The 54869-nt window shown below is 70.5% G+C and carries 59 protein-coding genes (1 of these 59 running past the window's edge); 18 read left to right on the top strand and 41 right to left on the bottom strand.

The window, feature by feature from the left end; genetic code table 11:
* The 6 genes from KZ829_RS40040 to KZ829_RS40015 form a co-directional block, all read right to left on the bottom strand.
* On the bottom strand, positions 1-2238 hold the 5' portion of the coding sequence (locus KZ829_RS40040; protein ID WP_220149069.1) for a UvrD-helicase domain-containing protein. 885 nt of this gene lie to the left of the window's left edge; only the first 2238 of its 3123 coding nucleotides appear in the window; the start codon lies at positions 2236-2238; its stop codon lies beyond the left edge, outside the window.
* Between the two features lie 65 nt (positions 2239-2303).
* The gene (locus tag KZ829_RS43680; protein WP_443611892.1) at positions 2304-3623 is read right to left on the bottom strand and encodes a metallophosphoesterase; all 1320 of its coding nucleotides are present in this window, start codon (positions 3621-3623) and stop codon (positions 2304-2306) included.
* A 358-nt stretch (positions 3624-3981) separates the two neighbouring features.
* Positions 3982-4542, bottom strand: coding sequence for a DUF6939 family protein (locus tag KZ829_RS40030; RefSeq protein ID WP_220149059.1), 561 nt, complete (start codon positions 4540-4542; stop codon positions 3982-3984).
* Positions 4543-4996: 454 nt separating this feature from the next.
* The gene (locus tag KZ829_RS40025) at positions 4997-5239 is read right to left on the bottom strand and encodes a MoaD/ThiS family protein (protein ID WP_220149058.1); all 243 of its coding nucleotides are present in this window, start codon (positions 5237-5239) and stop codon (positions 4997-4999) included.
* Positions 5240-5243: 4 nt separating this feature from the next.
* Positions 5244-6278 carry a GTP 3',8-cyclase MoaA gene (gene moaA, locus KZ829_RS40020; protein ID WP_308285862.1) on the bottom strand — a complete coding sequence of 345 codons (1035 nt, stop codon included), beginning with the start codon at positions 6276-6278 and terminating at the stop codon, positions 5244-5246.
* A 118-nt stretch (positions 6279-6396) separates the two neighbouring features.
* Entirely contained in the window at positions 6397-7266 is an 870-nt protein-coding gene (locus KZ829_RS40015; RefSeq protein WP_220149056.1) for a fructosamine kinase family protein, read from the bottom strand.
* Between the two features lie 56 nt (positions 7267-7322).
* On the opposite strand from KZ829_RS40015, the gene KZ829_RS40010 reads away from it, so the two are divergent.
* Both KZ829_RS40010 and KZ829_RS40005 read left to right on the top strand, forming a co-directional pair.
* The gene (locus KZ829_RS40010) at positions 7323-7826 is read left to right on the top strand and encodes a GNAT family N-acetyltransferase (protein ID WP_220149055.1); all 504 of its coding nucleotides are present in this window, start codon (positions 7323-7325) and stop codon (positions 7824-7826) included.
* Positions 7827-7916: 90 nt separating this feature from the next.
* Positions 7917-8870, top strand: a complete 954-nt coding sequence (locus KZ829_RS40005) for a DUF4192 domain-containing protein (protein WP_220149054.1) — start codon at positions 7917-7919, stop codon at positions 8868-8870.
* On the opposite strand, the gene fdhD is transcribed toward KZ829_RS40005, so the two are convergent.
* Positions 8871-9698: a formate dehydrogenase accessory sulfurtransferase FdhD gene (fdhD, locus tag KZ829_RS40000; RefSeq protein ID WP_220149053.1), complete on the bottom strand. Its 828-nt coding sequence runs from the start codon at positions 9696-9698 to the stop codon at positions 8871-8873.
* Between the two features lie 82 nt (positions 9699-9780).
* Between fdhD and mobA the strand changes: the two genes are divergently transcribed.
* From mobA to KZ829_RS39985, 3 genes are read left to right on the top strand one after another with little or no spacing between them, the layout of a single operon-like run.
* Positions 9781-10380, top strand: coding sequence for a molybdenum cofactor guanylyltransferase (mobA, locus tag KZ829_RS39995; protein ID WP_308285859.1), 600 nt, complete (start codon positions 9781-9783; stop codon positions 10378-10380).
* Positions 10377-10616, top strand: a complete 240-nt coding sequence (locus KZ829_RS39990; protein ID WP_220149051.1) for a DUF6457 domain-containing protein — start codon at positions 10377-10379, stop codon at positions 10614-10616. The genes mobA and KZ829_RS39990 overlap by 4 nt, the downstream gene beginning before the upstream one ends.
* A gap of 58 nt (positions 10617-10674) precedes the next feature.
* A complete protein-coding gene (locus KZ829_RS39985; RefSeq protein WP_220149050.1) occupies positions 10675-11751 on the top strand; it encodes a T3SS (YopN, CesT) and YbjN peptide-binding chaperone 1 in 1077 nt (358 codons plus the stop codon).
* On the opposite strand, the gene KZ829_RS39980 is transcribed toward KZ829_RS39985, so the two are convergent.
* Complete coding sequence (locus KZ829_RS39980) at positions 11746-12198, bottom strand: Lrp/AsnC family transcriptional regulator (RefSeq protein ID WP_183226550.1); 453 nt, start codon at positions 12196-12198, stop codon at positions 11746-11748. The genes KZ829_RS39985 and KZ829_RS39980 overlap by 6 nt on opposite strands.
* 68 nt (positions 12199-12266) lie before the next feature.
* Between KZ829_RS39980 and ddaH the strand changes: the two genes are divergently transcribed.
* On the top strand, positions 12267-13097 hold the full coding sequence (gene ddaH / locus KZ829_RS39975) for a dimethylargininase (protein WP_220149049.1): 831 nt from the start codon (positions 12267-12269) through the stop codon (positions 13095-13097).
* Between the two features lie 31 nt (positions 13098-13128).
* Positions 13129-13698: a bacterial proteasome activator family protein gene (locus tag KZ829_RS39970; protein WP_220149048.1), complete on the top strand. Its 570-nt coding sequence runs from the start codon at positions 13129-13131 to the stop codon at positions 13696-13698.
* Positions 13699-13941: 243 nt separating this feature from the next.
* Here the strand turns inward: KZ829_RS39970 and KZ829_RS39965 are convergent, their stop codons facing one another.
* From KZ829_RS39965 to KZ829_RS39950, 4 genes are all read right to left on the bottom strand, one after another.
* Positions 13942-14739, bottom strand: coding sequence for an HAD family hydrolase (locus KZ829_RS39965; RefSeq protein WP_220149047.1), 798 nt, complete (start codon positions 14737-14739; stop codon positions 13942-13944).
* A complete protein-coding gene (locus KZ829_RS39960) occupies positions 14739-15548 on the bottom strand; it encodes an HAD family hydrolase (RefSeq protein ID WP_183226493.1) in 810 nt (269 codons plus the stop codon). The genes KZ829_RS39965 and KZ829_RS39960 overlap by 1 nt, the downstream gene beginning before the upstream one ends.
* Before the next feature lie 108 nt (positions 15549-15656).
* Positions 15657-16913, bottom strand: coding sequence for a serine--tRNA ligase (gene serS, locus KZ829_RS39955; RefSeq protein WP_220149046.1), 1257 nt, complete (start codon positions 16911-16913; stop codon positions 15657-15659).
* Between the two features lie 55 nt (positions 16914-16968).
* Complete coding sequence (locus tag KZ829_RS39950; protein ID WP_220149045.1) at positions 16969-17637, bottom strand: hypothetical protein; 669 nt, start codon at positions 17635-17637, stop codon at positions 16969-16971.
* Positions 17638-17703: 66 nt separating this feature from the next.
* Between KZ829_RS39950 and KZ829_RS39945 the strand changes: the two genes are divergently transcribed.
* Positions 17704-18132: an OsmC family protein gene (locus tag KZ829_RS39945; protein ID WP_183226490.1), complete on the top strand. Its 429-nt coding sequence runs from the start codon at positions 17704-17706 to the stop codon at positions 18130-18132.
* Between the two features lie 76 nt (positions 18133-18208).
* Entirely contained in the window at positions 18209-18550 is a 342-nt protein-coding gene (locus KZ829_RS39940; RefSeq protein ID WP_220149068.1) for a metallopeptidase family protein, read from the top strand.
* Positions 18551-18559: 9 nt separating this feature from the next.
* Here KZ829_RS39940 and pheA read toward each other — a convergent pair whose 3' ends face one another.
* The 5 genes from pheA to KZ829_RS39915 all read right to left on the bottom strand — a co-directional run bounded on the left by pheA (position 18560) and on the right by KZ829_RS39915 (position 21823).
* Positions 18560-19489 carry a prephenate dehydratase gene (gene pheA, locus KZ829_RS39935; protein WP_220149044.1) on the bottom strand — a complete coding sequence of 310 codons (930 nt, stop codon included), beginning with the start codon at positions 19487-19489 and terminating at the stop codon, positions 18560-18562.
* Between the two features lie 14 nt (positions 19490-19503).
* Entirely contained in the window at positions 19504-20058 is a 555-nt protein-coding gene (locus tag KZ829_RS39930; protein ID WP_220149043.1) for a hypothetical protein, read from the bottom strand.
* Between the two features lie 24 nt (positions 20059-20082).
* Positions 20083-20469, bottom strand: a complete 387-nt coding sequence (locus KZ829_RS39925) for an ACT domain-containing protein (RefSeq protein WP_183226487.1) — start codon at positions 20467-20469, stop codon at positions 20083-20085.
* An 83-nt stretch (positions 20470-20552) separates the two neighbouring features.
* Positions 20553-21014: a PAS domain-containing protein gene (locus tag KZ829_RS39920; protein WP_183226486.1), complete on the bottom strand. Its 462-nt coding sequence runs from the start codon at positions 21012-21014 to the stop codon at positions 20553-20555.
* Between the two features lie 74 nt (positions 21015-21088).
* Positions 21089-21823, bottom strand: coding sequence for a hypothetical protein (locus KZ829_RS39915; RefSeq protein WP_220149042.1), 735 nt, complete (start codon positions 21821-21823; stop codon positions 21089-21091).
* Positions 21824-22086: 263 nt separating this feature from the next.
* On the opposite strand from KZ829_RS39915, the gene KZ829_RS39910 reads away from it, so the two are divergent.
* On the top strand, positions 22087-23259 hold the full coding sequence (locus KZ829_RS39910) for an arginine deiminase (RefSeq protein ID WP_372454018.1): 1173 nt from the start codon (positions 22087-22089) through the stop codon (positions 23257-23259).
* 193 nt (positions 23260-23452) lie between these two features.
* Here the strand turns inward: KZ829_RS39910 and KZ829_RS39905 are convergent, their stop codons facing one another.
* The 9 genes from KZ829_RS39905 to KZ829_RS39865 all read right to left on the bottom strand — a co-directional run bounded on the left by KZ829_RS39905 (position 23453) and on the right by KZ829_RS39865 (position 32006).
* Entirely contained in the window at positions 23453-24328 is an 876-nt protein-coding gene (locus KZ829_RS39905) for a DUF5926 family protein (protein ID WP_220149040.1), read from the bottom strand.
* 70 nt (positions 24329-24398) lie between these two features.
* Positions 24399-25553 (bottom strand): sensor histidine kinase, encoded by a 1155-nt coding sequence (locus KZ829_RS39900; protein ID WP_220149039.1) that lies wholly within the window; start codon positions 25551-25553, stop codon positions 24399-24401.
* Between the two features lie 84 nt (positions 25554-25637).
* Positions 25638-26426 (bottom strand): glycerophosphodiester phosphodiesterase, encoded by a 789-nt coding sequence (locus tag KZ829_RS39895; RefSeq protein WP_220149038.1) that lies wholly within the window; start codon positions 26424-26426, stop codon positions 25638-25640.
* Positions 26423-26758, bottom strand: coding sequence for a rhodanese-like domain-containing protein (locus KZ829_RS39890; protein WP_220149037.1), 336 nt, complete (start codon positions 26756-26758; stop codon positions 26423-26425). Before KZ829_RS39890 ends, KZ829_RS39895 begins: the two co-directional genes overlap by 4 nt.
* A 22-nt stretch (positions 26759-26780) precedes the next feature.
* On the bottom strand, positions 26781-27929 hold the full coding sequence (locus tag KZ829_RS39885; protein ID WP_220149036.1) for an LCP family protein: 1149 nt from the start codon (positions 27927-27929) through the stop codon (positions 26781-26783).
* A 111-nt stretch (positions 27930-28040) separates the two neighbouring features.
* Positions 28041-29201, bottom strand: a complete 1161-nt coding sequence (locus KZ829_RS39880; protein ID WP_220149035.1) for an LCP family protein — start codon at positions 29199-29201, stop codon at positions 28041-28043.
* 132 nt (positions 29202-29333) lie between these two features.
* Positions 29334-31010: a monocarboxylic acid transporter gene (locus tag KZ829_RS39875; RefSeq protein ID WP_220149034.1), complete on the bottom strand. Its 1677-nt coding sequence runs from the start codon at positions 31008-31010 to the stop codon at positions 29334-29336.
* 5 nt (positions 31011-31015) lie between these two features.
* The gene (locus KZ829_RS39870) at positions 31016-31363 is read right to left on the bottom strand and encodes a DUF485 domain-containing protein (RefSeq protein ID WP_220149033.1); all 348 of its coding nucleotides are present in this window, start codon (positions 31361-31363) and stop codon (positions 31016-31018) included.
* Between the two features lie 118 nt (positions 31364-31481).
* Positions 31482-32006, bottom strand: a complete 525-nt coding sequence (locus KZ829_RS39865; RefSeq protein ID WP_220149032.1) for a flavin reductase family protein — start codon at positions 32004-32006, stop codon at positions 31482-31484.
* A gap of 72 nt (positions 32007-32078) precedes the next feature.
* Here KZ829_RS39865 and KZ829_RS39860 point away from each other — a divergent pair, with 72 nt between their 5' ends.
* On the top strand, positions 32079-32309 hold the full coding sequence (locus KZ829_RS39860) for a hypothetical protein (RefSeq protein WP_220149031.1): 231 nt from the start codon (positions 32079-32081) through the stop codon (positions 32307-32309).
* A 36-nt stretch (positions 32310-32345) separates the two neighbouring features.
* Here the strand turns inward: KZ829_RS39860 and KZ829_RS39855 are convergent, their stop codons facing one another.
* The 10 genes from KZ829_RS39855 to KZ829_RS39810 all read right to left on the bottom strand — a co-directional run bounded on the left by KZ829_RS39855 (position 32346) and on the right by KZ829_RS39810 (position 43499).
* Entirely contained in the window at positions 32346-33011 is a 666-nt protein-coding gene (locus KZ829_RS39855) for an SCO2207 family protein (protein ID WP_220149030.1), read from the bottom strand.
* A gap of 61 nt (positions 33012-33072) precedes the next feature.
* Positions 33073-34695: a sodium/solute symporter gene (locus KZ829_RS39850; protein ID WP_220149029.1), complete on the bottom strand. Its 1623-nt coding sequence runs from the start codon at positions 34693-34695 to the stop codon at positions 33073-33075.
* Entirely contained in the window at positions 34692-35078 is a 387-nt protein-coding gene (locus KZ829_RS39845; RefSeq protein ID WP_220149028.1) for a DUF485 domain-containing protein, read from the bottom strand. Before KZ829_RS39845 ends, KZ829_RS39850 begins: the two co-directional genes overlap by 4 nt.
* A 31-nt stretch (positions 35079-35109) precedes the next feature.
* A complete protein-coding gene (locus KZ829_RS39840; protein ID WP_220149027.1) occupies positions 35110-36681 on the bottom strand; it encodes a DUF4153 domain-containing protein in 1572 nt (523 codons plus the stop codon).
* 10 nt (positions 36682-36691) lie between these two features.
* Positions 36692-37738, bottom strand: coding sequence for a HAMP domain-containing sensor histidine kinase (locus KZ829_RS39835; protein ID WP_220149067.1), 1047 nt, complete (start codon positions 37736-37738; stop codon positions 36692-36694).
* Between the two features lie 11 nt (positions 37739-37749).
* On the bottom strand, positions 37750-38442 hold the full coding sequence (locus KZ829_RS39830; RefSeq protein WP_183226469.1) for a response regulator transcription factor: 693 nt from the start codon (positions 38440-38442) through the stop codon (positions 37750-37752).
* A 257-nt stretch (positions 38443-38699) separates the two neighbouring features.
* Entirely contained in the window at positions 38700-39431 is a 732-nt protein-coding gene (locus tag KZ829_RS39825; protein ID WP_183226468.1) for a LytR/AlgR family response regulator transcription factor, read from the bottom strand.
* Positions 39428-40627, bottom strand: coding sequence for a sensor histidine kinase (locus tag KZ829_RS39820; protein ID WP_220149026.1), 1200 nt, complete (start codon positions 40625-40627; stop codon positions 39428-39430). Before KZ829_RS39820 ends, KZ829_RS39825 begins: the two co-directional genes overlap by 4 nt.
* A 271-nt stretch (positions 40628-40898) precedes the next feature.
* On the bottom strand, positions 40899-42461 hold the full coding sequence (locus KZ829_RS39815; RefSeq protein WP_220149025.1) for a sugar transferase: 1563 nt from the start codon (positions 42459-42461) through the stop codon (positions 40899-40901).
* Positions 42462-42638: 177 nt separating this feature from the next.
* Entirely contained in the window at positions 42639-43499 is an 861-nt protein-coding gene (locus KZ829_RS39810; RefSeq protein ID WP_220149024.1) for an Fpg/Nei family DNA glycosylase, read from the bottom strand.
* Between the two features lie 24 nt (positions 43500-43523).
* On the opposite strand from KZ829_RS39810, the gene KZ829_RS39805 reads away from it, so the two are divergent.
* Positions 43524-44699: a glycosyltransferase family 4 protein gene (locus tag KZ829_RS39805; RefSeq protein ID WP_220149023.1), complete on the top strand. Its 1176-nt coding sequence runs from the start codon at positions 43524-43526 to the stop codon at positions 44697-44699.
* Positions 44700-45248: 549 nt separating this feature from the next.
* On the opposite strand, the gene KZ829_RS39800 is transcribed toward KZ829_RS39805, so the two are convergent.
* Genes KZ829_RS39800 through KZ829_RS39790 form a run of 3 tightly spaced genes read right to left on the bottom strand, consistent with a single transcriptional unit; the run spans position 45249 to position 47873 of the window.
* Complete coding sequence (locus KZ829_RS39800) at positions 45249-46112, bottom strand: CDP-alcohol phosphatidyltransferase family protein (RefSeq protein ID WP_220149022.1); 864 nt, start codon at positions 46110-46112, stop codon at positions 45249-45251.
* Positions 46093-47154, bottom strand: coding sequence for an iron-containing alcohol dehydrogenase family protein (locus tag KZ829_RS39795; protein WP_220149021.1), 1062 nt, complete (start codon positions 47152-47154; stop codon positions 46093-46095). Before KZ829_RS39795 ends, KZ829_RS39800 begins: the two co-directional genes overlap by 20 nt.
* Positions 47142-47873 carry a phosphocholine cytidylyltransferase family protein gene (locus KZ829_RS39790; RefSeq protein WP_183226462.1) on the bottom strand — a complete coding sequence of 244 codons (732 nt, stop codon included), beginning with the start codon at positions 47871-47873 and terminating at the stop codon, positions 47142-47144. The genes KZ829_RS39795 and KZ829_RS39790 overlap by 13 nt, the downstream gene beginning before the upstream one ends.
* Before the next feature lie 121 nt (positions 47874-47994).
* On the opposite strand from KZ829_RS39790, the gene KZ829_RS39785 reads away from it, so the two are divergent.
* From KZ829_RS39785 to eccB, 3 genes are all read left to right on the top strand, one after another.
* Positions 47995-49089 (top strand): aminotransferase-like domain-containing protein, encoded by a 1095-nt coding sequence (locus KZ829_RS39785; protein WP_220149020.1) that lies wholly within the window; start codon positions 47995-47997, stop codon positions 49087-49089.
* 79 nt (positions 49090-49168) lie between these two features.
* Entirely contained in the window at positions 49169-50284 is a 1116-nt protein-coding gene (locus KZ829_RS39780; RefSeq protein ID WP_220149019.1) for a magnesium and cobalt transport protein CorA, read from the top strand.
* A 48-nt stretch (positions 50285-50332) separates the two neighbouring features.
* Entirely contained in the window at positions 50333-51664 is a 1332-nt protein-coding gene (eccB, locus tag KZ829_RS39775) for a type VII secretion protein EccB (protein WP_220149018.1), read from the top strand.
* Positions 51665-51666: 2 nt separating this feature from the next.
* On the opposite strand, the gene KZ829_RS39770 is transcribed toward eccB, so the two are convergent.
* Positions 51667-52188, bottom strand: coding sequence for a hypothetical protein (locus tag KZ829_RS39770; RefSeq protein WP_220149017.1), 522 nt, complete (start codon positions 52186-52188; stop codon positions 51667-51669).
* A 167-nt stretch (positions 52189-52355) separates the two neighbouring features.
* On the opposite strand from KZ829_RS39770, the gene KZ829_RS39765 reads away from it, so the two are divergent.
* Both KZ829_RS39765 and KZ829_RS39760 read left to right on the top strand, forming a co-directional pair.
* Positions 52356-52880 (top strand): peptidylprolyl isomerase, encoded by a 525-nt coding sequence (locus tag KZ829_RS39765; RefSeq protein ID WP_188120390.1) that lies wholly within the window; start codon positions 52356-52358, stop codon positions 52878-52880.
* A 22-nt stretch (positions 52881-52902) separates the two neighbouring features.
* Positions 52903-53814, top strand: a complete 912-nt coding sequence (locus KZ829_RS39760) for a rhomboid family intramembrane serine protease (RefSeq protein ID WP_220149016.1) — start codon at positions 52903-52905, stop codon at positions 53812-53814.
* Here the strand turns inward: KZ829_RS39760 and KZ829_RS39755 are convergent.
* Entirely contained in the window at positions 53807-54214 is a 408-nt protein-coding gene (locus KZ829_RS39755; protein WP_220149015.1) for a PH domain-containing protein, read from the bottom strand. The two genes, KZ829_RS39760 and KZ829_RS39755, sit on opposite strands and share 8 nt — an antisense overlap.
* 108 nt (positions 54215-54322) lie before the next feature.
* Between KZ829_RS39755 and KZ829_RS39750 the strand changes: the two genes are divergently transcribed.
* Positions 54323-54739: a hypothetical protein gene (locus KZ829_RS39750; RefSeq protein ID WP_220149014.1), complete on the top strand. Its 417-nt coding sequence runs from the start codon at positions 54323-54325 to the stop codon at positions 54737-54739.
* Positions 54740-54869: the final 130 nt, after the last annotated feature.

Genomic DNA, 54869 nt, shown 5'->3' with positions numbered 1-54869 from the left:
GGCCGGATCCAGCCGGCGGCCGCGGACCAGCGTCGTCGGGGCGATGGCCTGCACCGCGGCGGCCAGGATCGGCGCCGACGACCGGTAGTTGCGGGTCAACCGGACCAGGCGGGCGTCCACGAAGTCGGAGTTGAACCGAAGGAAATACTGCACGTCGGCACCCCGGAACGAGTAGATCGCCTGGTCCGGGTCGCCGATCGCGCACAGGTTGCCGTTCGGTGGGCTGAGTAGGCGGAGCAGCTCGTACTGGAGCTCGTCGACGTCCTGGTACTCGTCCACGAAGATCCACTGCCAGCGCTTGCGGTACTTCTCGACCAGTGCCTGGTCCTCACGCAGCAGCGCCACCGGCACGCTGATCAGATCGTCCAGGTCGACCAGGTCCTGCTGGCGCAGCAGCTTCCGGTACGCCGCGTCGTCCTCGCCGGCCTGCTCCCGGGCCCGCGCCTGCTCGTGGTCGTCGGCGATGCGCCAGCCCGAGCCCAGCCCGGCCGCCTTCGCGTTCTCCTTCAGCACGGTGAGGCCCAGCGAGTGGAAGGTGCCCACCGTGATGTCCTCGGCCACGTCGCCGAGCAGCGCCTCGAGACGCTCCCTCAGCTCCGACGCGGCCCGCCGGGTGAACGTGATGGCCAGGCAGCGTTCCGGGAAGACGCCCAGCTCGGCACAGAGGTACGCGATGCGGTGCGTCAGCGTCCGGGTCTTGCCGGTGCCCGGGCCGGCCACGATCAGCAGCGGACCGCCCGGTGCCGACGCGGCCACCCGCTGCATCGCGTCCAGCCGGTCCAGCAGGCCGGTGCCGACCTCCTCCATCCCGGCCAGCATCGGCTCGAACGGCTCGTGCGGGCTGGGCGGCGGGGCCAGCGGCGGCGGGGCCGGCTTCTCCTTGACCGGCTTGGCCTTCGGTTTCGCCGGGGCCGGCTCGGGCCTCGCCTTCGGCGTCTCCGCCGGGAAGTCGAAGAGCGTCTCCACCTGCGGGGCGCTGTTGCGATTGCGCAGCTCGCCGGAGTCGAAGAGCGTGATCACGCCGTACTCGCCGTCATAGCCGGGCACCCGCCGCACATCGCCGCTCCGGAGCCGGGTGATCGCCTCGCGCAGCTCGTCGCCACCCGCCTTGCCGATTTCGTCCACCGGCACCTTGCGCAGGATGTCCAGCTCCGCGCCGAGTGTGGCGACCAGATGGTTGAGCTGGGATTCCACCGTCTTCGACTTCGGGCCGACACCGTGGATCTCGCCGAGGATCTCGTGCAGCTGGATCAGGTGCTCGACGTGGTCGTCCTTCTGGAAGCCCAGCGGACGGTCGGCCAGGTCCTCGATCCGGCTCAGCACGCCGACGGTCAGCGGGCGCCCGCACTCCGGGCAGCGGCCGCCGGCCTGCCGGGTCCGCTCCGGTTCCCAGTTCACCCCGCAGGCCCGGTGGCCGTCGGCGTGGTATTTCCCCTCCTCCGGGAAGAACTCGAGCGTCCCGGCCTGGCCGACGCCGTCGCGCACCGCGAAGTAGTCGGGGGTGCCGGTGAACAGGGTGGCCTCACGGGCCAGGGCGGCCGGTGAGTGCGCGTCCGAGTTCGAGACCAGGCGGTAGCGGTCCAGGCTGGAGACCCGCCAGTTCATCTCCGGGTCCGAGGAGAGGCCGGTCTCCACCGCGGTGACGTGGTCGGCCAGGTCGGCGTAGCAGTCGGCGATCGCGTCGAACCCGGACTTCGACCCCAGGGCGGAGAACCACGGCGTCCAGATGTGCGCCGGGACCAGATAGCCGCCGGCCTCCAGCGTGATCTCCAGAAGGTTCCGCGAGTCCAGGCCCAGGATCGGGCGGCCGTCCGCGGTCAGGTTGCCGATCCGGGCCAGCGCCGTGTTGATCTTCGCGACCGACTCGAAGTCGGGAGCGTAGAGCAGGTGGTGGACCTTGCGGGTCTTGTCGTCCCGCTTGTAGATCGTGGAGATCTCGACGCTCAGCATGAACCGGGCCGGGTCGGTGCCGCGCAGCGAACCCGGCAGCCGCTTCGTCACCGGCTTCTCGTCGGCCAGCCGGAACAGGCCCGGCTCGGCCGGTTCGAGGCTCTCCCGGAGGTGCTCGAACCAGGCCGGGTGGGTGAAGTCGCCGGTGCCGAGCAGGGCGATGCCCTTGCGCCGGGCCCACCAGGCCAGGTTGGGCAGGGTCAGATCGCGGCTGCAGGCCCGCGAGTAGCGGGAGTGAATGTGCAGGTCCGCGACATATGTATCCGTGCTGACCGCCACGTTCCGCATCCTGTCACGGCCGTCGGTTCCGCCAAGCTTCGCCACGCTCAAACACACTTACCGATCTTGATGGGTTACGCCACACGCAATTCGATGACCGTGACCTGCGGGGGCGCGCCCACCCGCACCGGAGGACCCCAGAAACCCGCGCCGTTGGTCACATACACCGGCACGCCGTCCACCTTCCCGAAGCCGGAGACTACCGGCTGCTGCAATCTCACGAGCATGTTGAACGGGGCCATCTGGCCGCCGTGCGTGTGCCCGGAGACCTGGAGATCCACCCCGTAGGGCGCCGCCTCCTTCGCGGCCACCGGCTGGTGGGCCATCAGCACCACCGGCCGGGTGGTGTCCCGGTCGCCCAGCGCGCGGGCGAAATCCGGGCCGTCGCCCTGCTCCTCACCGGTGAGATCGTTCACACCGGCCAGATCCAGTCCGTTGATCTCGACCCGCTCGTTGCGGAGCGGCCGGATCCCGAGCCGGGCCACCTCCTCGACCCACTCCTCGGCGCCGGAGTAGTACTCGTGGTTCCCGGTCACGAAGAACGCCCCGTGCCGCGACTCGATCCCACCCAGCGGCGCCGCGAACCGGCCCAGCTCGGCCACACTGCCGTCAACCAGGTCGCCGACCACGCACACCAGGTCCGCGTTCACCGAGTTGATCACCCGGGTGATGCGCCGCGCGTGCTCCACTCCGGTGAGCGGCCCGATGTGGATGTCGGAGACCACGGCCAGCCGTGTTCCGTCCATGGACCGCGGCAGCTTGGCGATCGGCAGTTGGACGCGGTCGATCTGCGGCGCCCCGGTCGCCGTCTTCACGCCGTAGCCGGTGATGCTCGCCGCGGTGAGCCCGGCGAAGATCGCCGTCCCCCGGGCCAGGAGCAACCGCCGGTCCATCCCCGGCCCCTGGCCCGCGCCGCCGTGTCCCGCCACGCCACCGGCTCCCGGCTCCCGGCTCGCGCCGCCGCTCTCACCGGCGGCGCCGGCCTCGTCGACCGTGTCGACAGTCGCAGCCCCACCCGCGCCCAGCGTCGGCTCACCACCACCGTGCGACTCGCTGCCGTGCCCACTCGCCCGGCCGCTCAGCGAAGGTTCGCCGCCGTGCTCGCTTGCCGCCGGAGCGCCGCCGTGCTCGCTTGCCGCCGGAGCGCCGGCGTGCCCGCTTGTCGCGCCGCTCAGCGCAGGCTCGCCGGTGGGAAGGGGTTCGGCCGCCAGACCATTGGGAGAACGCGACGCATGGTCGCTGCCTTCTCCGGGGTTACGCGCCCACAACCGCAGCGCCACCAGCCGGGGGATCTCCAGCACGAGCAGCGTGATCAGCAGGTAGAACATCACGGCGATCCACAGATAGCCGGGCCAGGCCAGCCACGAGAGGTGACCGGCCCGCACCCCGCCCATCGTCACCGGGAACAGCACGAAGAGCAGGACCGCCAGAACCGTCCCGACGCGCCGGGCGGGGCCGGGCCGCAGTGGATCACGGACCAGCCTCTTCCACAGATAGAAGTGGATCAGACCGACGATCACCAGGACCATCGCGATGAACAGCACCAACTCGAACCCTCCCCAGCCGGCCCCACCCGCGACCGTGCCCTCCAGCTTGCCCGACCCGGTTTCCCCGGCTAGCCGGAGCCCCTGGAGCCGTGAACTGTCGGCGTTCTCAGTGGTGTCTCAGCAGCCACATGCCGGGCCGAACCGTCCCAATCGTCAAACAGTGCGACAACGCGGGAGGTGGCTGGCTGATGCAAGCGCATCACCCTCATACCGGCTCCGGGCCCGGCCACCGGCCGGTCAGATAGCGGGCCAGAAGGGCGGCATGCGACAGCGGGCTGCTGGTGTCGGCCGGGTCACCGTTGGTCGTGTAGTCGAGCAGGACGATGCCGCCGGCCGCCAGACCGCGCAGCCGATCGACGAGATCCGGGACCCGGTGCTCGAGCACCCACCGATAGGCCGGCAGGTAGATCCGCTTGCGGGCGGTCGGGTAGTCCAGCAACTCCTGACCGGTCAGCCCGGCACGATGGCCGCGAACCGGCCCGTAGCGGCGCACGGTCCGTTTGATGTTGGTCATCGAGGTGACGGCCAGCTTTCCCGGATCGACATCGGCGCTGTCGAACACCTTCAGCGCCTGCCAGATCCCTTCGACGGAGGCACCGACCGCCCCTGGTGTGAGCGGAATCGGAATGCCGCCGTGTGGGTAGAACGGGCTCAGCCGCACCCACGGCTCCGGCCCCCGCGACGTCACGTCGATGACGGTCGCTCCGGGGAACGCAGCCCGCACCGATTCCGGCTTCCGCCGCCTGCTCGCGACATCAACCCGCATCCCAGCCTCCCCGTCAGTCCCACCGCACATGCTGCCCCAGGGGTACGACAAAACCCGCCGACCAGCGCAGTAGGGGAATGACACGCGGCGATCTTGGACGATTTGCCACCCACAAGAGCCTTCTTCTTGGCTGCCCGCGGCCGAGTCCGCAATCCCTCGCCGGTAGGACGTGTCACCCGGAGCGTTCTTGAACGATTTGCCACCGCTGTGGGTGGCCAATCGTTCAAGATCGCATAACGTTGGCATCCAAAGCGGGCGAAACGGGCGCCTGATTCCGACCAAAGACCCATTTCAGCCTAGTGCGGTGGTCGGTGGGCCCATTCGGCGATTCGCCCGACCGGGCGCTTGACGTAGAACCACGAACACCCAAGAAGAAGACTCGCAACGGTGGCAAAGCGTCCAAGATTGGCCCCCGGGGCTGCCCGGAAGCGTGAGAGTGCGGCGGGAAGATGCGCTAGCCGCCCGCGAACGGCGGCAGGATGTCGACCGTGACGCCCTCAGGCAGGGCCGCCGCCCGGTCGTGGCAGGTGAGCCCATCCACCAGGAAGCTGGCCGCCTTCAGCACCAGGGCCAGCCGCTCACCATGCCGGTCGACCAGAACCTGGATCAGCTCGTCCAGGTCAGCGGCCTCGACCATCTCACTGGACGTGCCGCTGGCGGCCGCGCGGGCTCCGGCGAAATAGCGGACCGTGAGCACCGGTTCAGCCTCCGATCGCGGACATGGGACGGGCGGGCTGGAGGAAGGACGGGTCGTCGATGCCGTGCCCGGCGCGTTTGCCCCACATGGCGGTCTGCCAGGCCCGACCGATCTCCTTGTCGGAGGCCCCGCCCCGCAGAAGCCCGCGCAGATCGCTCTCCTCGGTGGCGAACAGGCAGTTGCGGACCTGGCCGTCGGCGGTGAGGCGGGTCCGGTCGCAGTCGCCACAGAACGGGCGGGTCACACTGGCGATCACGCCGACCCGGGCCGGTTCCCCGGCGGCATCGACATGGCCCGGGATCAGCCAGGTCTCGGCCGGCGCCGTTCCACGTGAAACATTGTCAGGCTCGAGATCGAAGGGCTCGAGCGCGGCAAGGATCTCCTCGGCGGTGACCATCTCGTGCCGGTCCCACTGATGCTGGGCGTCGAGCGGCATCTGCTCGATGAAGCGCAACTGATAGCCGTGGTCGAGGGCGAACCGCAGCAGCGCCGGCGCCTCGTCCTCGTTGACCCCGCGCATCAGCACGGTATTGATCTTCACGGGGGTGAGCCCGGCATCGGCCGCCGCCCGCAGACCCGCCAGTACGTCGGCATGCCGGTCGCGCAGGGTGAGCGTGTTGAACCGCACCGGGTCGAGGGTGTCCAGCGAGACGTTCACCCGATCGAGGCCGGCATCACGCAGCGCGACGGCGGTCCGGTCGAGGCCGATCCCGTTCGTCGTGACCGAGAGTTTGGGGCGCGGATCGAGCCGCGCCGTCTCCGCCACGATGTCCACCAGGCCGCGCCGGATCAGCGGCTCGCCGCCGGTGAACCGCACCTCGGTGACCCCGAGCCGCTCGACCGCGATCCGGACGAGCCGCTTCACCTCGTCGTCGGAGAGTTGCTGCTGCTGCGGCATCCAGGCGAGGCCCTCCGCCGGCATGCAATACGTGCAGCGAAGGTTGCACCGATCGGTCAGCGAGACGCGCAGATCGGTCGCGATGCGGCCGAACCGGTCGACGAGCCCGGTCACGGTCGCCACCGGGCCTGCTCGGCTGATCTCATGGAGATGCGCACGTGTCGAATTTAGCCGCTCAACACCCATCCTGCCGCTAGCCATATCGCCCTATGGGCAAGGCGCCTCTTCGTTCGGGGCCTTTCGCCCCATAGATCAATGATCAAAAGCGCAGAACGGCCGTGGCGGCGGCCCGCACCGCGTCCCGGTACCCACCGCCGAACGCCGCGGTGTGCACCAGCAGCAGATGCAGTTGATGCAGCGGAACCCGGGCCTGCCAGCCCTCCGCCAGTGGCCACTCCTTCCGGTAGGCGGCCAGGATGACGTCCAGGTAGGGCACCCCGCCGAACAGGGACAGTGTCGCCAGGTCGGTCTCCCGGTGGCCGCCGTGCGCCGCCGGGTCGACGAGCCAGGCACGGCCGTCGGCGGCCCACAGCAGGTTGCCCGGCCACAGGTCGCCGTGGATTCGTGCGGGCGGTTCGCTCACCGCGTACCCCTCGAGGTCTTTGATGATCTGCTCGATGAGGGTGACGTCGGTCTCGGAGATCGCGCCGCGATCGGCCGAGATCTTGAGGTACGGAAGCAGGCGCCGGGTCGCGAACCAGGAGGCCCACGCGCCGGTGCCGGGGGTGTTGTCCAGCGGCAGCGGGCCGATCCAGCCGGGCCAGGCGGCGCCGAAGGCGCCGGAGCCGCTGCGATGCAGGCAGGCGAGCGAGCGGCCGAACGTCTCCGCCGCCTGCCGGGTGGGCTCGCCGGGCTGGACCCACTCGGTGGCGAGCAGATCGGGCAGGGTGACCAGGACCTCCGGCACCGGAACCGTCTCCGAGGAGCGCAGCCAGGCCAGTCCCGCCGCCTCCGCCGCGAACATGCCGTCGGGCGCCGGACCGGACGGCCAGGACTTCGCGAACAGGGACGTTCCGTCGTCGAGGGTGAGCCGGGAGGCCCCACGGGCCACCGGTGTCTCACGGATTCGCTGGTGGGTGAGAAATGTCGGGAGGTGCTCAGGGTGCGCACGCAGATACGCCAGGTCCACCCGGCTATCTTGCGCTTCTGGTGACGTAAGTCTCCATTCGGAGGCAAGATGACGTCATGACCCCTGTCGTCGTGCGCTCGTACCGCCCGAGTGACCACTCCACTGGCAGGCACCTGTGGACCGAGCTCACCAGACAGCACAACGAGATGTACGGGGAACACCGGGACGACGGCGGCGCCGGCTTCGAGGAGTACCTGACCAGGCTCGACCTCTCCGGACTGTGGGTGGCCGACCACGCCGACGACGGGGTGATCGGGATGGTCGGGCTGATCATGCGGGGCCGGGCCGGTGAGGTCGACCCGGTCGTCGTGACGATCACCCACCGGCACAAGGGCGTGGGCCGTCGCCTGCTGCAACACGTCGCCGGCGAGGCCAAACGCCGCAGCATGACCGCGCTGACCATCTCGCCGGAGTCCCGCAACGTGGAGGCGATCCGCAGTCTGCACGCGGCCGGCTACGACGTGGTCTCGTCGATCGAGCTGACCATGGACCTGGACCGGCACACCCACCCCTGGCAGCAGGAGGGTCTGCAACTGCACGAGTTGCCGTTCCGCTCCTAGCTGCGGCTTCGCGATCGCCGCCTGTGGACAGGCCGGCGTGTCGTCCACAGGGCATCCCACCGGCCGCCGAATGCGAGCACGCTGCCGGGCATGACAGGCGACTGCTCCCTCGTCCTCCGTACCCCCTCCGATCTCCTCGCGGCACTGCCGTTCCTGCTCGGCTACCACCCGCGCGACGACCTCGCCCTGGTCGGCCTGCGCGGCCGGGAGCTCGACTTCGGCGCATGTCTCGACCTGCCGCCGCCGGAGCGGTGCGCGGAGACCGCCCGGGAGGTGGCCGGAGCGGTGGCCCGGCAGCGTCCCGACGCGGTGGTGATCGTGGGCTACGGGCCGCCCCGGCGGGTCACCCCGGTCGTGCTGTCCGTCGCCGAGGCGCTGCGGGCCGCCGGCGTCCGGATCGACGACGTGCTCCGGGTCGACGACGGCCGCTGGTGGTCGTATCTGTGCGAGGACCCGGCCTGCTGCCCGCCGCAGGGGTTGCCCTGCCCGCCACCGGACAGCGTGATCGCGGCCACGGCCACCTACCTCGGCCAGGTCGCCCTGCCCAGCCGGAAGCACCTGGTGGACCAGGTCGCGGCGGTGCGCGGGCCGGCCCGCAGGGCCATGGCGGCGGCCACCGAGCGGGCCCGGACCCGCTTTCCCGAGCTGCTGGACGACGCCCGGCGGATCCGGCGGGCCGGCCGCCTGGCGATCCGGGACGCCGAGAAACGGTACCGGTCCGGTGCGGCCCTGACCGACGACGAGGTCGCCTGGCTCGGGTCGCTGCTGGTGGACCGGGCTGTGGAGGACTACGCGCTCGACCGGACCGGTCCGGAGGAGTGGCGGGTCCGGCTCTGGACCGACGTGGTGCGGCGGGTCGAGACGGCGTTCGTGGCGGCTCCGGCCTGCCTGCTCGGGTTCGCCGCCTGGCGGCTGGGCCGGGGCGCGCTGGCCCGGGTGGCGGTGGACCGGGCCCTCGGTGCGGAGCCCGGCCACCAGCTCGCCCGGATGCTGTTCGAGGTCCTGACGTGTGGAATCCCCCCGACCCTGGTGCCGGGCAAATGATCAGGAAGTGACGCGATGTGCACCGGAGTAGACGTTCATCCGCGGTTCGCGGAGGAAACCGACAAGTGTCATTCCGGCTTCCTCGGCCAGTTCCGCGGCGAGTGTGCTCGGCGCCGACACCGCGGCCAGCATCGGCAGCCCTGCCATCCACGCCTTCTGGGTGAGCTCGAAACTGGCCCGCCCGGACACCAGCAGGACATGCCCGGTCAGCGGCAGCCGGCCCTCCCGCAGCGCCCACCCGAGCACCTTGTCCACCGCGTTGTGCCGTCCCACGTCCTCGCGCAGCACCACCAGCTCACCCTCGGCGGTGAAGAGGCCGGCGGCGTGCAGACCGCCGGTGCGGTCGAAGGTCCGCTGGGCGGCGCGCAGCTTCTCCGGCAGGCCGGCGAGCAGCCGGGCCGGGATCCGCATCGGGTCGGCGGACACGTCGAAGTGCGACCGTACGCGGACCGCGTCGATGCTGGCCTTGCCGCAGACCCCGCAGGAACTGGTCGTGTAGAAGTTGCGGCTCGGGTCGGTGACCGGTGGCGGCACGCTCGGGTCGAGCACGACGTCCACCACGTTGTAGGTGTTCGGCGTGTCCGTGCCGGCGCACAGCTGGGCCGTCGTCACTTCCCCGGCCCGGCTGATCACGCCCTCGCTGAGCAGGAAGCCCATGGCCAGGTCGATGTCGTGGCCGGGGGTGCGCATGGTCACCGCGAGCGGCTTCTTGCGGACCCGGATCTCCAGCGGCTCCTCGGCCGTCAGGTGGTCCTGGCGGTGACGGGCGGCCGGCGACACGCTGACATCGATGGTCACCACCGTGCGGCGGGTCGTGCTCCTGGCCATAGCGGGAGCTTACGGGGTCCCCGGAAGACGTCGAACCGAGCGCGTGGTCACGTCCGGCACGTGGTCGGGATACGGTACTCACGTGGGGGGATTCGCGGCGGTGGTCTTGGCCGGTGGTGCGGCACGGCGGATGGGCGGTGCCGACAAGCCGGCCCTCGCGGTCGCCGGCCAGTCGATGCTCACCCGGGTGCTGGCGGCGGTGCACGACGCCGACCCGCGTGTCGTGGTCGGCCGGATAGCGCCGGACTTCCCGGTTCCGGTGCACGTCACCCGGGAGGAACCGCCCGGTGGTGGGCCGGTCGCGGCGGCCGCGGCGGGGCTCGCCCTGGTGCCGTCGCACATCACCTACACCGCCCTGCTCGCCGCCGACCTGCCGCTGCTGACCGGCGAGGCGGTCGACGTCCTGCGGTTGACCCTGGAGTCGGCGCCGATGGAGGGCGCGGTCTACCGGGACACCGACGGGCACCTGCAACTGCTGTGCGGGGTATGGCGTACGGCCGGTTTGCGTGCCGCCCTCGACCGGGTGGCCGAGGCCCGCGGCGGTCTGCACGGCGCCCCGGTCCGGGCGCTGCTCGATCACTCCCGGGTCGCCGAGGTGTCCTGGCGCCGGCCCGGCCCGCCCCCGTGGTTCGATTGCGACACCGACGACGATCTACGCACCGCGGAGGAATGGGCGCAATGAGCGAGCTGGACGAGTGGGTGGCCGAGGTCGCCGCTGAGTTGGGGCTCGGTGACGTCGAGGTGCCTACCCGGGAGGTGCTCGACGTGGCGCGCGATGTCGCGCACAACGTCCTGCGGCCCGGGGCGCCGGTCTCCGCGTACCTTCTCGGGCTCGCCGTGGCCGCGGGCGCCGACCCGGCCGACGCCGCTCAGCGGATCAGCGCGCTGGCACTGCGCCGGGCCGTTCCCGGTAGCTAGAGGCGGTCCACCCTGGACCCGCATCGCTCGATAGGGTGACGGGAACGGAGGTGCGATCATGACGGCAGAAGGCGCCGCGAGCGAGATTTACGAAGGCGGTTTGCTCGACGAGCCGACCACGGCCGACCTGAAGGCGAAGGTCACCCAGGCGTGGCGGGAGTTCGCCGCCGCGCTGGCCGGACTGCTGCCGACCCTGGAGCCGGGCGGGCACATCGACCTGACGCTCGACCCCACCGCCTCGGGCACCGGCACGGCCGTCTATTCGGTAAGCATCCGGGTGCTGCCGGAGGGCGTCGTCGAGGCGCTCGCGGTCGGCAACGCGGCGCTGCCGCAGGAGTTCCGGATGGACCGTGCCGCCGTCGCCGACCTGGTCGCGCTCGGCTGGTCGCCGCCGGGCGTGCTGCCGGGTTCGGGCGACTCGTTCGGGCTGCGCTCGTCGCAGGACAAAGCCGCCCAGGTCGCCACCATCGTCACCCGCACCCTGCGGGATGTGCACGGCGCCCCGCATCCGGCCTTTCTGGTCTACCTGGTGCACGACGAGGACGACGAGCCGATCGAGTCCAGCCCGCTCGGCACCGCCCGTCACGAGCCCAGCATCGAGGCCGGGCTGAGCCTGGACGACGACGACGCGGCTCTCGACGCGGCCCTGGCCGGGGTGACCGACGACGTGGTGCCGCTGGAGGAGCGGGTCCGTACGGTCGTGGCCACCATGTCCAAGACCACCGTCGACCAGCTCCAGGTCGACGCCGACGGCGACATCGGCATCCGGGCCGGCTCGGCGATGGTCTTCGTCCGGGTCCGGGACAACCCACCCCTGGTCGACGTCTTCTCCCCGATCCTCACCGAGGTCGAGCCGACCGAGCAGCTCTACGTGAAGCTGTCCGAGCTCACCAACCGGATGCCGATCGGCCGTCTCTACTGCGCGCAGGACACCGTGTGGGCGTCGATCCCGGTGTTCGGCCGCAACTTCCAGGCGGTCCACCTCATGCTGGCGGTGCAGGTGATGACCGGTCTCGCCGACGAGCTGGACGACCGGCTGCACGGCGAGTTCGGTGGCAAGCGGTTCTTCGGCGAGGGTGACAAGCCGTCGGCGGGCAAGTCCGACGACGGGCACCGCCCCGGCATGTACCTATAGCGGCACCGCGGTCGGCGTCTCCACCAGCCGCGACAGCACCACCATGCTCCGGGTCGAGGTCACGAACGGCTCGGCCCGGAGTCGCTCCAGCGCCTGTTCGAGGTGCCCGATGTCGGCGGCCCGCAGGTGCACCAGCGCGTCCGCCTGCCCGGAGACGGTGTAGGCGCCGACCACCTCGGGATGCCTGCGGGTGGCCACGGTGATCTGCGCCGGTGTGGTTCGCCCGGTGCAGAACAGCTCGACGAACGCCTCGGTGGTCCAGCCCACGGCGGCCGGCTCGATGACGGCCGTGAATCCCTTGATGACCCCGTCGGCGCGCAGTCGATCGACGCGCCTCTTCACCGCGGGTGCCGACAACGACACCCGTGCACCGATCTCAGCGTACGAAGAGCGGGCGTCCGCGACGAGGAGCGCAATGATTCGCTGGTCGACGGCGTCCATCTGCAACGATTCGCCTCCGAGAAGCAAGATTCATGGCTGTTTGCTGCAACTTAGCCTACCTACCCTTTAACCTCATGAGCTACACGGAGCGCTTGCCGCGAAACAGGACATACCTCATGTGTCCCCCCGAGCATTTCACGGTCGAGTACGCCATCAACCCCTGGATGGACACCACCGTCACGGTCGACGCCCGTCTCGCCGTCAAGCAGTGGGACCAGCTCCGTACCACCCTCGCCGGCCTGGGCCACGTCGTGCACGTGCTCGACCCCGAGCCCGGCCTGCCGGACATGGTCTACTCCGCCAACGGTGCCTTCTCCGTCGACGGGACCGTCTACGGCGCCCGCTTCCTGCACCCGCAGCGCTCCGCCGAGGCCGCCGCCCACCAGGCGTTCTACCTGGCGAACGAGGGCTGGAACTTCATCGCCCCGGAGCATGTCAACGAGGGCGAAGGCGACTTCGCGTACCTGCCGGCGGCGTACGGCGGCATCGTCCTGGCCGGCTACGGCTTCCGCACCGACCCGGCCGCGCACGCCGAGGCGCAGGAGGTTCTGGGCCGCCCGGTGATCTCCCTCAAGCTGGTCGACCCGGCGTTCTACCACTTGGACACCGCGCTCGCCGCCCTCGACGACCGGCACGTCACCTACTACCCCGGCGCCTTCTCGGAGGCGTCCCAGCAGGTGCTGCGCCAGCTCTTCCCGGACGCCGTCATCGCCGACCGCGCGGACGCCGAGGCGTTCGGCCTCAACCTGGTCAGCGACGGCCGGCACGTGATTCTCAACACCGAGGCCGTCGCGATGGGCCACAAGGTTCGCGAAGCCGGTTACCTCCCCGTTCACGTGGATCTCTCCGAGCTCAAACGAGGCGGCGGCAGCATCAAGTGCGCGGTAGCCGAACTGCGCCCCTGACGATCTCGAACCGGTGAGCGAAGATGGGCGCATGACCGACGACACCCGTACCACTGAGCACAAGGAAGACGGCTCCGTCATCGTCGTGGGCCCGGACGGCCGCCCGATGGGTACGGTCGAGCCCGACGGCTCGCTCACGCCCGAGGAGCCCGGCAACCTCATCGAGCAGCCCGCCAAGGTCATGCGAATCGGCAGCATGATCAAGCAGCTGCTCGAGGAGGTGCGGGCGGCTCCGCTCGACGAGGCGAGTCGCGGCCGGCTGCGGGAGATCCACCAGCGGTCGATCACCGAGCTCGAGGACGGTCTCGCCCCCGAGTTGCGCGAGGAGCTGGAGCGTCTGTCCCTGCCGTTCGAGGGCGAGACCCCGCCCAGCGAGGCCGAGCTGCGCATCGCCCAGGCCCAGCTGGTCGGCTGGCTGGAGGGCCTCTTCCACGGCATCCAGGCGGCTCTCGTCGCCCAGCAGATGGCCGCCCGCCTGCAGCTCGAGCAGATGCGCGGCGGCGTCCCGGGCCGCCCGGCCCTGCCGATGGGCGGCCTCATCCCGGGCGCCGCCGCTCCCGGCCAGGAGAACGTGCACGGCCGCACCGGCCAATATTTGTAAGATTGGCTCCGCTTCGCTCCGCGGCAAAACGCCTTGTAACCGGTGTCGAGGCAGGTGATTTCCCGCCGCCAAGCCAGCAAACCCCGCTGGCGTCGGCAGATCACTTGCCTCGACACCGGCGGCGTTTTGCGGGGACGCTGAGTGCACCGCCGTCCAGGCCAGCGTGACCGTTCCCTGGCTTGGGCGAGTGAGATCCGCCCTGGCGCGCGTTCTGCCGCTCCGGGAACGGGCAGGAGTTGGCAGCTAGCTGAGGTTGAAGAGAACCCGCAGATAGCGTGCGACGCCGTCCTCGTCGTTGGTGCCGGTGACATCGTCGGCGATCGCGCGTAGCGCGGGATGCGCGTTGCCCACCGCGACGCCTCGGCCCGCCCAGCTCAGCAGCGGAATGTCGTTGGGCATGTCGCCGAAGGCGACGACCTGGTCGGCGGTGACGCCGTGCCGCTCACAGAGCCAGGCCAGCCCGGCGGCTTTGGTGACGCCGGCCGCGGAGATCTCGACGAGCGCCGACGACGAGGAGCGGGTCGCCTCGGCCCGGTCGCCCAGGGTGCGGCTGACCAGCTCCAGGAAGTCGTCGGGGTCGGCGGTGGCGGAGCGGGCCAGCAGTTTCACGGCGGGGGCCGCGGTCAGCTCCTCCGGGGAGGCGATCACCCGGACCCGGTCGTCGTGTTCCCAGCGGATGGTCCACGTGTCCTCGTGCAGGAAGGCGCGGCCGTCCTCGATCTCGACGGCCAGGGACACGTCCGGAACTGTGTCGCGCAGGCGTTTCGCGACGTCGATCAGCAGGTCGCCGGGCAGCGGATCGGCGCGCAGCACCTCGTCGTTGTCCGGGTCGTAGATGACCGCGCCGTTCGCGCAGATCGCGGGCAGCGGCGCCGACAACTGGTCGTAGAGCTGGTGAAGCCAGCGCAACGGGCGGCCGGTGACCAGGACCACCGGGACCGGGAGGCGCTCCAAGACGTCCCGGGTGCCGGGGGACAGGCTGCGGTCGCTGGTGATCAGGGTGCCGTCGATGTCGGTGGCGACGAGCCGGAAGTCTGCCATCACCTGGACAATAGCCGGTCCAGATAGCGGGCTACGCCGTCCTCGTCATTGGTGAGCGTCACATCGTCGGCCACCGCGAGCAACGACGGGTGTGCATTGGCGACCGCCACCCGCCCCCAGCCGGCCCAGGCGAACATCGGCAGGTCGTTGGGCATGTCACCGAAAACCAGCACGTCCGACGGGTCGACCCCGATCGACTCGGCGACCACCGACAGACCGGTGCCCTTGTCCACCGAGGGTGGGCAGATCTCCACGTAGTCGAGGCCGGCCTGGGTGACCGTCGCCAGGGCCGGCGGCACCACGCGGTGGGCCATCGCGAGCAGTTCGTCGACGCCGAGCTCGAACGACCGGGCGAACGCCTTGATCACCTCGCTGTCGAGGCACTCGGCGCGTGACCGGGCCTCCACGGTCACCGGGAAACGCCAGGTCGGGTCGTAATCGCCCCAGAGCGGGGAGTCGTCGTGCTCCAGTGCCTCGAACATCACCGACAGGGGCCCGGCCACCGACTCCAGCGCGCCGAGCACCCGGCCGAGCGCCGGGCCGGGCAGGCGTGCCTGCCGCAGGTAGCGGGAGTCCTCCAGGTCGAGCACCCAGCCACCCTGGGCGAGCACCAGGAAGTCGGCGACCCGGATGTCGTTGCGGGTGAGCGAGGTGAGGCGGGGGCCGCGGCCGGTGGCGGCGACGATCCGGATGCCGGCGGCGCGGACCCGGTCGAGGACCTCGTGCGTGTACGCCGAGACGGTGTTGTCACTGCGGACCAGAGTGCCGTCCAGATCCGTGGCGATCAGCTTGGGGAGCCCAGGTTTCATCGAAACCTCCGAGGGTCTGCTAACCCCCGCGGAGGGCGGAAGGAGAACGGTACACCTGATCGGCTACCAGCTGCTATGACATCTGGTAGCCGATCGATGACAAGGTCGTTACCTGGCAGGTTCCAGGACCTCGCGGCCGAGGAAGGGCTGCAGCGCCTTCGGCACCCGCACCGAGCCGTCCGGCTGCTGGTGGTTCTCCAGGATCGGGATGAGCCATCGGGTGGTGGCGAGCGTCCCGTTCAGCGTGGCGGCGATCTGCGGCTTGCCGTCCGCGTCCCGGTAGCGGACGTTGAGCCGCCGCGCCTGGAAGGTGGTGCAGTTCGACGTCGAGGTGACCTCGCGGTACCGCCCCTGCGACGGCACCCACGCCTCGCAGTCGAACTTGCGGACCGCGCTCGACCCGAGGTCACCGGCGGCCACGTCGATCACCCGGTACGGGATCTCGACCTTGGCCAGCATCTCCTCCTCCATGGCGAGCAGCCGCAGGTGCTCGGCCTCCGCCTCCTCGGGACGGCAGAACGAGAACATCTCCACCTTGTCGAACTGGTGGACCCGCAGGATGCCGCGCACGTCCTTGCCGTGCGAGCCGGCCTCCCGCCGGTAGCACGTCGACCAGCCGGCGAACCGAGCCGGCCCGCTGTTCAGGTCGATGATCTCGTTCGAGTGGTACGCCGCGAGCGCCACCTCCGAGGTGCCGACCAGGTAGAGGTCGTCGGCCTCGAGCCGGTAGACCTCGCTGGCGTGCGAGCCGAGGAAGCCGGTGCCCTCCATCGACTCCGGCCGCACCAGGGTGGGCGTGATCGACGGCGTGAAACCGTGCTCGACCGCCTGCTGGATGGCCAGCTGGAGCATCCCGAGCTGGAGCAGGGCGCCCACACCGGTGAGGAAGTAGAACCGCGACCCGGACACCTTGGCGCCGCGCTCGGTGTCGATGGCCCGCAGCGCCTCGCCGATCTCCAGGTGGTCCCGCGGTTCGGCGATCTGCGGCTTGTCGCCGACCTCGCGCAGCACGACGAAGTCGTCCTCGCCGCCGGGCGGGGCGCCCACGGTCACGTTCGGCACCGCGAGGTGGGCCCGGCGCAGCGCCTGGTCGGCCTCGCCGGCGGCGGCCTCCGCCGCCTTCACCTCAACGGCCAATTCCTTGGTACGCGCGAGCAGCGCGGCCCGCTCGTCCCCGGAAGCCTTGGCGACCTCCTTGCCGATGGACTTCTGCTCCGCCCGGACCGTCTCGAACCGCTGGGTGGCGGCCCGGCGCTCCTCGTCGGCACGCAGCAGGTCGTCAACGAGCTCGGTGGACTCACCGCGCAGCCGCTGGCTGGCGCGGATCAGTTCGGGGTCTTCACGAAGCAGACGCAGGTCAATCACGGTTGTCGAGCGTACCGGCGTCCGGGTCCGATCATCACCCGGATATCCCCGGGAGTCACGATCGGTGTGGTTGATCCAGCTCGCCGGGCAGCGACGCGAACGGTGCGGTCGGGCCGATGCTCAGGTCGAGGTCGTCCTGATGGGCCGTCTCCACCGGGGCCGGTTCGGCGATCTCACGCCGGCGGGGCTCGGGCAGCCGGAGGGCGGCCATCGCCAGGATCACGGCGGCGAACGCGCACCACAGGCCACGGCCGGGTGCGATCGTCAGGTTCTCGTCGGCCAGGTCGACGAGGAAGTACTTCGGGATGATGAGGCTGGTGTCCGCGATCACCGGAACCAGCGTCACCAGCACGGCGAGCAGCAGGCCCCCGGTGGCCAGGCCGGCGAGCCGAGCGTAGCGGCGGCCCTCGGCCGGACCGAAAAGGGTCAGCACGACCGTGATCGCGAGCAGGAACAGCCCGATCAGGTAGCCGCCACCGGCCGCGCCCATGTCGACCAGTTCGGTCTGCACGACACGCTGACCGGGCAGGGATCCGTCGCCGTACGCCAGCCCTTCGAGGTCCGTGGTCTGCCACTCGGAGATCAGCGAACCGAACGCCGCCACCGCGGCGAGCGCCGCGGTCAGGATCGGCAGCCGATGGTCCCTGCCGAGGTCACGGAAGAGGCTCCGCCGCTCGGAGGCGCCGAACGAGATGACCGATTCGGCCGGAGAATCCTGCGACATGGGATCCATCATGACCCCAGCCCGGTCTGCGAACCAACGAGCGGGATATCGGATAGCGTCGGGGACATGCCTATTCGTTCTGCTTCTGCCCGCTGGGAAGGGAACCTCATCGAGGGTTCCGGCACTGTCAAGACCGGCAAGGGTGGCCTCCAGGGCGCCTACTCCTTCAAGTCGCGCTTCGAGGAGGGCGAGGGGACCAACCCCGAGGAGTTGATCGCGGCCGCGCACGCCGGCTGCTTCTCGATGGCCTTCTCGAAGGGTCTCGCCGACGCGGGCTTCACGCCCACCTCGGTGGAGACCGTCGCGAAGCTTCACCTGGACAAGACCGACGCCGGGTTCGGTGTCACCCGCATCGACCTGGAGACGGTCGGCGACGTCCCCGGGATCGACGACGCCAAGTTCCAGGAGCTGGCGGCGGGCGCCAAGGAGAACTGCCCGATCTCGCGCCTGCTCAGCCCGGGCGCGGAGATCAGCCTGGTCGCCAAGCTGTCCTGAGGCACTCCGGCGCGGCCGGGCACCGGTCGCGCCGGAAATCCGGAAACCCGGGCACAATGGGCTCGTGCCGGTCGACATGAGTCCAGAACGCTTCGAGGAGCTGGTCGGTGAGGCCCTCGATGAGGTCCCCGTCGAGTTGATGTCGTTGATGAACAACGTGGTCTTCCTGGTGGAGGACCTTCCGCCGGGCGGCGGTGACGACCTGCTCGGGGTGTACGAGGGCGTCGCCCTCACCGAACGCGGCTGGGACTACGCCGGTGCGCTGCCCGACCGGATCACCATCTTCCGGCTGCCCACCCTCAAGGTGTGCGACACCGAGGAGGATGTGGTGGAGGAGGTCGCGATCACCGTGGTGCACGAGATCGCCCACCACTTCGGCATCGATGACCAGCGGCTTCACGAGCTGGGGTGGGGCTGACCGGCCGGGTCAGCTCCCGGAGCGCAGCCGCTCCAGCCAGGCCGCCGAGTCGGCGAAGTCGTCGTCGGAGAGGCCGGGCGGCGCCGCCACCGGCGCCTCGGGCTGGAGGCGGTGCTTCGGGTAACTGCCGAGGAAACGGACCTCGGCACAGATCCGGCGCAGCCCCTGCAGCGCCTCGCCGAGACGCGGCTCGGCCACGTGCCCGGTGCAGTCGAGGAAGAACACGTAGGTCCCGAGTTGCTCCCCGGTCGGCCGCGACTCGATCCGGGACAGATTGATGCCGCGCACCGCCAGTTCGGTGAGCACCGCGAGCAACGCCCCCACCTGGTCGTGGCGGATCGACACGGCCAGGGAGGTGACGTCGTCCCCGGTCGGGGCGGCCGGCGGGCCGGGCCGGGTGAGCAGCGCGAAACGGGTGACCGCCTCGGCCCGGTCGGCGATCTTCTCGGCCAGCACCGTGAGCCCGTTGCGGCCCACCCCGATCGGGGCGCAGATGGCCGCGTCGTACTCCCCGGTGGCCGCGCTGATCGCGGCCGCCGCGTTGGACAGCACGTCGACGACGACCGCGTCCGGCACGTTCGCCTGGAGCCAGTGCCGGCACTGGGCGGACGCCTGCGGGTGCGCGGCGATCGACCGGATCGCGGCGAGCGGCGCCGCCGTCCGCGCTCCGAGCACGAACTCGACCGGCAGCAGCACCTCCCGCGTGATCATCAGCGGGCTGCCGGTGATCAGCTCGTCCAGGGTGACCGGGACCGCCCCGCCGACCGAATTCTCCAGCGGGACGAGTGCCGCGTCCGCAGTGCCGCTGCGCACCGCCTCGAGAGCCTCGGGAACGCTCCGGGCCGGGGTGCGCTCCCCCTGCTCGGCGGCGGGGATGGTGCGCAGCGCGGCCTCGGTGAAGGTGCCCTCCGGGCCGAGGTATGCGAAACGGACAGGCATTCCCGGAAGTCTAATCACTCACCGCAGGCGAGCACCCGGATCCCGGTCGGGGCCTCCGCCTTCACCCGTGGATTGCACACGTCGGTGCCCGCGGTGACGATCTCAAGGGTCGTTCCCTTGCCGGTGGTGACGACCGACAGCGGCTCGGCTGACTCGGCACCGACCAGGCTGACCGTGGCGAAGGCCCACGCCCCGGCGCAGTACGGCCCGCCGGTGACCGTCAGCTCCTTGTCCGGCACCGCTGGGCTCTCCTTGAGCTCGGTGACGATCTGTGCCGCGGTCGGCTCGCCGGTGCATCGGGGCGCGTGTGACCGCGTCGGGCTCGGGCTGGAGGTGATGGTCGTCGGCACCGTCGTCCGTACCGGAGTCGTGGTGTAAACGGTGGTCGGCGGCGTGTACGTCGGCATCGTCGTCGGCAGGGTGGGCGGGGCCGCCCCGGACGCCGGCGTGGCAGCGCTCAACCGGGGCAGGGGAGGGCTGGTGGGCAGCGCCTCGGGCGGGGCGCCACAGGAGGCGCTCAGCAGCAGCGCTCCCACCACCAGGGGAAGGTGACCTGTGCGGGGGGACACGCGCTCATGGTATGAGCCGAGAGGTCAGCTGGCGATCCGATGACCCGCGGCGGCGAGCGTGTTGATCGCTTCGGTCAGCCGCACGGCCGGGACCAGCAGATAGTCCGTGTCGTACGTCGAGAAGGTCACGATGTTGACCCTGGCCTCCGCCAGCGGCCCGACCAGCGACGCGAGCACCCCGGTCATGGCCAGGTTGAGGTCGGCGACGCGCAGACACCGCCAGGCCGTGTCGGCGACCGCGTCCGCGGGCACCCGGTCGTTGGGGCAGATCACCGAGAGCTCGTCGACGCCCCAGGTCACCGAGATGACGCTCTTGTCGTCCGGACCTGCGGTAAGCGAGGCGGGCAGGGTCGAGCCGGCCGGAAGCCGACACACCGCGTATTCACCCGGTAACAGGTCTAGATCGAGCATGTTCGCAGACTACGTTGCGGATCTGTAACGTCCAATGCCCGCCAAGTGCGTTGAACACCACACCGGCGCGGACAAAAAGGACGTCAGTAGCGTACCGGGGACAGGAAGGTCAGTGTCCCACCGATCCGGTCACCCGCCTGGAGCGGCGTGGAGACGGCATCGACGGTCAGCGCGGGCACGCCGTCACCCGGCACCACCCGCATGAGGCCCCGGGCCAGCCGCTCACTGCGCAGCGCCAGCAGCGGCGGGATGTTCTCCGCCTCGGGCTCCTCCAGGCGGCCACCGCCGGCCGTGAAGTCGATGAGGTGCAGCGCGGCGTTGAGCCGCTGACCGATCGCCTCGGCCGGCTTGCCCAGGCCGAGCAACTCGCTACCGGACGGCGACACCGCGAGTATCGAGCCGTTGACGTCGATCACCAGGCACGGCTCGGCGGCCACCGCGACCGTCATCGACCACCGCTCGACGCTGGTGACGAACTCGGCCTCGGACGGTGTGCGGGCCTGGGGTACGAACGCTCCCGAGAGGGAGAGCTCAACATGCGCCACCGGCTCCTCCTCGCTCCTGTTGGACGTCGCTGACCGGCGCGGAACGTCGGTCAGCGACGGCGTCGCAGGGAACGTTACCGGCGGCTCAGCCGCTTGTCAGCGGTCGTCTGTCCGTTGCCGTACGAAGAGTAGTCATGGTTCGGGCGCCACGGCGCGTTCGACCAGGTGCCCGGGTGCTGGGCGACGGCGGTCAGCTTGGCCGCGGTGGCCGGGGAGATCTTCCCGCCCCCGGCGATCAGGAGGCGGTCGAGCTCCTTGTCGGTGGAGACCAGGCAGTCCTTCGGCAGGCCGTGGACGCTGATCACCCCGGAACCGACGAACGTCAGCACGGGCGTCACCGGGACGTTGAGACCCACGACGGCGGAGATCGCCTTGGCGGCGCGGCGCCCGTCGCGACGGGCCTCGGCCACATACTCCGGGCGCTTTCCGTTGATCTGGACGACGTCACCGGCGATCAGCACGCGGGAGCGGCCGTGGTCGGCCACCGTGACGGCGTAGACACCGCCGGGTCCGATGGCGAGGAATCCGGCACGCTCGTCGGCCGGGTTCGGTTCGTAGTACGCGTTGGTCAGGTCGGTCCGCGGCCAGTCGACGATGTGCCAGTTCGGCCCGAGGCGGTCGAGGCGGGTGAGAGCGCGTGCTCCAGCGGCCTCGATGCGGCGGGCGCCACGTTCGGCGCGGCGACGGCGGGCCCACTCGGCCGGCGTGGTCATCCGCTGCGTGTCCTCCAGCAGGGACGAGGTCCGGTCGACGGTGGCGAGGGTTTGGGACGACATGGGCAGCGCGGGGCGGGCGGGGAAGACAGTCACTGCAGACCTCCGGCAAAAGGTCAGTCGGGCTCTCTTTTCCAACTACCGTACGTGCTCGTTCCCCTACAGAACAGGGTCACGGGGCGGGAAAGAAAGAGAATGAGTGTGGATGAATGACATATTCACGACAACGTCTTCTTTCGCATGGTGCATCGTCGCACCTTCTCAAGCTATCGCTCCGCCCGGCCCGATGCATGACTGTCCCAAGATCTAGTCAGAACGTCACGGCCCGATCGCGCTCGGTACCGGCTAACGTCGGCCATGTGTACGTCGACAGTGAAGTCAGTCGCCTCCGTACCGTACTGCTGCACCGGCCGGGGCCGGAACTGGCGAGGCTGACCCCGCGCAACAACGACTCGTTGCTCTTCGACGGCATCCCGTGGGTGAGCCGTGCTCAGGAGGAGCACGACGCCTTCGCGGAGGCACTCCGGAGCCGTGGAGTCGAGGTCCTTCATCTGGGTGACCTGATCGCCGAGACGCTGACCCTGCCGGAGGCCCGCGCCGAACTGACCGCCGGCGTGCTCTCCGACCGCCGCCTCGGCGACGCGCTGCGCGCCACGGTGGCCGACTACCTCGCCGATCAGGAGCCCGCCCGGCTGGCCGAGGTGCTGATCGCCGGGCTCGCGCACGAGGAGATCAAGTCCGGTGGGGGCGGTCTGGTCTACGAGATGATGGACCGGCTCGACTTCGTCATCGACCCGCTGCCCAACCTGCTGTTCACCCGCGACTCCTCGGTCTGGGTGCGCGACCGGGTGGCGGTCACCAGCCTGGCCATGCCGGCCCGCCGCCGCGAGACCACCCTCACCCACGCCATCTACCGGCACCATCCGCGGTTCGCCGGGACGGAGCTGCTCTTCGACCCCTCGCTGGAACATCTGGAGGGCGGCGACGTGCTGGTGCTGGCCCCGCGGGTGCTGGCCATCGGTGTCGGCGAGCGGACCACCCCGGCCGGCGCCGAACGCCTCGCTCAGCGGGTCATCGCGGCCGGCCTCGCGCACACCGTGCTGGCCGTCCCGATCGCCCAGGAGCGCGCCACCATGCACCTGGACACGGTATGCACCATGGTGGACGTCGACGCCGTCGTGATGTACCCCAACATCGCGCACACCCTGGAGGCCTGGACCGTCACCGAGCTGAAGGTCGGTGGGCCCCGGCCGTTCCTGGAGGCCGCCGCCGAGGCGATGGGCATCGACCGGCTGCGGGTGATCGATACCGGCCTCGACCCGGTCACCGCCGAACGCGAACAGTGGGACGACGGCAACAACACCCTGGCCATCGCGCCGCGGCTCTGCGTCGCCTACGAACGCAACGTCGAGACCAACGCCCAGCTCGAACGCGCCGGCATCGAGGTGGTCCGGATCAGCGGCAGCGAGCTCGGCTCCGGCCGGGGCGGCCCGAGATGCATGAGCTGCCCCATCGAAAGAGACCCGCTCTAGACCCCGACCCCTCGAACCAGAGCAAGCCCGGTCTCTACCCACGCAGCCCTGCGGTGAAAAGCGCAACCAGAGTCGCAGTGCGCCCGCTCGTGGTGAGGGCTCCGAAATCGGCTAGCGAAGCGTGGTCGATTTCGGCGCCCTCACCACGAGCTGAAGGGGCGCACTGCAGCCGAGCGGAGCGAGGCAATCAGGCTCAGCGCAGCGTCAGCTGGCGGCCGATCAGGCCCTGCTTGGCGCGGCGGGCGGCGGCGTCCAGGGGGCCGTCGACGGCGAGGGTGTCGGCGTACCGCTTGGCGAAGTCGGCCAGCGCCGCCTCGAATTCGGCGCCCTCCGGCTCGCCCGGGATGTCCCAGACCGGGACCAGCAGGCCGTGCGCCCGGAACATGCCGGCGAACTTGGTGTCCTCGCCGAGCAGCAGCTCCCCGGCGGCGGACAGCCGGGACAGCGTGTCCAGCGCCCGGTCCTCCGGCTCGCTCAGCACCCAGCGGATGTGGCTCTTGTCCGGCGCCACCCGGCACCAGTAGGCGGCCTTGGCCGCGGCCATCCGCACGGTCGGGTAGATCGAGGCGTTGGCCCGCTCCAACGACGCCTTCACGGTGGCGTCCTGCATCTGGTCGACGTCCAGCCAGTACTCGAAACCGTCCTGCATGGTGATCTCGAGCGACCCGTCGACGAGCAGATCCTGCAGGCGCAGGCCCTCGCCGGGCAGAGCCGGCACGGAAACCGTGTTGCCCGGTTCGGTGGCCAGCGCGTTCAGGATGGCGACCGCCAGGTCGCGGGAGACGTCACCGGACTGGACGTGCCGTTGCAGACCGATCAGGACCTTGCCGTCCCGGCGGGACATGGCCGGCCACGCCATCGGCAGCACGGTGGAGAGGGTCACCGAGCGGTCGCCGTACTCCTCGACGATCTCCGGTTTGAGGGCCAGCGGGGCGGAGGCGGCCGGGACCAGCTCACGCAGGGCGACCCATTCCGGCTCGTCGGCCAGGCCCTCGAAGGGCCGGGCGACGAAGATGTCGCGCACCTTCGTTTTCGGTGCGGTTTCGCGGGACTTGCGACGCTTGCTCACGGGGAACCAGCGTAAGCGTCCCTCTGGCGAACCGGTGACGTGGGCCACCCCGGTGTGTCGCTGAAAAGAGTCACGCCCGGGGCAGGCGTACCTCGGCCACCGTGCCGCCGTCCTCCCGCGGGCGCAGCGAGACCCAGCCGTTCTGCCGCTCCACCAGCCGCCGGACCAGGTAGAGGCCGAGCCCCGCGCCCGGCCGGTGCGGCCCCGGGTCGGCCTGCCAGTACCGGTCGAAGGCGTGCTCGACGTGCTCCGGCGCTATCCCGGCGCCCCGGTCGGCGACCCGGAACCGCAGCGTGTCGTCATCGGCTCCGGCGCACAACTCGACCGTGCCGTCCGGATCCGAGTACTTCTCGGCGTTGGTGGCCAGCTCGGTGAGGATGGTCGCGATCGAGTCGCGGTTCCCGTACGCCTTCGGCAGGTCCGTCGGAAGATGCCCCAGCAGCAGCCGCTGCCGCAGGTCGGCGGGCAACTCGCCGGCCGCCTCGCGGAGCGCCTCCACCAGGTCGAACGGGCCGGCCGGGGAGGCGCCCACCGAACCGTCCTCCTCGCTGGCGGCGGAGAGCAGCCGGTCCACGAGCCGGGCCAGCTCGCCGGCGCGCGCCCCGATCACCCGGACCGCCTCGCGGCGCCCCGGTTCGCCCAGGGTCTCCCAGTGGTTGGTGAGCGTGTCCGCGTACCCCTTGATCACGGTGACCGGGGTGCGCAGCTCGTGGCTGGTGACCGCGACCCAGAGGTCGCGGTCCGCGTCCCGGCGCACCTCCTCGGGGGCCGGCGGGCCGTGCGCCGGCAGGCCGGAGCCCTTCCGGTAGAGACGGCCGATCAGGCTGGCCAGCAGCTCCAGCACATCCCGGTGCTCGGGGCCGGGCTCGCCGTCGAGGTAGACGTGCAGGGAGCCGACCGGGGTCTCCCGGCCCGGGCAGCGGGCGCCCAGCATCGACCGCGGGTCGCCGCCCTCGATCAGGTGCAGGAGCTCGTCGTCGAGCCGCGGCTCGACCGGATGTGTCACCCGGCGGCCCACGACGGCGGCCCACACCCCGGTGGCCGCGATGATCCGGCCGTGGTCGTCGGCGGACTCGGCGAAGGCGGTGCCGCGGGCGCCCAGCGTCTCCCCGGCGAGCCGGACGAGCTGCTGCAACACGGACAGGCCGGCGTCGCCGGACTCGACGCGGGCGAGGGCCGCGAGCTGACCCCGGGTCAGCGCCGTGTAGTCGGGACGGTCCGGCATGCCTGCGAGTTTGCCTCGCTCGGCGGCTTTTGGGCAGATGAACCTAAGCGAACCCTGCGGTTGAGTGGCATCTGGTGGCACACGTCACATCCGGGCGAGGTGATCCAGCACGAACCGGGGACGGTCGGTGATCACGCCATCCACGCGGTGCTCCAGGACCAGTTCTAGATCGGCCGGCTCGTTGACCGTCCAGACGTACGCCTGATGTCCGGCCGCCTTGATCGCCGGCAGCAGGGTGGGCCGCGCCCGGACCAGGTCGACACCGGGCCCGGCGGTCTGCGCGCCGAACGGCAACCGGCCGCGCCCGACCCCCGGCGGCACCAGTTCCAGCAGGTAGACGGTGGGCAGGGTGGGCGCCTGGGCGCGGATGCGGCGCAGTGCGAGCGCCGCGAAGGACATCACCGTCACCTGTACGTCGGCGTCCGGCTTCGGATCGGCCAGACCGTGGTGCCGCAGCATCCGCACCAGCCGGCGCTCGACCTCCGCGCCGTACCGGGAAGGGTGCTTGGTCTCGATCAGAAGCCGGACCCGCCGCCCGCTGGAGTGGACCGCGTCGAGCAACCGCTCGAGGGTCAGCAGCCGGGACAGGTCGGGGAGCTCGGCGTCGGCCGGGTAGCCGGGATGCCAGGAGCCGAAGTTCAGCGCGTCCAGCTCGGCCAGGGTCTTCGAGCTGACCCGGCCGTGGCCGTTGCTGGTCCGGTCCAGCCGGCTGTCGTGCACGCAGACCAGATGACCGTCCCGGGTGAGGCGGACGTCGCACTCCAGGCCGTCGGCGCCCTCGTCCAGAGCGCGCAGATAGGCCCCGAGCGTGTGCTCGGGCAGCGCGTCGGCGCCCCCTCGATGCGCGAAGACGAGGGGACGGTACCCGGTCACAGCACGCGGGCCGGTTGCCCGTCCTCGCTGACCATGTCCTTGCCGACGGCGGCCCACACCTGCATGCCGCCGTCGAGGTTGCGCACGTTGTCCCAGCCGTTGTTCATCAGGTAGGCCACGACCTGCCCGGAGCGTCCACCGGCCCGGCAGACCACGACGACCTCGCCGTCGGACGGCACCTCGGCCATCCGGGCGGGCACCTCCATCATCGGCAGGTGGTGCGCGCCGGGCGCGTGGCCGGCCGTCCACTCGTCCGGCTCGCGAACGTCGAGCAGGTAGGCGCCGGGAGCGACTTGATCAGCGGTGACGCTGGGAACCTGAGGTCCGAACACGGGTGACAGCCTAAACCCGCCGTCATTTCTCGTTGGCGAGGACGTCCGGGTGGTCGAGCACGAACTCGGCGAGGGTGTCGTTCTTGACGGCCTGGAACATCTTCAGGCTGGTCTCGTTGAAGACCTCACGCCCGCTGTCGTTGCCGGAGAAGGTGCCGTCGTTGGTGCGCAGCAGCACCAGGTCGTTGGCCGCGACGTTCTTCAGCCCGAGGACGAAATCGGTGAGCTCGATCTGGCCGGTGTCCAGCGTGAACGCCTTGCCGGCCGCCTTGATCAGCGAATTGATCTTCAGTGGGTTGCTCAGGACCCCGCCCTCCGAGGCCTTCTTGGCGATCGCCTTGATCAGCTGCTGCTGGTGCCGCTGCCGGTCGTAGTCGCCGTTCTTCAGGCCGTACCGCTGGCGGGCGTAGTCGAGCGCCTCCCAGCCCTCCATCTCCCGGCAGCCCACCTTGTGCACGACCGGCTTGCCGGACTCGCCGGCCTCCCGGGCCTCGGCCAGGTACATCGGCTTGCCGTCCACCAGCACCATGTGTTTCGAGGCGACCTGCTGGTCGACGCACATCTCCACGCCACCGAGCTCGTCGATCACGCTCTTGAAGCCGCCGAAGTTGATGATCGAGGCGCCGTCGAAGCTGATCCCGGTCATGTTCTTCAGCGTCTTGGCCAGCAGCTGTGAGCCGCCGGCCATCCCGGCGCCGTTCTGCGCGCCCCAGTAGAACGCCTCGGTGGCCTTGACCGTCCCGCCCTCGTATCTGCTCTTGGCGAACGCCGGGACCTCGACCTCGGTGTCCCGGGGGACCGAGATGAGGTAGGCCTGATCGTGGGTGGCCGGGATGTGCAGGATGATGATCGTGTCGGAGTGCAGGGCATCGTCGGCCCAGCGTTCCCGGGCGTCGACCCCCATCAGAAGCATGTCGATCGGGCCCTCGATGGTCGACCCGCCGCCCTCCGCGGTGGTCTTCTTCGCGTCACCGGTGAGGTTCTCGACCGCGATCGTCGAGGTGGTCTGCTTGACCACCATCCTGCCGCCGACCAGACCGCCGCCGCTCGCCACCAGCAACACCACGCCGAACGTCGTGGTGAGGCGCGCCCAGAGCGGCGAACGGCGTTTCCGGCGGGCCGCGGGCGGCGCCGCCGGAACCTCGGTGGGCCGGTCTGCGGCGACGGTCATGCAGCACTCCTGGGGGAGATCGGGGGCTGCATTACCTTACGGACAGAATCCGCGTCGGTTGAAGATCCTTCCGGTTTCAGAATGAAGTCATAGCCGTCTGACAGTTCGCGCTTACTTCTTCACCGGGTTGGCCTGGAGCCATTCGTCCACCTTGTCGTCGACGACCGCCTGGTAGAGGGCCAGCGCCTTCTCCCGGTCGGAGACCACCACGGACTGGCCGTTGATCGTTTGACCGCCCTTGTTCGGGCTGGTCAGGAACGTCAGGTTCTCCCCGCGCAGGCTGCGGAACTGGAGCACCATGTCCTTGAGCGAGAAGTTCTCGTCGACCGTGACGGCGGCCGTCGCCGAGTTCAGGAACGCGTTCAGCTTCGCCGGGTTGCTCAGCGTGCCGCTGCTCGCCGCCTTGTCCATGATCGCCTTCAGGAACTCCTGCTGATGCTGCATGCGGGCGAAGTCGCCGCGGGCGAACTGCTTGCGCTGCCGGATCCAGTCCAGGGCCTGCGCACCGTTCATGTGCATCATGCCCTTCTTGAACTGGCGGAACGGCTTGTGGATCGACTTGGTGTCCTGCTCCACGTACAGGTCGACGCCGCCGAGCGCGTCGGTGACCTCCTTGAAGCCGCCGAAGTCGATCGCCATCACGTGGTCGATGCGCACGTCGGTCATGCACTCGACGGTGCGGACCGCGCGGGGCAGTCCACCGAAGGCGAACGCCGCGTTGATCTTGGCCCGGCTGCCGGAACTGCACGGCGCGTTGTCCTCGCTCGGGATGACCACCCACAGGTCCCGCGGAATGGAGATGAGCTGCGCGGATTTGTGGTCGGCCGGCACGTGCATGAGGATCAGCGTGTCCGCGCGCCACTGGTTCGCCTGGTCCTGCTTGGCGTCCGGGTCCCGGGAGTCGGTGCCGACCAGCAGGATGTTGAAGGCGCCCTCGACCGTCTTGGCCGGCCGGTCCGCGGTGATGTCGGAGAAGGCGTTGGTGCGCTTCAGGTCGTCGTCCAGACCGGAGACGTAGCCCCACGCCGTGACACCGGCGACCAGGGCGAGCACCGCGATCACCGCGCCGACCACCAGAGCGATCCGGCCCCAGCGGGGCCGCGGGCGACGGCCGCGGTAGGAGCGGCCCCGGCCGGGACCGCCCGGGCCGCGCGGGCCACCCGGTGCGGCGGGCCCGGATCCACCTCGCGAAGGCCAGTCCCGGGAGTCGGGCCGGCCGGGCACGGACGCTCGTCCGGAAGAGTTGCCGCTGGGGGAGGTGGTGGCTGACATGACTCCAGGTTACGGAGTAAGAGCCGGTGATCTGTGACTCCGAGGCGCTTCGGCACGAAGGTGGGAGGAGAGTGACGACACGGTCACGGGCCGGCGTCGGCGACTACGCCGGCCCGTGCACTGGGATGAAGGTCAGTGCGCTCCGTGCCCGGTCAGGGACCGGACCTCCAGCTCCGCGTACTTCTCCGGGTCGGTCTCCTTGCTGATGACCGTGCCGAGCCAGCCGAAGAAGAAGCCGAGCGGGATGGAGATGATGCCGGGGTTGGACAGCGGGAACCAGTGCCAGTCCTGGTCCGGGAACATCGCGGTGGGCGAGCCGGAGACGACCGGCGAGAAGAACACCAGGACCACCGCGGTGGTGAGGCCGCCGTAGATGGACCAGAGCGCGCCCGCCGTGTTGAACCTCCGCCAGAACAGGCTGTAGAGGATCGCCGGCAGGTTCGCCGACGCCGCCACCGCGAAGGCCAGCGCCACGAGGAACGCCACGTTCAGGCTCTGCGCGAAGATCGACAGGGCGATCGCGATGGCGCCGATGACCAGGGCGGCGATCCGGGCGACGCTGACCTCCTGCCGCTCCGACGCGGTGCCCCGCTTGATCACGCTGGCGTAGAAGTCGTGCGCGAGGCTCGACGACGAGGCCAGCGTGAGGCCGGCGACCACGGCCAGGATGGTGGCGAAGGCGACGGCCGCGATGACGGCCAGCATGATCGCGCCGCCGGTGTTGCCGCCCAGGTAGTCGATGCCTAGTTGCTGGGCGAGCTGCGGGGCGGCGGTGTTGCCCGCCTTGTCCTGGGCGGTGATGTTCTTGCCGCCCACCAGGGCCGCCGCGCCGAAGCCCAGGGCCAGGGTGAACAGGTAGAACGTACCGATGATGCCGATCGCCCAGAGCACGCTCTTGCGCGCGATCCGGCTGGTCGGCACGGTGTAGAAGCGGGTCAGGATGTGCGGCAGACCGGCCGTGCCGAGCACCAGCGCGAGGCCCAGCGAGAGCAGGTCCATCTTGCTGTAGAAGGTCTTCGCCGCGTCGCCGGCCGTCTCCACGCCGTACCGGAGTCCGGGTTCGAGGAAGGCGTCACCCTTGCCGGATTGCGCGGCCGCGTCGCCGAGCAGCGCCGACAGGTTGAACTTGTAGTGCGCCAGCACCATGATCACCATGACCAGGGCGCCGCCCATCAGCATGAACGCCTTGACGATCTGGACGTACGTGGTGCCCTTCATGCCGCCGACCGTCACGTAGATGATCATCAGGGCGCCGACCAGGATGATCGTGGCGACCTTGGCGGTGTCGGCGTCCATGCCCAGGAAGGTGGCGCCCGGCTTGATCCCGAGCAGCAGCGAGACCAGCGCGCCGGCGCCGACCATCTGGGCGATCAGGTAGAAGACCGACACCACGATGGTGGAGACGCTGGCCGCGGTACGGACCGGGCGCTGGCGCATCCGGAAGGCCAGCACGTCGGCCATCGTGTAGCGGCCCGAGTTGCGCAGGAACTCGGCGACGAGCAGCAGCGCCACCAGCCACGCGACCAGGAAGCCGATCGAGTAGAGGAAGCCGTCGTAGCCGTACAGGGCGATGATGCCGGCGATGCCGAGGAAGGACGCCGCCGACATGTAGTCGCCACCGATGGCCATGCCGTTCTGGAACCCGGAGAACTGACGGCCACCGGCGTAGAAGTCGGTGGCGGTCTTGGTCTGCCGGCTGGCCCAGACGGTGATTCCCAGGGTGATCGCCACGAAGATCAGGAACAGCGTGATGGTCAGCGACCGGGAGCTGGACGCGGCCTCGGCGGCCAGGAGCTGTGGAGCGGCCATCAGTCCTAACTCCCCTCGGCGGCGGTGGCGGCGGCCGCGGGCTTCTCATCGATGTCGTGCAGGATCTTGTCGGCCAGCGGGTCCAGCTGCCGAGCCGCGTACCGCGCGTAGTACCAGGCGATCAGGAACGTGGAGACGAACTGGAGGACGCCGAAGACAAGCGCGACGTTGATGTTGCCGACCAGCTTGATGCCCATGAAGTCCCGCGCGTACGCGGAGAGCAGCACATACAGCGCGTACCAGACGATGAACGCGACCGTCGTGGGGAAGATGAAGCTGCGCAAGCGGTGGCGCAGTTGAGCGAACTCCTCGGAGTTCTGCACTTCGAGATATCTCTCGGCGGATGCCGGCACGGGTTCTCACCACCTTCGTGGGGGCGGACTTTCCGGCACCGTACGAAGGAGTGAGCCGTGTCACCGGCCGCCGGTCGAGGTCTGCGCTGAGTGGCGGCCTGACTGCGCTGAGCGGCAATCAGGCCAGTTCGGTGTACCTGCCCCGATAGTGGATCAGAGGTGATCCCGCGCTTCCGGTCTCGACGCGTTCGATCACCCCGTCGAGTAGCAGCGCCCATCCGCACGGACGGCTCTCCGTGAGCCGGCAGCCGGCCCAGGTGGCGGCGTGGGCGGGGACCGGCCCGAACTCGGTTTGGTGCCACTCCCCGGTCGCGAACGGGCCGCCCGGGGCGGGGAAGAGCCCGGCGAACCGGTCGGCCACCTGCCGGTCGCCCAGCCCGAGCGGTGTCACCGCGAACCGGCCGGCCGCGGAGGCCGCCGCCCAGAACTCGCTCTCCTCGTCGATCAGCCCGAGCACCCGGCCGGGGTCCCCGTCGGCGACCACCGCGGACGAGACGGTCAGCCCGGCCGGTCCGGGTGCCGTCCACAGCGTCACGGTCGACGCGAACCGGCCCCGCAGCCGCCGAACCTGCGACTTGTCCGCATCCGGAACGGCGAACGGATCGGTGGAGTGGATGCGGCCACCCGGCGCGTCGGGATTCATCCGATCATTCTCCCGTTTACAGATTGCGCACGCCGCTATCCGCATTTATTGATCAACAACTATTTTCTAGCTATGACTCAGGTGGTGCTGCGCCCGGGTGTCATCGTCCACGTCGGTCCCGAGGCGAGCGTGCAGTTCTCCGGTGACCGGGCACTGAACCTGCGGATCATCCGGGTCGACCCGCGGGTCACCTACGACGGGTGGATGTGGATAGACGGCTATGTGCTCGGCCCGGCCGGCAACGCGTTGCAGCGCCGCCGGATCTTCGTCCGCCGGGACGGACTGCGGCCGGAACGCGTGTAGCGTTCCGGCCGCGCAGTGCCGAGGACAGCGGGGCGGTCAGCCCACCCGTTCGATGACGGCCCGCCTGATCAGGAACTTCCCGGGCTCCCGCACCTCTTCGAAGGCGGCGTTGTTGAGCAGCACGCAGCTACCGGAAACGCTTGTCACGGTCACCGTGATGCTCTTGTTGTTGTCCAGGTTCCGGACCCGCAGGACGGTGCCGACCGGGTGGGTGCCGCTGGACGCGGCGGGCGCGCCGCCCTCGCCGGAGAGGGTCACGGTCGAGCCCGGGCAGACGACCTGGCCGTTCCCGGCCGGAGCCGCGGTGGTCGGCTTCGCGGCCGGAGCGGTAGTCGTCGGCTTCGCGGCCGGTGCGGCGGTGGTCGGCTTCGCGGCCGGAGCGGTGGTGGTCGGCTTCGCGGCCGGGGCCTGAGCCTGGGCGCCGCCGCAGCCGCCCTGCGCCTTCTGCACGTTGATCAGATCGATGACCGCCTGCCGGTTCGCCAGGATCGCCTCGGTCTGCGCGTTCGGGTTGGCCCGCTGCTGGGCCATGAACTGCTGATTCTCCCGGATCCGCTCGTCCAGGCCGTCGCAGAACGTCGAGGCGCTGCTCAGTCCGGTGCCGACCGCCAGGCCGCCGCCGACCAGAGCGGCCACCGCCACGCCGATCACGATGTTGCGCTTGCGCTTGTCTTGACCGGGCCGCCGGTAGGTACGTGTCATGACCGGATCTACGAACGTGGTTCACCGTCGGGCCGGGTGTTCTACCTTAAAGATCCTTAAATCAGGTACGAAGCGACTCGGGGGCGTGCAGCCGCAGCATCGTGGCGCCCACGTCCGGCGGCACGCGGCGGCCGGTCACCAGCGACACACCGACCATGACCAGGAACGCCAGCGGCACGGTCCACGCCGCGGGCTGGCCCACGAACTCGGCGAAGGAACTGGGCAGCGGAGGACCGAGCACCGTCACCAGCACCGCCGCCATGGCCGCGCCGCCGCCGGTGACCAGGCCGGCGATCGCACCGGCGTCGGTCAGCCCCCGCCACCAGATGCCGAGCACCAGCAGCGGGCAGAAGCTGGAGGCGGCCACCGCGAAGGCCAGGCCGACGACGCGGGAGACGTCCATGTCGGACACGTACAGGGCCAGGGTGGTGGGGACCAGCGCGGCCAGCACGGTGGCCAGCCGGAAGTCGCGGATCGAGCCACTGCGGCCGGACCTGAGCACGTCCGTGAAGATCACCCCGGCGACGCTGGTGAGCAGGCCGGACGAGGTGGACAGGAAGGCGGCCAGCGCGCCCGCGGTGACCAGCGCGCCGAGCAGCCGGCCCAGGTGGCCGCCGCCGAGCGCCGCCTCGGGCAGCAGCAGCACCACGGCGTCGGTGTTGCCGGTCATCAGCAGTTGTGGGGTGTAGATCCGGCCGAGCACCCCGTACAGGGTGGGCAGCAGGTAGAACAGGCCGACCAGGGCGAGCACCACGAGCGTGGTGCGGCGGGCCGAGGCGCCGTCCGGATTCGTGTAGAACCGCACCAGCACGTGCGGTAGGCCCATGGTGCCGAGGAAGGTGGCCAGGATCAGGGAATAGGTCGCGAAGAGGCCGGTCTTGCCGGGCAGGAGCCACTGGTCCCCGAACTCGGCGTCCACAGTGCTCACCGTCGGCACCGGATCGCCCGCCGCGAAGTGCAGCGTCTCGCCCGCCTCGACCGGGCGGACACCGTTCAGGACCGCGTCCTGTTCCACCACGACGGTGGTGGCGGCCGGGAAGACGGCGCCGGCCGGCGGGGTCACCTGCGGGCGGCCGTCCGACTGCCACTGCAGAATCAAGAAGATCATCGGTACGGCCAGCGCGGTCAGCTTCAGCCAGTACTGGAACGCCTGCACGAAAGTGATCGCCCGCATCCCGCCGAACGCCACGTTCGCGGTCACCACCACGCTGACCACCAGCGCGCCCCAGGCGTAGGAGCCGCCGGTCAGCGTGCTGAACGTCAGCCCCGCGCCCTGCAACTGCGGCAACAGGTAGAGGCAGCCGATGAACAGCACGAACGCGGTCGCCAGCCGCCGCAACGGTCGCGACCGGAGCCGGACCTGGCAGAAGTCGGGCAGGGTGAACGCACCGGAGCGGCGCAGCGGAGCGGCCACGAACAGAAGCAGGGCCAGGTAGCCGGCGGCGAACCCGACCGGGTACCAGAGGACGTCGACGCCGTAGCGCAGGACCAGGCCGGCGACACCGAGGAAGGACGCGGCGGACAGGTACTCGCCGCTGATCGCGGCAGCGTTCCAGGACGGGCTCACCGACCGGGACGCGACCAGGAAGTCCGAGGTGGTCCGGGCGAAGCGCAGGCCGTACGCGCCGATCGCCACGGTCAGCAGCAGGACCAGGATCAGGCCGGGCGCCAGGTACGGGTTCACCGCTCCGGCCTGCGGATCAGCGCCGCGAAGTCCTGCTCGTTGCGCTCCGCCCAGCGGACGTAGGCGGCGCCCACCCCGACCAGGAAGGGGAACGACAGCAGCCCGAGCAGAACCCACGGCAGATGCACGCCGAAGACCTTGAAAGCGCCCACCGCCGGGGCCACGGCGAACAGCAGCGGCAGCGTCCCGAGGCCGGCCGCCACCACCAGAGCGAGCCGCAGCGCGAGCGCCAGCTGGGCCCGCATCAAACCCTTGACCAGCGCCTCCCCGATCGGGGTCTGCTCGGTCAGGTCGGTGCCGGCCCGGTCGGACCCACCGCGCCGGGGCGCGGCGTCGGCCAGCACCACCCGAGTCCGGGAGCGCGGGGGCGGATCGGCGGCCATGTTCGGCAGTCTGTCCGTCCCGCGCTGATTGTCAATACCGGTTCACCTGTTCCCAGCACCAGGTGGGGCTGTCCTCGGGGTGCTCGGCGATCACCTCGCGGGCGGTTTCCCGGGCCAGGTTCCAGCCGCGCCAGGAGTCCTCCGGGGTGCGCTCGCCGATCACCATCAGCAGGCAGGACCGGTACGCCTCGTTCTTCAGTCCGGCGAGGGCCGGCACCGCGTCCGGGGACAGGTCGGACAGGTAGGGCAGGTCGATCCGCTGCGTCTCCTCGTACCGTTGCACGTGGTTCTCCGCGATCAGGCCGTCCGGGTTGGCCACCGACAACCCGAGCAGGGCGAGCACACCGGCGGCGATCGCGACCCGGGGCAGCCACGGCGCCCGGATCCGGATCCCGGCCACCAGCACCATCACCAGGACCAGCCCGAACCACGCCTCGCAGCAGGCCACCAGCAGGCGCAGGCGGGTCAGCCCGTACGTGTCGGTGTAGACGTTCATCCGGTGCAGCGCCGAGGCCACGATGACGAGGGTGAGCGCAGCCAGGGCGCCGAGCACCACGCGCAGCAGGATCCGGTCGGCCCGCTCGGTGCGCGGCGCCCACCGGGCCGCCCCGGCCAGCACCACGAGGGTCAGGGCGGTCACCACGCAGAGCTGCCAGAAGCCGCTCCGGGCGTACTCGGCGTAGGTGAGGCCGTCGGTCTCCACCACGTGCTGGTTGCCGCCGAACAGCACGGTCAGCTGGATCACCACGAACGCCGCGAACAGCAGCACCAGGAGGCTGAGCGGCACCGCCCACTCCAGACGGTTCACCTTGCGGCCCTCGGTGCGGTCCAGGTCGCCGGTCGCCGGCGGGGCGGCGCGCAGGAAGGCCGCGGCGGTCAGCAGGACCGCCGTGACGCCGCCCACGAACGCCCACCGGAAGATCGTGATCGGGCTGATCTCCGGGATCGCCGCCTCGAAGACCCGGGCGAACGCGGCGTCCGCCGAGATGAAGAGCCCGCCGAAGACGGCGAGCAGGGCGATCGAGACCGCGGTGGTGGCCAGCACACGGATCGGGAGGCCCGCCGAGCCCTGGCCGCGCATCCGGGTCACGCCGCGCAGGATCCACAGGCCGCCGCGGGTGGCGGCCGCCGGCGCCAGCAGGTAGGTCATCGCCACCGACCGCAGCGACCGCCCGTGGGTGATCGCCAGCGCGCCGGTCAGCGTCGCCGTCAGCAGGCAGAGCGTGAACAGCCAGCCGGCCGCCCGGAAGGTGCCGGTCGCCAGCAGGACCACGGTGGCCGTACCCCAGAAGAAGCGGTCCCACGAGCCGTGGCCGGTGTCACGCCGGACCGCGGCCGGGATCGCCTCGGGAACCCGGATGACCCGGGCCACGACCAGGGCCGCGGTGCCGGCCAGGGCGGTGACGAACCAGCCGAGACCGGCCCGGTCCAGCGGGACGCTGAGCGCCGCCACGACGGAGGCGGCGAGGATCGCCACGACGGTGGCGGACGAGGCCGGGCGCCCCGGTCCCGGCCAGCGCCGGCCGAGCAGGGTGTAGGGCGGCCACGGGCCGTTGAGTTGTCCTAATTGTCCGATAGCTGGTTCGTTTGTGGCCGTGGACATGTTCCACTCCTCAGAGCGCTTGCAGCGGGAGTCGTACCTGGATGTGGCAGCCGCGCCGGTCGTCGGGCTCGACGACGGCGATCGTGCCGCGGTGCAGCTGCACCACCCAGCGGGCGATCGCCAGGCCGAGCCCGGTGCCGCCGCCGGTGGCCCGCTCGCCCCGGGTGAAGCGTTCGAAGACCCGCTCGCGCTCCGCGGGCGGGATGCCGCCACCCTGATCGGTGACGGCGAGCACCACGTGGTCGCCGTGGCGCTCGGCGCGGACCGTCACGAGCCCACCGCTCGGGCTGTGCCGGGCCGCGTTGTCCAGCAGGTTCGCGAAGACCTGGTGCAGCCGCTCCCGGTCGCCGTGCATCAGCAGCCGGGGCGCGGACACCTCGAAGCGCACGTCGTGGCCGGTGCCCTCGGCGTTCACCGTCGCCTCCCGGACCACCTCCCCGAGGAAGGCCGGCACGTCGATCAGATCGCGGTCCATCGGCACCACCCCGGCGTCCAGCCGGGACAGGTCCAGCAGGTCGGCGACCAGGCGGCTGAGCCGCTCGGTCTGGGCCAGGGCGGTCTTCATCGTGTCCGGCTCGGCCTCGGCCACCCCGTCGACGATGTTCTCCAGCAGGCCCCGCAGGGCGGTGATCGGCGTACGCAACTCGTGCGAGACGTTCGCGATCAGCTCACGCCGCTGCCGGTCCGCGGCGGCCAGATCGGCGGCCATCTGGTTGAACGCGGTGGCCAGCTCGCCCACCTCGTCCTGTGACCGGGTCTCGATCCGGTGCGTGTAGTCGCCGCGCGCCATTTCCCGGGCCGCCACCGTCATCTCGCGCAGGGGCACCGTCGCGCCGTGCGCCATCACCTGGAGGGTGACCAGCCCGAGCGCCGCCGCGATGGCGATCCACAGCACGTCGACCCGGTAGAAGTCGATGCTCCACAGGAACACCAGCAGGCCGACGCCGCCGGCGAAACCCAGGGCCAGGGAGAGCTTCGCCTTGATCGACCGGACCGGGTCGAGCGGCCGGGGAAGGTACGCGAAGACCGGCGCCACCAGGTTGTGGACGAACACCATCAGGCGGGTGATCACTTGTCCACCTCCAGGGCGTACCCCACCCCGTGCACGGTGCGGATCAGATCGGCGCCCAGTTTCCGGCGGAGGCCCTTGATGTGGCTGTCGACCGTACGCGTACCCGAAGTGTCCGCCCAGCCCCACACCTCGGCAAGGAGCCGCTCCCGGGGCAGGACCGTACGCGGCCGCCCGGCCAGATGCACCAGCAGATCGAATTCGGTCGGGGTCAGATGCACCTCGGCGCCGCCCCGCAGCACCCGCCGTTCCGCCTGGTTGATCTCCACGTCGCCGAACCGCAGGGTCGGGGGCTGTGGACGAGCGGCGACCTGAGCCTTCTCGGCCCGCCGCAGCAGGGCATGCACCCGGGCCGCCAGCTCACGCATCGAGAACGGCTTGGCCATGTAGTCGTCGGCGCCGACCGCGAGCCCGACGAGCAGGTCCGTCTCGTCGCCGCGGGCGGTCAGCATCAGCACCGGGACCGGTCGCTCCGCCTGGATCCGGCGGCACACCTCCAGGCCGTCGAAGCCGGGCAGCATGACGTCCAGGACGATCACGTCCGGCGGCGTCTGCCGGGCCGCCGCGACCGCACTCGGCCCGTCGCCCACGACCTGCACCAGGAAGCCCTCGGCACGCAGCCGTGCGGCCACGGCATCGGCGATCGCCCGTTCGTCCTCCACGACGAGAACCCGTCGCTCGACCGTCTCCACGCCGCCGTCACCCCATCCCAATAGCCCTGGTCCCGGTCGGTGCGCCCCCGTGGCCCACCGGCCGGTGCCAGCAGCTTATTGACCACCTGGGCAGGCCAGGCGGTGGAGTTGTGAACAACCTGTGGAGATGGATCTTTGTGCCGGGAACGCCGGTGCGCCCAGGGTCGGACAGTGATTGGCAGGAATTGGTGAGATACCGCGGGAGCCTGTGGATAACTCTGTGGAGAAAGCTGTGGGGCTGTGGATAACCGTGTGGATTAACGGGTCCAGTCGTGCTTCGCGGCGCGGATCAGCCGGTCCTTCAGCTCTCGGGTGTGCCGTCGGCTGACCGGCAACTCCGCCCCGTCCACCGCCACCACATAGCCCGAACCGGTCAGCCGCAGCTCGGTGACCAGGCGCAACTGCACCAGATAGGACCGGTGGATACGGACGAAACCGGCGTTCGCCCAGCGCTCGGCCAGCGTGGCGAGCGAGACCCGGACCAGATGCGAGGCGTCCCCGGTGTGCAGGCGGGCATAGTCGCCCTGCGCCTCCACCCAGCGCACCGACGAGCGCGGCAGCATCCGGGTGGTGCCGGCCAGCTCGACCGGGATGGCCGGCTCGTCCGGTGGGGGCGGCGGCACCGACCGCAGGCCGGCCACCCGGCGCAGCGACTCGCCGAGCCGCTCGGCCCGGACCGGTTTGCGCACGTAGTCGGTGACACCCAGGTCGAAGGCGTCCACGGCGCCGTCGTCGTACGCCGTCACGAACACGATGGCCGGGGGCTGGGCGAACCGCCGCAGGATCCGGGCCAGCTCCATGCCGTCCAGGCCGGGCATCCGGATGTCCAGGAAGACCGCGTCCACCTCGGTGTCGCGCAGCACCCGCAGCGCCTCGGTGGCGTCGCCGGCCCGGTGCACGTGCGCCACCCGGCCGTCCGCGTTCAACAGGTACGCCAGCTCGTCCAGAGCCGGAGGCTCGTCGTCGACGGCCAGCACCACAAGGCTCATGTCGACGCCCGGACCTGTGGATGGAACTTCGGCACCCGCATGCTCACCTTCGTACCCGCTCCGGGGGCCGTCTCCACGATCAGGCCGTTGTGATCACCGAACACCGAACGCAGCCGCTCGTCCACATTGACCAGGCCGACGTGCTGCCCGTCCTCACTCTCCGAACCGTCCTGCCCGAAGACCGCCGGATCCATGCCGACCCCGTCGTCCTCGACCGTGATGTGGCACTCGGCACCCGCGTCGCGCGCCTCGATGCTCACCATACCGACGCCGGGCTTCCGGGACAGGCCGTGCCGGACCGCGTTCTCCACCAGTGGTTGCAGGCACAGGAACGGCAGACCGACCGGCAGCACCTCAGGCGCGATCTGCAACCGCACCTGGAGCCGGTCACCGAACCGGGCCCGCTCGATGGTCAGATAGCGATCGATGCTGCGCAGCTCCTCGGCGAGCGTCGTGAACTCACCGTGCGCCCGGAACGAGTAACGCGTGAACTCGGCGAACTCCAGGATCAGCTCCCGGGCCCGTTCCGGGTCGGTGCGCACGAACGAGGCGATCGCGGTCAGCGCGTTGTAGATGAAATGCGGGCTGATCTGGGCGCGCAGCGCACGCACCTCGGCTCTCGCCAGCCGCTCCCGCGACGAGTCGAGTTCGGCCAGCGCGAGCTGCGATCCGGCCCAGCGGGCGGTCTCCAGCGTCGCCTGCACCAGGCCCGGCGCCGGCGGTTCGTCGGCCACCGCGACCAGCGCGGCGTCCGCCTGGCCGGCGGGCCCGGTCAGAGGCGCCACCACGGCGCCGCGGACCACACAGTCCACCCGGTCACAAACCAGATCAGACCCATTGAGTACGACGGAGCGCTGCGATCTCGTGGCCCGCCGGGCCGCCGCCGTGAACTGTTCGGTGTGGTGTCCACCCCGCCCGTCGAAGGCCAGGCAGTCCGCCCCGTCGATGATCGCCAGCCCCACCGCGCCGACCAGCACCCGCAGATGCCGGATCGCCTTCCCCGCGGTCGTCGTGCTCAGGCCCGCCCGTAGCGGTTCGGCCGCCAGTGATGCCGTGTGCAGCACGTCGTAGGTGGCCCGCTGCATGGCCGTGGCGATGCCCCGCCGGGCCCGCAGGCGCAGGACGGCGACCACCGCGGCGGCGAGCGCGGCCAGCACGGCGACGACCGCCACCGCGCTACCGATCTGACCCGCCACGGGACAGATCCTGACGCGTGGACGCCCGCCGCGCCATCCCCGAAAAAATGTCGTACCCCGGTGGCAGCCTGGTCGGGCGGCTTGGCGCCGCACGGCCCACGTGATCCGGCTTGCCCCGGGGTGGGGGTGGGGGTGACCACTCACGCACGTCGCGCGGCGCGGCTCGCGTCATGGACGCGTCAGCGGCCAGCGAGCCGTGCCGCGCCCTCGGCGGGAGCGACGGTCCGCACCCACCACCCGGCTACGACATCGTGGTGTTGATCTTGAGGATTTAGTAGGCGCCCTTGCGCTTCAGGACCACCCAGATGGTGCGCCACAGGATGCTCAGGTCGTAGGTGAGTGACCAGTTGTCGACGTAGTAGAGGTCCAGCCGCACCGCCTCGTCCCAGGACAGGTCGGAGCGGCCGCTCACCTGCCACAGGCCGGTCATGCCGGGGCGGACCAGCAGGCGCCGGCGGACGTCGCCCAGGTAGTCGCCGTCGTCCGCGGGCAGCGGGCGCGGCCCGACCAGGGACATCTCACCCTTGAGCACGTTGATCAGCTGGGGCAGCTCGTCCATCGAGGTGGCCCGCAGCTTCGCACCGAAGGCGAAGATACGGGGGTCCTGCTTCATCTTGAAGAGCATGCCGTCGGACTCGTTGAGTTCGTCCAGCGTGGCCTTGCGCTCCTCGGCGTCCACGTACATGGTCCGGAACTTCCACACCCGGAAGGTGCGGCCGTCGTGGCCGACCCGGGTCTGCCGGAAGAAGACCGGACCAGGGTCGGAGAGGCGGATACCGAGCGCGATGAAGGCCAGGATCGGGCTGATCATCAGCAGGCCGAGACCCGCCGCGACCCGGTCCATCAGGTTCTTGACCAGCCAGCCGGGGCCGGAGAGCGTCGGCTCCTCGACGTGCAGCAGCGGCAGGCCCTCGATCGGGCGGATGTGCACACGCGGCCCGGCGATGTCGGTGAGCTGCGGTGCGACCACCAGATCGACGCCGGTGCCCTCCAGCTGCCAGGCCAGGCGGCGCAGCTCGCCGGGCTCAGCGCTGGCCGAACCGCAGACCGCGATCGTGTCGGCGCCGACCTCGCGGACCAGGGAGAGCACGTCCCGTCCGGCGTAGACCGGGACCGGCGTCTCGATGCCGCGGGCGGCCGCGTAGCCGTCGGTGAGGTGGATGGCGACCGGGATGAGGCCGGCGGCCGGGCTGCGGGTGACCGCGGTGTAGACCTCGAGTGCCTCGGGCAGCGTGCCGACCAGCACCATCCGGTGCGCGCCGTGCCCGGTGCTGCGCCGGGCGAAGTGCAGGAACTGGCGGGCCGTCACCCGGCAGATGAGGATCAGCAGCAGGGCGCTCAGCGACACGGTGGCGACGGTCCCGCGGGACAGGTCGGCCTTGGTGGCGAACGCCAGCAGCGACACGCAGGCCACGACGGTGACCGACGCGCGGACGACGCGCTTGAACTCCTCGCTGCCCAGGCCCAGGTAACGGCGGTCGTAGGTGCCGTTGGTCCACAGCACCAGCAGCCAGCCGAGGGGCAGCACGATGTAGGCGTAGAGGATGAACGACTCGGAGGTCGAGAAGCCGGCCCGCGACTTCTCGAGGAAGCTGGCGATGTAGCTGGCGCCGACCACCGAGAGCAGGTCGAGCACGATCAGAGCCAACGTGTAGGGCCGGTGCCAACGGGAGAGGCGACGGCTCGTGCGGCTCCAGACGTTGCGGGGCACCCCGTTGCTCGGTGGCTGTTCCTGCCACTCGAAGCTTTCGTACCGCACGGGTTTGCTCCGGCTGCTGTTGTCGGTAGATGGGCGATGCAGGCTAGTAGTCACTTCGCCTACGTCCTCCCGCATCCGGAAAAAGATTACGCACCGCCACGACCTTGGGATCGTCGGCGGGTCCGCCGCTACCCGTTCGCGTCACAACGGTTGCCATGGACCGGGCCACTATACCGATGGATCGGCCGGAGAGAAGGTGACGTTGCGGCCGCAATCCTTACATGTACGCACAGTGATGATTTCGTGGCAGGATCACCGCACCAGTTTGGAGAGCCGTCGATCAGCCAGCGGTTTTCCGCCGGTCTGACAGGTCGCGCAGTACTGCAGGCTCTTGTCGGCGAAGGACACCTCCCGGACCGTGTCGCCGCAGACCGGGCAGGGCAGGCCGGTCCGCGCGTGGACCCGCATCCCGGCTCGTTTCTCGCCTTTGAGCTCGGCGGCCTTCTGCCCCACCGACCGCTCGACGGCGTCGGTCTCGATCTCCCGCATCGCCGCGTAGAGCGCGTCGATCTGCTCGTCGGTCAGCTTTCCGGTAAGTGCGAAAGGGGACAACTTGGCCGCGTGCAGGATCTCGTCGGAGTAGGCGTTGCCGATCCCGGCGAGCGCCTCCTGATCGACCAGGACACCCTTGATCTGCCCGTTGCGGCCGCGGATCCGCTCGGCGAACTCGTCCCGGGAGACGGCCAGCGCGTCCGGGCCGAGCCGGGCCACGCCGGGCACCTCGGCCGGGTCCCGCACCAGGTAGACGGCGAGGGACTTCTGGGTGCCGGCCTCGGTCAGGTCGAACCCGGAGCCGTCGTCCAGCCGCACCCGGACCGCGATCGGCCCGCTGCCCGGCTTGAGCGGGGCCGGCGACTTGAACGAGTCCCGGTAGTGCAGCCAGCCGGCCCGGGCCAGGTGGACGATCAGGTGCAGATCGTCACCGAGGCCCACGTCGAGGAACTTGCCGTGCCGGCCGGCCGTGGTCAGCGGCATGCCGGTGAGTGCGGTGGGCGCCGGATCGTAGGTCTTCAGGGCGCTGAACGAGGCCACTTCGAAGCGCTGGACGGCGCGGCCGACGGCCCGCTCGCGCAGGTATGCCGCGAGCGCCTCGACCTCGGGGAGTTCGGGCATTCCCTCACGGTAGCGTTTGCCGGCATGAAGGTGGTGGTAGCGCACAACCGGTACCGCGAGGCGATCCCCTCCGGCGAGAACGTCATCGTCGACACGGAGATCGGTCAGCTCCGGGAGGCCGGGATCGACGTGGTGCCGTTCCAGCGCAGTTCCGACTCGATCGGCTCGCTGTCATTGGCGGGGAAGGCGCTACTCCCGGTCTCGCCGGTCTACGGAGCCGAGGCCCAGCGTGACCTGACCGCTCTGCTGACCACGGAGAAGCCGGACGCGCTGCACCTGCACAACCCGTACCCGTTGCTCTCGCCTTGGGTGATCCGGACCGCCCACGCGCACGGCGTCCCGGTGGTCCAGACCGTGCACAACTACCGGCAGGTCTGCTCGTCGGGGCTGTACTTCCGGGACGGGCACAACTGCCAGGACTGCCGCGGCAAGGTGCTCGGCTGGCCGGCGGTCAAGAACCGCTGCTACCGCGGCTCGGCGGCGCAGAGCGCGATCATGGCGACCACGCTGGCCGTGCACCGGCCGACCTGGCGCTCGGTGGACCGCTACATCGCCCTTACCGACAAGATCGCCGCGCACCTGGCCGACTACGGCATCCCGGACGACCGCATCGTGATCAAACCGAACGGCCTGCCCGACCCCGGCGCCCCCGCGCCGCTGGGCGAAGGTTTCCTCTACGGCGCCCGGCTGTCCCCCGAGAAGGGCCTCGGCCTGCTCCTCGACGCCTGGCGCCGGCACCCCGACGGCAGCCTCGGCACCCTGCGCATCGCTGGCGACGGCGAACTCCGGCCGCTCGCCGAGCAGGCTGACCGAGACCGGTCCGACGTCACCTACCTGGGCCCGCTGGACCGGGCCGGGATGACCGCGGCCCGCCGTGACTCAGCCGTGGTGATTGCCGTCCCCACCTGGGAAGACGTCCTGCCAACGGTGATCCTGGAGGCGATGTCCACCGGCCGGGCGGTCCTGGGCACCGCGGTGGGCGGCATTCCCTACATGGTCGGTACCGGTCCCGACGCCGCCGGCTGGCTGGCCGAGCCCGACCCCGCCGCCCTGGCCGCCGCGCTCCCGCTGGCCCGAGCCGGTGCCCCCGCCGCGGCGCTCGCCGCCCGTGCCCGCTACCAGCAGCACTTCCACCCCGACGTCCTCACACCCCGCCTGATCTCCATCTACGAGGACATGTCCCGCCACGCCCACAAATAACCCGCCCGCGGTACGGCGCGACGCCCGCCCACTCCCGCACTCCACGCGATGCGCCGCCCGCCCACTCCCGCACTCCACGCGATGCGTCGCCCGCCCACTCCCGCACTCCACGCGATGCGTCGCCCGCCCACTCCCGCACTCCACGCGATGCGTCGCCCGCCCACTCCCGCACCCACGAGATCTTGGACATTCGCCCACCCCGTCCGGTGGGAATTCGTCCAAGATTTGGCGTGTGCGGCGTCCGTGGGTGCTTCGTCGCGTTCGCCGGCCCGCGTTCGCCGGCCCGCGTTCGCCGGCCCGCGTTCGCCGGCCCGCGTTCGCCGGCCCGCGCTGCGCGATCTTGGACGATCTCCTACCTTATCCGGTGGGAATTCGTCCAAGATTTGGCGTGTGCGGCGTCCGCGGGTGCTTTGTATCGCTCACCACCCCGCACCGCGCGATCTTGGACGTTCGCCCACCTCTTCCGGTGGGAAATCGTCCAAGATCCGGCCCGTGCCGCGGGGTGCGGCGGGGCGGTGGGGCGGTGGGTGCGGTGGGCGGGTGGCGGGCTCAGGCCTTTAGGGACTCGCGGCCGGCGAAGGCGATGCTGGCGGCGAGGAAGCCGCCGTTGATCAGGGTGAAGAGGGCCACGAACCACACCGCGAACTGAGGGGCCATGGTGAGGACGACGCCGGCCAGGGCGATCACGGCGCCGTAGTCGCGGACCAGCTTGGCCGCGCGGATCGGCAGCGACCTGCCGGTCACCATGCTGGCGGCCTGGCTGCCGGTCTGCATGACCGAGGTGACCAGGTTGACCATCCAGGTGGCGGCGAAGGCGGCGAGCAGCCACGCCGGGGTGTCCGGTTCCTGGGCGGCGGCGGTCGCGGACAGCGCGGCCACCAGCGACGCCTGGACGGCCACGTCGCAGAGCACGTCCAGCCGGCCACCGGCGGGGCTGCTCTGGCCGGTGACCCGGGCCAGCTGGCCGTCGGAGCAGTCGAACGCGTACGCCAACTGCCAGCCGATCAGCGCGAGCAGGCCGATCGGCGCGGCCCAGACGCGGCCGTCGGCGACCGGGCCGGCGGCCGCGATGACGATGAACGACGTCAGGCAGCCGATTCCCAGGTTGAGGATGGTCAGCACGGTCGGCGTGAGGCGGCGTTTGTGTGCGCTGACCGCGATCCGCGCGCCGATCCGCTGGCTGATCGCCTCGCTGAAGAGGCCACCGCCACGGTTGACCGCGTAGTAGTCGGCGGCGGTGGGCGTACCGGTGAAGGGTCTGCCGGAAGGCCCGGGCGGCCCGGCGGCGGGCGACGGCGCGGGATTGTCGATCCGGGTGGGATTGACCGGAGCGGACCGGGCCGTCGGCGGCCGGCCACCCTCGACGGGAGGGTGACCGGCGCCGTGGCCGGACTCAGAGGGTCGCGAGGGCATCGTTGTATTCGGCCAGCTTCTGCCGGGTCTGCTCCGGCGTCATGGCGAGGTGTTCCAGGATGGTGTAGCGGTCCGGCCGGGTCCGCGGCGCGAACTCGATGGCCTGGACGAACTGTTCGACGTCGAGCCCGACGTCGGACGGCGTACGCGGAAGCTGGTGCCGCAGCAGGCAGTCGGACATCTGCTTGAGCCGTCGCTCGTCGCCGCGCAGGAAGGTGCAGAACAGCGCACCGAGTCCGGCGAGTTCACCGTGCGAGGCGGTGGACGGGAAGAGCGAGTCGATGGCGTGCATGATCTCGTGGCAGCCGCCGCTGGACGGCCGGCTGCTGCCGCACACCGCCATCGCCAGGCCGCTGGAGATCAGCGCCTCGGCCAGGACCGTGACGAACGCGTCGTCGGACATGTCGCCGGGCATGGTCAGCACCGCCTCGGCGCCCATCCGGGCGAGGGAGGCGGCCAGGCCGTCGACGGGCTCGCCGCGGACCTGGCGGGCCAGCTCCCAGTCGGCGAGCGCGCTGATGTTGCTGATCACGTCGCCGATGCCGGCCCGGTTGACCAGCTCCGGCCCGTTCTCCACGAAGTCGAGGTCGACGACGACGCCGAACGGGATGTGCACCCCGTACGACCCCTTGATGCCGTCGTTGATCAGGCTGGCCACCGGCGAGGCGATGCCGTCGTTGGCGAGGCTGGTCGCGACCGAGACCATCGGCAGGCCCCAGCGGCTCGCCGCGTACTTGGCGGTGTCGACGGTCTTGCCGCCGCCGATGCCGACGACCGCGTCGAAGTGGCCGGAGCGCAGCTTGCCGGAGAGCTCCAGCGCCGCGTCGAGGGTGCCGCCGCCGGTCACGAAGATCTCGGCCGAGGTGAGTGACGGGCGGAGCAGGTCGACGACCTTCTCGCCCAGGCCCGGCCCGACCACCACGGCGACCTCGCCGCCGGAGGAGATCCGGCCGTCGGCGAGGATCTTGCCGAGGTCGGCGACCGCACCCCGCCGCACCTCGATGTGCAGCGGGGTCTGGACGCTACGGGCTAGTAGCGGCATGCGATGTCCCGGGCCTTCGCCAGGTCCTCGTGGTTGTCCACCTCGACCCAGGGCACGTCGCCGATCTGCGCGGCCCGGACCTCGCCGCCGCGGTCCGCGTACAGCTGGAAGCCGTCCTCGTAGAACTGGTTGGGGTCGCGCTCGAAGGTCGCCTTCAGCGCGTCGGCCAGCTTGCCCGCCGCGGCCGGCTCGATGATGTTGGCGCCGATGTACTCCCCGTACGCCTCGGCCGGGTCCATCAGCTTCGTGATTTTGGTGAGCTGTCCATCTTCATTGAAGATGGTCTTCATCTCCTCGTCGGCCAGCTTCTTCACAGTGTCGACGGCGAGGAGGATGCTCGAGCCGCGCGCGGCCAGCAGGGTGTGCTCCACGCTGACCGGGTGGACGGTGTCGCCGTTCACCATGAGCGCGCCCTGGGCGAAGTGGTCCCGGGCGAGCCACAGGGAGTAGGCGTTGTTCCACTCCTCGGCCTTGTCGTTGTGCACCAGGGAGATCTTCACGCCGTACTTCTGCTCGAAGCCCTCGACGCGCTCCTCCACCGCGCCGGCGCAGTAGCCGACGACGATGGTCACGTCCTTGAGGCCGGCGGCCGCGAGGTTCCGGAGCGAGATGTCCATGATCGTGGTCTCCCCGTCAACGGGGACCAGCGCCTTCGGGAGCGTGTCGGTGTACGGGCGAAGCCTGCGCCCGGCCCCGGCGGCGAGTACCAGACCGATCATGGGGTGGTTCCTTCCAGCGATGTGAGGGGTGCCCAGCGAGGATAGCGGCAGGTGTCCCATCCGTAGGACTCGCAAGGGGCGCTGGGGAAATGGTATAGACCCGGCTTCTAAGCTGATGGGCATGACCGCTGAGCAGCTGATCTCCTTCGCCCGTGGCGCCCCGTCGCTGGACATCGTCGACGTGGAGGGCCTGAAGGCCGCGGCCGCGCGTGCCTTCGACGCCGACCCGGCCGGTGTGACCGCGTACGGCACCTCCGTCGGCTATCTCCCGCTGCGCAAGTGGATCGCCGACAAGCACAACGTCTCCCCGGACCAGGTCATCGTCACGAACGGCTCGCTCCAGGCGGACGCCTTCCTGTTCGGCCACCTGGTGAAGCCGGGTGACGACGTCGTGGTGGAGAAGCCGACGTACGACCGGACGCTGCTCAACCTCCAGAACCTGGGCGCCAAGGTGCACCAGGTGACGGTCCAGCCGGACGGTATCGACGTCGAGGAGCTGCGCGCGCTGCTCGAGTCCGGGGTGCGGCCGAAGCTGGCGCACATCATCCCGAACTATCAGAACCCGGCCGGTGTCACGCTCTCCGAGGAGAAGCGGCGCGGCCTGCTCGCCCTGGCCGAGCAGTACGAGTTCATCATCTTCGAGGACGACCCGTACGTGGACATCCGGTTCCGTGGCGAGCCGCTGCCCTCGATGCTGTCGCTGGACTCGAACAGCCTGGTCGTGCACGCATCCAGCTTCACCAAGACGGTCTGCCCCGGCGTTCGCGTCGGCTACCTGGTCGGCCCGGCCGCACTGATCGACGCGATCGCGAAGAAGGCCACCAACCTGTACATCTCCCCGGGCATGGTGTCCGAGGCGATCGTCCACCAGTTCTGTGTCTCCGGCGACATCGAGAAGTCGGTCCAGACGGTCAGCGCGGCGCTGGGCGAACGGGCCCGGGTGCTGGCCGAGTCGATCCGCAAGCACATCCCCGGCGCCACCTTCATCGAGCCGGACGGTGGTTATTTCCTCTGGGTCGACCTGCCGTCGGACGTCGACGTGGACAAGCTGTTCCCGGCCGCCATGAAGAAGGGCGTCGCGGTCGTGAAGGGCAGCGACTTCCTGCTCGAGGGCGGTAAGAGCTCGCTGCGGCTGGCGTACTCCGCGGTCACCGTCGACCAGATCGACGAGGGTGTGCGCCGGATCGCCGAGGCGATCGAAGAGGTACGCGGCTGACGGACCCGCACGCCGGGTGGGCTGCCGTCCACCCGGCGTGGGTACCCTCGGTTGGTTTGTCGTCCCGGGGGAGGTTGGCATGACGGAACGCAGTTGGACCCGTGGCCGGCCCCTGGGCGCGGCCTGGGCGGCCCGGATGCGCGGGCTGCTGAACAACGGCGAGCACACCGAGCCCGGCGACGCGGACGCCGGCGAGCCGACCTCGGTGGTGGACTGCGGGGTGTACGCGAACGGCCGCCGGATGCCCGGTGAGTTCACCCCCGTCCAGGCGCTGGCCGAGGCCTGCCGGCGGGACGGCGCCTTCGTCTGGCTGGGCCTGCACGAGCCGTCCGAGGCGGAGATGGCCGCCATCGCCCGCACCTACGGCCTGCACGAGCTGGCCGTGGAGGACGCGGTCAAGGCGGAGCAGCGGCCCAAGCTGGAGCAGTTCGGTGACGTGCACTTCCTTGTGCTGCGCACCGCCCGGTACGTGCCGCACACCGAGCTGACCGAAAGCTCCCAGGTGGTCGAGACCGGCCAGATGATGATCTTCATCGGCGAGCAGTTCGTGATCACGGTCCGGCACGGGGACGCGTCCGAGATGGCGCCGGTCCGGGCCGACCTGGAGAGCCGGCGGGCGGTGCTGCTGGAGCAGGGCCCCTGGGCGGTGGCCTACGCGGTGACCGACCGGGTCGTCGACCACTATCTCGAGGTGGCCGACGAGGTCGAGGCCGACCTGGACATCATCGAGGAGGGCGTCTTCTCCCGCGAGCGCAGCGCCCCGATCCAGCAGGTCTACCAGCTCAAGCGGGAGCTCGTGGAGTTCCGCCGGGCGGTGGTGCCGCTGCAACGGCCGCTCGCCTCGATCACGTCGAGCCAGGGCGTCGTGCCCAAGGAGATCCGGCGCTACTTCCGGGACGTCCAGGACCACCTGACCCGTACGGTCGAGCAGGTCTCCTCCTACGACGACCTGCTCAACTCGATCCTCCAGGCCCGGCTCGCCCAGGTGACCGTCGACCAGAACAACGACATGCGCAAGATCGCCTCGTGGGCCGCGATCGCCACGGTCTGGACCGCGTTCGCCGGGGTCTACGGCATGAACTTCGACTACATGCCGGAGACCGACTGGCGGTACGGCTACCCGGCCCTGATCGCCCTGCTGTCCGGTGTCACCGTGCTGCTCTACCGGGCGCTGCGGCGCAACGGTTGGCTTTGAGCCCACGAGGGCCCCACGAGAAATGCCCGGAACCCCTAGAGTGTCGGGGTGCCGTCGCGTCAGGATGAGCTGCACTCGTATCAGTACTCGGTGCAGCGTGTGGTGGCGGCGCTGGTGTCGCATGACCCGGACCCGCATCGTTCCCCGCTGCGCAGGGCCGGTGTCACGGCCCTGATCGGGTTGCTGGTCGCGGCGCTCGCGGTGGGCGGTTTCGCGGCGTACGGGCTGTTCAACGGCCACACCATGGCGAAGGCCACCGACGCCACCTCGGTGCTGGTCGAGAAGAAGACCGGAGCGAGGTATGTCTACCTGCCCGCCGACGGCAGGTTGCACCCGGTGCTCAACTACACGTCCGGCCTGCTGCTGGCCACCGGCAACCCGCCGCAGCTGAAGACGGTCCCGGCCGACGAACTGGCGAAGGTGCCGCTCGGCGCGCCGCTCGGCATCCCGAACGCGCCGGACGCCCTGCCCGCCTCGGGGGACCTGCTCACCGGCGCCTGGTCGGTCTGCACCGACACGTCCGGCGGGCGGCCGCGCAGCACCCTGCTGATCGGCACGGCCCCGGCGGGTGGCGCCGCTCCGACGGCCGGGTTGCTGGTCCGGGACACCGCCGGGCGTACGCATCTGGTGCACGGCGGCAAGCGGTTCCTGATCCCGGCCGCCCGGCTGGACGCCGTCCAGCGGGCCCTCGGGTGGTACGGCACCCGCCCCTGGCAGGTGTCCGCGGCCTGGGTCGACGCCGTCCCGGCCGGTCCCGACCTGGACGCCCCGGTCATCCCGAACTTCCGGCGGGCCTCGGCGGCGATCACCGGCCGCAAGGTGGGACAGGTGCTCACCGCGGACGGCAAGACCTTCGCGCTGGTGCTGTCGGACGGCATCGTGCCGCTGACCGTGATGCAGGCGCGGCTGCTGGCCGCCGTCTACAACCTGTCGGCGCCGGTCACCGTGGGCGCCGAGTTCCTGGAGCTGCCCGAGTCGCGTACCGGGACGAGCCGGTTCGCCGACGGCCTGCCGGCCACCGTGCCGACGCTGGCCGAGGCCCCGAAGAGCGCGTGCATCGCCGCCACCGGCGACACCCTGCGGGTGAACAGCACCTACCCGGCCGGCAGCGCGCCCGGCACCGGCGCCCGGGTCGACCTCGTGCACATCGCCCGAGGTAAGGGGGCGCTGGTCGAGGCGGCCGGATCACCGGACGCCCCGGCCGGCACCGGCACGGTCAGCCTGGTCACCGACGCGGGCCGGTTCTATCCGCTGGCGAGTCGCGAACTACTGGGCCGGCTCGGGTACTCGAACGCCCGCCCGGTACGCGTTCCGGCCCAGTTCATCGCCTACCTGCCGGCCGGACCGGCGTTGGATCCGGTCCGGGCCGCCAAGTCGTAGCGCTACCGAGGGGTCTGCTTGGTCTGATCCGACACGGTGCCGTTGGACGTCGTGTAGACGGTCGGCTCCATCGGCTCGAAAGCGGCGTCGTCGGCCCCGCCGGAATGCGGGCCGGGCTCGTACTCCGCCCACTGCGCCTCACGGCGACGGCGGACGAGGTACGCGGCGCTGATCCCGATCGCGGTGCCGAGCAGCGCGTACCCGGCCAGTTGGCCGCCCCGGCTCTTCTTGTGCCCGACCGCCTTGTCGGCCTTCTTCTGCAGCTTGCGGGCCTGCCTCATCTCCTTGCGGCTGGACTTCTTGGCTGTCTTGCCGGCGTGCCGGACGTTCTCTGACGCGGCGACCAGCGCGGCGAGCGCGCTGTCCCAGCTCTGTGTGGCGGCGTCCCGCGCGGCCGTGGCGGCCGGCTGGACCTTGTCCCGGGCGGCATTGATCGTGGGTGCGACGGTCGCGCTGGTCTCATGTGCCGCGATCGTGGCTGCGCGCTTGAAGTGATCCACACTCTGCCCGAGCTCGTTGCGCATCCGAGCCCTCCGGCTCCGACGGCGAATGGTTGCGAACACCAGTGCCCACCTCCTGTGGTCTCTCCAGCCATGTTGCCTTCTCGGGTACCCCCGCGCGACCGGATCCACGACATGGGGGAGGATCCGAATTGCACGAGATAAGCCCATCACCGCAGACGGGAGTACCCGTGGCCGAGAACCTTTACGCCACCCTTCACACCAATCACGGCGCGATCCGGGTCCAGCTCTTCCCGGATCACGCCCCGGCGACCGTCCGCAACTTCGTGGAGCTGGCCGAAGGCACCAAGGAATACAAGGACCCGCGCACCAATCAGCCGGGCAGTGGGCCGTACTACGACGGCACCATCTCGCACCGGGTCATCGCCGGGTTCATGGTCCAGATGGGTGACCCGACCGGCACCGGCCGTGGCGGCCCCGGCTTCCAGTTCGGCGACGAGTTCCACCCGGAGCTCTTCTTCGACCGGCCGTACCTGCTCGCCATGGCGAACGCGGGACCGGGCACCAACGGCTCGCAGTTCTTCATCACGGTCGCGCCGACGCCGCACCTGAACCGCCGGCACACGATCTTCGGCCAGGTGGCCGACGAGCAGTCCGCCAAGGTCGTCGACTCGATCGCGAACACTCCGACCGGCCCCGGTGACCGTCCCCGTGAGGACGTCGTCATCCAGCGGGTGGAGATCACGCGCGACTGAGCGCTCAAGGTACCTTTGGGTCATGAGTGAGGCTCCGTCGACGGCACCGGTGTGCTACCGCCATCCGTCCCGGGAGACCCTGCTCAGTTGCAGTCGTTGTGACCGTCCGATCTGCACCAGTTGCATGAACGACGCGGTCGTGGGCCACCAGTGCCCCGAGTGCGTCAAGGAGGGTCGCCGCAGTCAGCGGTCGGCGCGCACCGCCTTCGGGGGCGGTCGCGCCGGCCAGCTGGGCTATGTCACGACCGCCATCATCGCGGTCAACTCGCTCGTCATGATCGCCTCGGCGGTCCTCGGTGGCCCGCAGGCCATCATCGGTGGTGGCGGTGGCGGCTTCAACGGCCTGCTCGGCAGCGGCACCCCGCTCACCGACTTCGGTGAGGTGCTCGGCCACGCCATCTACGGCGGCGAGATCCACGGTGTCGCCGAGGGCGAGTGGTACCGGCTGGTCACCGCCATGTTCCTGCACTACGGCGTGGTGCACCTGCTGCTCAACATGATGCTGGTGGCCCAGGTCGGCCGCTACCTGGAGGCCCAGCTCGGCCCGATGCGGTTCGCCGCGCTCTACCTGCTGGCCGGGTTCGGCGGCAACGTGGCGGCCTACGTCTTCCAGCCCGCCAACCAGGCGTCCGCCGGCGCGTCCACGGCCACGTTCGGCCTGGTCATCGGTGCCATCGTGATCAATCGCCGGCTGGTGAAGGACAACAGCGCGTTCACGTCGCTGCTGATCATGAACCTGATCTACACGTTCTTCATCCCGAACATCTCGATCGCCGGGCACCTCGGCGGCCTGGTGGCGGGTGGCGCGACGGCCTTCGTGCTGGCCTACTCCCACCAGCCGCACCGGTCCATCAAACAGGCCGCCGGCTGCGCGGTCATCCTGGCGCTGATCGTGGCCGCCGCGATCGCCCGGACCGCGGCGCTGCTCAGCTGACGGGGCGCAGGTCGGTCAGTTGGGCGGCCACGTCGTCCGGGTCGGCGCCCAGCTCGTTCGCGCCGAGCATGTAGATGGCGTCGCCGGTGTCGATCTCCAGAAGGGCGCCGCGGAGAATTCGCCGGTGGGTGCGATCCACCCGTACCCTCTCGATCTTCGCCCACGGCACCTGCCGGCGGCGGGCGACTCCGGTGACCACCGTGATGCCCTCGTCGTCCGCCGTGAGGCGGACCCGGACCATCAGGTCGCGGACCGCCCAGAGGACCAGGACCGCCGCGGTGACCGCGGCGACCGCCCAGCGCGACGGGTCACCGCCGGCGAACACGGCGGCGAGAGCGAGCACGGCGCCCGCGGTGATCAATTTTGCGATCGGGAGGGCCGGTTTGGCGCGCCATTGCATCGCACCACTATCCCAGAATGATCAGCATTAAATCGGAGCTACCGCTGTAATTCGATATTCAGTGGCGACGGCCGACTCCTTGCTCATTCATCTTCCGTTAACACTTGCATGGACGTGTTCGCCAGTACGTTTCACGCCGCGGCCCTCCCGGGCGCCCACCACCACCTGCCGATCTTCCGGAACTGTGTGGACCCGGACGACCCCGCCATCCTGGTGGCCCGGTGTGTCCGCCCCGGAGCGCCGCTCTCCGGCGACTGGTTCCTGCTGCTGACCCGGCGCCGGATGGTCGTCACCCAGGACACCCGGCCGCTGCACCGGACCCGTCTGCACCTGAACGCCCACCTGCGCCAGGTGAGCAACGTGACCTGGCGGCTCGACCTGTCCAAGCCGGGTGTCGAGCTGGCCTTCACCGCGATGGACGGGGTCCGGGAGCGGCTCCGGATGCGGCTGGGCGACTCCGACACGGTGTGGCGCGTCGAGCAGCTGCTCCGCGACACGTTCGTGAACAAGCCCGCCCTGGTCTAGAGCCAACGCCGTTCAGTTAGGCGGTCCGGGCTGGCGTCAAGGGTGTGTTGATCAGAAAGTAGGAAGCGGAGTTCCGGTATAGAGGTTTGTCACTCCAAGACAACCCACCCCAGGACTCCGCTTGCTCGAT

The organism is Actinoplanes hulinensis (assembly GCF_019429605.1).
GTDB classification, from domain to species: Bacteria; Actinomycetota; Actinomycetes; order Mycobacteriales; family Micromonosporaceae; genus Actinoplanes; species Actinoplanes campanulatus.
The sequence above is the reverse complement of the archived record's forward strand: the minus strand, read 5'-3'. Positions and strand labels throughout refer to the sequence as shown.

What these genes read in the sequence shown, in the direction of transcription:
- KZ829_RS39840 (WP_220149027.1), bottom strand. Translation starts at nt 36,681, where the DNA reads ATGTCCACGGCCACAAACGAACCAGCTATCGGACAATTAGGACAACTC.
- KZ829_RS39815 (WP_220149025.1), bottom strand. Translation starts at nt 42,461, where the DNA reads ATGCGGGAGGACGTAGGCGAAGTGACTACTAGCCTGCATCGCCCATCT.
- KZ829_RS39790 (WP_183226462.1), bottom strand. Translation starts at nt 47,873, where the DNA reads ATGATCGGTCTGGTACTCGCCGCCGGGGCCGGGCGCAGGCTTCGCCCG.
- KZ829_RS39900 (WP_220149039.1), bottom strand. Translation starts at nt 25,553, where the DNA reads ATGCCGGACCGTCCCGACTACACGGCGCTGACCCGGGGTCAGCTCGCG.
- KZ829_RS39845 (WP_220149028.1), bottom strand. Translation starts at nt 35,078, where the DNA reads ATGGCCGCCGATCCGCCCCCGCGCTCCCGGACTCGGGTGGTGCTGGCC.
- KZ829_RS39940 (WP_220149068.1), top strand. Translation starts at nt 18,209, where the DNA reads ATGAGTCCAGAACGCTTCGAGGAGCTGGTCGGTGAGGCCCTCGATGAG.
- KZ829_RS39960 (WP_183226493.1), bottom strand. Translation starts at nt 15,548, where the DNA reads ATGAAACCTGGGCTCCCCAAGCTGATCGCCACGGATCTGGACGGCACT.
- KZ829_RS40005 (WP_220149054.1), top strand. Translation starts at nt 7,917, where the DNA reads ATGACAGGCGACTGCTCCCTCGTCCTCCGTACCCCCTCCGATCTCCTC.
- KZ829_RS40010 (WP_220149055.1), top strand. Translation starts at nt 7,323, where the DNA reads ATGACCCCTGTCGTCGTGCGCTCGTACCGCCCGAGTGACCACTCCACT.
- KZ829_RS39855 (WP_220149030.1), bottom strand. Translation starts at nt 33,011, where the DNA reads ATGACACGTACCTACCGGCGGCCCGGTCAAGACAAGCGCAAGCGCAAC.
- KZ829_RS39880 (WP_220149035.1), bottom strand. Translation starts at nt 29,201, where the DNA reads ATGTCAGCCACCACCTCCCCCAGCGGCAACTCTTCCGGACGAGCGTCC.
- KZ829_RS43680 (WP_443611892.1), bottom strand. Translation starts at nt 3,623, where the DNA reads ATGGGCGGGGTGCGGGCCGGTCACCTCTCGTGGCTGGCCTGGCCCGGC.
- KZ829_RS39925 (WP_183226487.1), bottom strand. Translation starts at nt 20,469, where the DNA reads ATGCTCGATCTAGACCTGTTACCGGGTGAATACGCGGTGTGTCGGCTT.
- KZ829_RS39780 (WP_220149019.1), top strand. Translation starts at nt 49,169, where the DNA reads ATGACGGAACGCAGTTGGACCCGTGGCCGGCCCCTGGGCGCGGCCTGG.
- KZ829_RS39760 (WP_220149016.1), top strand. Translation starts at nt 52,903, where the DNA reads ATGAGTGAGGCTCCGTCGACGGCACCGGTGTGCTACCGCCATCCGTCC.
- KZ829_RS39965 (WP_220149047.1), bottom strand. Translation starts at nt 14,739, where the DNA reads ATGGCAGACTTCCGGCTCGTCGCCACCGACATCGACGGCACCCTGATC.
- KZ829_RS39970 (WP_220149048.1), top strand. Translation starts at nt 13,129, where the DNA reads ATGACCGACGACACCCGTACCACTGAGCACAAGGAAGACGGCTCCGTC.
- KZ829_RS39805 (WP_220149023.1), top strand. Translation starts at nt 43,524, where the DNA reads ATGAAGGTGGTGGTAGCGCACAACCGGTACCGCGAGGCGATCCCCTCC.
- pheA (WP_220149044.1), bottom strand. Translation starts at nt 19,489, where the DNA reads ATGCCTGTCCGTTTCGCATACCTCGGCCCGGAGGGCACCTTCACCGAG.
- KZ829_RS39885 (WP_220149036.1), bottom strand. Translation starts at nt 27,929, where the DNA reads ATGACCGTCGCCGCAGACCGGCCCACCGAGGTTCCGGCGGCGCCGCCC.
- KZ829_RS39825 (WP_183226468.1), bottom strand. Translation starts at nt 39,431, where the DNA reads ATGAGCCTTGTGGTGCTGGCCGTCGACGACGAGCCTCCGGCTCTGGAC.
- KZ829_RS40030 (WP_220149059.1), bottom strand. Translation starts at nt 4,542, where the DNA reads ATGCGGGTTGATGTCGCGAGCAGGCGGCGGAAGCCGGAATCGGTGCGG.
- KZ829_RS39835 (WP_220149067.1), bottom strand. Translation starts at nt 37,738, where the DNA reads ATGGTGTTCGTCCACAACCTGGTGGCGCCGGTCTTCGCGTACCTTCCC.
- KZ829_RS39795 (WP_220149021.1), bottom strand. Translation starts at nt 47,154, where the DNA reads ATGCCGCTACTAGCCCGTAGCGTCCAGACCCCGCTGCACATCGAGGTG.
- ddaH (WP_220149049.1), top strand. Translation starts at nt 12,267, where the DNA reads ATGAGCTACACGGAGCGCTTGCCGCGAAACAGGACATACCTCATGTGT.
- KZ829_RS39945 (WP_183226490.1), top strand. Translation starts at nt 17,704, where the DNA reads ATGCCTATTCGTTCTGCTTCTGCCCGCTGGGAAGGGAACCTCATCGAG.
- KZ829_RS39755 (WP_220149015.1), bottom strand. Translation starts at nt 54,214, where the DNA reads ATGCAATGGCGCGCCAAACCGGCCCTCCCGATCGCAAAATTGATCACC.
- KZ829_RS39875 (WP_220149034.1), bottom strand. Translation starts at nt 31,010, where the DNA reads ATGGCCGCTCCACAGCTCCTGGCCGCCGAGGCCGCGTCCAGCTCCCGG.
- KZ829_RS39865 (WP_220149032.1), bottom strand. Translation starts at nt 32,006, where the DNA reads ATGAATCCCGACGCGCCGGGTGGCCGCATCCACTCCACCGATCCGTTC.
- KZ829_RS39785 (WP_220149020.1), top strand. Translation starts at nt 47,995, where the DNA reads ATGACCGCTGAGCAGCTGATCTCCTTCGCCCGTGGCGCCCCGTCGCTG.
- KZ829_RS39810 (WP_220149024.1), bottom strand. Translation starts at nt 43,499, where the DNA reads ATGCCCGAACTCCCCGAGGTCGAGGCGCTCGCGGCATACCTGCGCGAG.
- KZ829_RS39750 (WP_220149014.1), top strand. Translation starts at nt 54,323, where the DNA reads ATGGACGTGTTCGCCAGTACGTTTCACGCCGCGGCCCTCCCGGGCGCC.
- KZ829_RS39800 (WP_220149022.1), bottom strand. Translation starts at nt 46,112, where the DNA reads ATGCCCTCGCGACCCTCTGAGTCCGGCCACGGCGCCGGTCACCCTCCC.
- KZ829_RS39985 (WP_220149050.1), top strand. Translation starts at nt 10,675, where the DNA reads ATGACGGCAGAAGGCGCCGCGAGCGAGATTTACGAAGGCGGTTTGCTC.
- fdhD (WP_220149053.1), bottom strand. Translation starts at nt 9,698, where the DNA reads ATGGCCAGGAGCACGACCCGCCGCACGGTGGTGACCATCGATGTCAGC.
- KZ829_RS39770 (WP_220149017.1), bottom strand. Translation starts at nt 52,188, where the DNA reads ATGCGCAACGAGCTCGGGCAGAGTGTGGATCACTTCAAGCGCGCAGCC.
- KZ829_RS39990 (WP_220149051.1), top strand. Translation starts at nt 10,377, where the DNA reads ATGAGCGAGCTGGACGAGTGGGTGGCCGAGGTCGCCGCTGAGTTGGGG.
- KZ829_RS39950 (WP_220149045.1), bottom strand. Translation starts at nt 17,637, where the DNA reads ATGTCGCAGGATTCTCCGGCCGAATCGGTCATCTCGTTCGGCGCCTCC.
- KZ829_RS39860 (WP_220149031.1), top strand. Translation starts at nt 32,079, where the DNA reads ATGACTCAGGTGGTGCTGCGCCCGGGTGTCATCGTCCACGTCGGTCCC.